This is a genomic window from Arthrobacter sp. 01T419 (assembly GCF_056398865.1).
Genome location: NZ_JBFTQF010000004.1, coordinates 228,739 through 286,132, shown reverse-complemented (window position 1 = coordinate 286,132; position 57,394 = coordinate 228,739). Strand labels below are relative to the sequence as shown.

At 64.1% G+C, this 57,394-nt stretch carries 42 protein-coding genes and 1 pseudogene (1 of these 43 cut by a window edge); 20 read left to right on the top strand and 23 right to left on the bottom strand.

Going from position 1 to position 57,394, the window contains the following annotated elements; translation table 11 throughout:
- Positions 1–1,055, bottom strand: a 1,055-nt coding sequence (locus AC1DLO_RS09060) for an NAD(P)/FAD-dependent oxidoreductase (RefSeq protein WP_476914462.1), incomplete at its 3' end; no start/stop codon positions are given.
- Positions 1,056–1,335: 280 nt separating this feature from the next.
- Between AC1DLO_RS09060 and nirD the strand changes: the two genes are divergently transcribed.
- A complete protein-coding gene (nirD, locus tag AC1DLO_RS09055; protein WP_184736246.1) occupies positions 1,336–1,704 on the top strand; it encodes a nitrite reductase small subunit NirD in 369 nt (122 codons plus the stop codon).
- Positions 1,705–1,731: 27 nt separating this feature from the next.
- On the opposite strand, the gene AC1DLO_RS09050 is transcribed toward nirD, so the two are convergent.
- The 6 genes from AC1DLO_RS09050 to AC1DLO_RS09025 form a co-directional block, all read right to left on the bottom strand.
- Positions 1,732–3,498: a phospho-sugar mutase gene (locus AC1DLO_RS09050; protein WP_476889281.1), complete on the bottom strand. Its 1,767-nt coding sequence runs from the start codon at positions 3,496–3,498 to the stop codon at positions 1,732–1,734.
- A gap of 94 nt (positions 3,499–3,592) precedes the next feature.
- A complete protein-coding gene (locus AC1DLO_RS09045; protein ID WP_476914461.1) occupies positions 3,593–5,254 on the bottom strand; it encodes a glycoside hydrolase family 32 protein in 1,662 nt (553 codons plus the stop codon).
- A 105-nt stretch (positions 5,255–5,359) separates the two neighbouring features.
- Positions 5,360–6,964 (bottom strand): glycoside hydrolase family 68 protein, encoded by a 1,605-nt coding sequence (locus tag AC1DLO_RS09040; RefSeq protein WP_476889279.1) that lies wholly within the window; start codon positions 6,962–6,964, stop codon positions 5,360–5,362.
- 543 nt (positions 6,965–7,507) lie between these two features.
- A complete protein-coding gene (locus AC1DLO_RS09035; protein ID WP_476889278.1) occupies positions 7,508–8,236 on the bottom strand; it encodes a YcnI family copper-binding membrane protein in 729 nt (242 codons plus the stop codon).
- Between the two features lie 117 nt (positions 8,237–8,353).
- Positions 8,354–8,959, bottom strand: coding sequence for a hypothetical protein (locus AC1DLO_RS09030; RefSeq protein ID WP_476889277.1), 606 nt, complete (start codon positions 8,957–8,959; stop codon positions 8,354–8,356).
- Positions 8,960–9,063: 104 nt separating this feature from the next.
- Positions 9,064–9,882 carry a purine-nucleoside phosphorylase gene (locus AC1DLO_RS09025; RefSeq protein WP_476889276.1) on the bottom strand — a complete coding sequence of 273 codons (819 nt, stop codon included), beginning with the start codon at positions 9,880–9,882 and terminating at the stop codon, positions 9,064–9,066.
- A gap of 129 nt (positions 9,883–10,011) precedes the next feature.
- On the opposite strand from AC1DLO_RS09025, the gene AC1DLO_RS09020 reads away from it, so the two are divergent.
- The 7 genes and pseudogenes from AC1DLO_RS09020 (at position 10,012) to AC1DLO_RS08990 (ending at position 16,205) form a co-directional block, all read left to right on the top strand.
- Entirely contained in the window at positions 10,012–11,427 is a 1,416-nt protein-coding gene (locus AC1DLO_RS09020; RefSeq protein ID WP_476889275.1) for an NAD(P)H-quinone dehydrogenase, read from the top strand.
- Between the two features lie 155 nt (positions 11,428–11,582).
- Positions 11,583–12,569, top strand: a complete 987-nt coding sequence (locus tag AC1DLO_RS09015; protein ID WP_476889274.1) for a S66 family peptidase — start codon at positions 11,583–11,585, stop codon at positions 12,567–12,569.
- 46 nt (positions 12,570–12,615) lie between these two features.
- A pseudogene (locus AC1DLO_RS09010) lies at positions 12,616–13,935 on the top strand (DUF222 domain-containing protein); the annotation flags it as partial.
- 280 nt (positions 13,936–14,215) lie between these two features.
- Positions 14,216–14,521: an HNH endonuclease signature motif containing protein gene (locus tag AC1DLO_RS09005; RefSeq protein WP_476889289.1), complete on the top strand. Its 306-nt coding sequence runs from the start codon at positions 14,216–14,218 to the stop codon at positions 14,519–14,521.
- Between the two features lie 146 nt (positions 14,522–14,667).
- A complete protein-coding gene (locus AC1DLO_RS09000; RefSeq protein WP_476889273.1) occupies positions 14,668–14,928 on the top strand; it encodes a nuclear transport factor 2 family protein in 261 nt (86 codons plus the stop codon).
- A gap of 9 nt (positions 14,929–14,937) precedes the next feature.
- Positions 14,938–15,699, top strand: coding sequence for a tyrosine-protein phosphatase (locus AC1DLO_RS08995; protein WP_476889272.1), 762 nt, complete (start codon positions 14,938–14,940; stop codon positions 15,697–15,699).
- An 11-nt stretch (positions 15,700–15,710) separates the two neighbouring features.
- Entirely contained in the window at positions 15,711–16,205 is a 495-nt protein-coding gene (locus tag AC1DLO_RS08990; RefSeq protein ID WP_476889271.1) for an N-acetyltransferase family protein, read from the top strand.
- 28 nt (positions 16,206–16,233) lie between these two features.
- Here AC1DLO_RS08990 and AC1DLO_RS08985 read toward each other — a convergent pair whose 3' ends face one another.
- Genes AC1DLO_RS08985 through AC1DLO_RS08975 form a run of 3 tightly spaced genes read right to left on the bottom strand, consistent with a single transcriptional unit; the run spans position 16,234 to position 21,444 of the window.
- Entirely contained in the window at positions 16,234–17,796 is a 1,563-nt protein-coding gene (locus AC1DLO_RS08985) for an FAD-dependent oxidoreductase (RefSeq protein WP_476889270.1), read from the bottom strand.
- Positions 17,793–20,036 (bottom strand): molybdopterin oxidoreductase family protein, encoded by a 2,244-nt coding sequence (locus tag AC1DLO_RS08980; protein ID WP_476889269.1) that lies wholly within the window; start codon positions 20,034–20,036, stop codon positions 17,793–17,795. Before AC1DLO_RS08980 ends, AC1DLO_RS08985 begins: the two co-directional genes overlap by 4 nt.
- Position 20,037: 1 nt before the next feature.
- Positions 20,038–21,444 (bottom strand): MFS transporter, encoded by a 1,407-nt coding sequence (locus AC1DLO_RS08975; protein WP_476914460.1) that lies wholly within the window; start codon positions 21,442–21,444, stop codon positions 20,038–20,040.
- 292 nt (positions 21,445–21,736) lie between these two features.
- On the opposite strand from AC1DLO_RS08975, the gene AC1DLO_RS08970 reads away from it, so the two are divergent.
- Complete coding sequence (locus AC1DLO_RS08970) at positions 21,737–23,146, top strand: MFS transporter (RefSeq protein WP_476889268.1); 1,410 nt, start codon at positions 21,737–21,739, stop codon at positions 23,144–23,146.
- A 105-nt stretch (positions 23,147–23,251) separates the two neighbouring features.
- Here AC1DLO_RS08970 and AC1DLO_RS08965 read toward each other — a convergent pair whose 3' ends face one another.
- The 13 genes from AC1DLO_RS08965 to AC1DLO_RS08905 all read right to left on the bottom strand — a co-directional run bounded on the left by AC1DLO_RS08965 (position 23,252) and on the right by AC1DLO_RS08905 (position 38,374).
- Positions 23,252–25,060, bottom strand: a complete 1,809-nt coding sequence (locus AC1DLO_RS08965; RefSeq protein WP_476889267.1) for an acetyl/propionyl/methylcrotonyl-CoA carboxylase subunit alpha — start codon at positions 25,058–25,060, stop codon at positions 23,252–23,254.
- Positions 25,061–25,197: 137 nt separating this feature from the next.
- Entirely contained in the window at positions 25,198–25,683 is a 486-nt protein-coding gene (locus AC1DLO_RS08960) for a GNAT family N-acetyltransferase (protein ID WP_184736199.1), read from the bottom strand.
- 17 nt (positions 25,684–25,700) lie between these two features.
- The gene (locus AC1DLO_RS08955) at positions 25,701–26,207 is read right to left on the bottom strand and encodes a phage tail protein (protein WP_476889266.1); all 507 of its coding nucleotides are present in this window, start codon (positions 26,205–26,207) and stop codon (positions 25,701–25,703) included.
- Positions 26,204–26,641 carry a dCTP deaminase/dUTPase family protein gene (locus AC1DLO_RS08950; protein ID WP_476889265.1) on the bottom strand — a complete coding sequence of 146 codons (438 nt, stop codon included), beginning with the start codon at positions 26,639–26,641 and terminating at the stop codon, positions 26,204–26,206. The genes AC1DLO_RS08955 and AC1DLO_RS08950 overlap by 4 nt, the downstream gene beginning before the upstream one ends.
- Before the next feature lie 2 nt (positions 26,642–26,643).
- Positions 26,644–27,945, bottom strand: a complete 1,302-nt coding sequence (locus AC1DLO_RS08945; protein ID WP_476889264.1) for a collagen-like domain-containing protein — start codon at positions 27,943–27,945, stop codon at positions 26,644–26,646.
- Between the two features lie 242 nt (positions 27,946–28,187).
- Positions 28,188–28,862: a Maf family protein gene (locus AC1DLO_RS08940; protein WP_184736191.1), complete on the bottom strand. Its 675-nt coding sequence runs from the start codon at positions 28,860–28,862 to the stop codon at positions 28,188–28,190.
- A 221-nt stretch (positions 28,863–29,083) separates the two neighbouring features.
- The gene (locus AC1DLO_RS08935; protein WP_184736189.1) at positions 29,084–31,606 is read right to left on the bottom strand and encodes an MMPL family transporter; all 2,523 of its coding nucleotides are present in this window, start codon (positions 31,604–31,606) and stop codon (positions 29,084–29,086) included.
- A gap of 24 nt (positions 31,607–31,630) precedes the next feature.
- Positions 31,631–32,320, bottom strand: coding sequence for a TetR/AcrR family transcriptional regulator (locus AC1DLO_RS08930; protein ID WP_476889263.1), 690 nt, complete (start codon positions 32,318–32,320; stop codon positions 31,631–31,633).
- Positions 32,321–32,424: 104 nt separating this feature from the next.
- Positions 32,425–32,916: a YbjQ family protein gene (locus tag AC1DLO_RS08925; protein WP_476889262.1), complete on the bottom strand. Its 492-nt coding sequence runs from the start codon at positions 32,914–32,916 to the stop codon at positions 32,425–32,427.
- 97 nt (positions 32,917–33,013) lie between these two features.
- The gene (locus AC1DLO_RS08920) at positions 33,014–34,432 is read right to left on the bottom strand and encodes a dicarboxylate/amino acid:cation symporter (protein WP_476889261.1); all 1,419 of its coding nucleotides are present in this window, start codon (positions 34,430–34,432) and stop codon (positions 33,014–33,016) included.
- Positions 34,433–34,718: 286 nt separating this feature from the next.
- Positions 34,719–36,404: a DUF885 domain-containing protein gene (locus tag AC1DLO_RS08915; RefSeq protein ID WP_476914459.1), complete on the bottom strand. Its 1,686-nt coding sequence runs from the start codon at positions 36,402–36,404 to the stop codon at positions 34,719–34,721.
- 135 nt (positions 36,405–36,539) lie between these two features.
- A complete protein-coding gene (locus AC1DLO_RS08910) occupies positions 36,540–36,794 on the bottom strand; it encodes an acyl-CoA carboxylase epsilon subunit (RefSeq protein ID WP_476889259.1) in 255 nt (84 codons plus the stop codon).
- Positions 36,791–38,374, bottom strand: coding sequence for an acyl-CoA carboxylase subunit beta (locus AC1DLO_RS08905; RefSeq protein WP_476889258.1), 1,584 nt, complete (start codon positions 38,372–38,374; stop codon positions 36,791–36,793). Before AC1DLO_RS08905 ends, AC1DLO_RS08910 begins: the two co-directional genes overlap by 4 nt.
- Before the next feature lie 211 nt (positions 38,375–38,585).
- On the opposite strand from AC1DLO_RS08905, the gene AC1DLO_RS08900 reads away from it, so the two are divergent.
- The 11 genes from AC1DLO_RS08900 to AC1DLO_RS08850 all read left to right on the top strand — a co-directional run.
- Entirely contained in the window at positions 38,586–39,485 is a 900-nt protein-coding gene (locus tag AC1DLO_RS08900) for an SDR family oxidoreductase (RefSeq protein ID WP_184736175.1), read from the top strand.
- Between the two features lie 47 nt (positions 39,486–39,532).
- Positions 39,533–40,441, top strand: a complete 909-nt coding sequence (locus tag AC1DLO_RS08895) for a biotin--[acetyl-CoA-carboxylase] ligase (protein WP_184736173.1) — start codon at positions 39,533–39,535, stop codon at positions 40,439–40,441.
- Positions 40,434–41,051 carry a PH domain-containing protein gene (locus AC1DLO_RS08890; RefSeq protein WP_476889257.1) on the top strand — a complete coding sequence of 206 codons (618 nt, stop codon included), beginning with the start codon at positions 40,434–40,436 and terminating at the stop codon, positions 41,049–41,051. The genes AC1DLO_RS08895 and AC1DLO_RS08890 overlap by 8 nt, the downstream gene beginning before the upstream one ends.
- Positions 41,041–42,204 (top strand): adenylate/guanylate cyclase domain-containing protein, encoded by a 1,164-nt coding sequence (locus AC1DLO_RS08885; RefSeq protein ID WP_476889256.1) that lies wholly within the window; start codon positions 41,041–41,043, stop codon positions 42,202–42,204. Before AC1DLO_RS08890 ends, AC1DLO_RS08885 begins: the two co-directional genes overlap by 11 nt.
- Before the next feature lie 237 nt (positions 42,205–42,441).
- Positions 42,442–48,522, top strand: a complete 6,081-nt coding sequence (locus AC1DLO_RS08880) for an Ig-like domain-containing protein (protein ID WP_476889255.1) — start codon at positions 42,442–42,444, stop codon at positions 48,520–48,522.
- Between the two features lie 68 nt (positions 48,523–48,590).
- Entirely contained in the window at positions 48,591–49,562 is a 972-nt protein-coding gene (locus AC1DLO_RS08875) for an AAA family ATPase (RefSeq protein ID WP_184736165.1), read from the top strand.
- A 43-nt stretch (positions 49,563–49,605) separates the two neighbouring features.
- Positions 49,606–50,982, top strand: a complete 1,377-nt coding sequence (locus AC1DLO_RS08870; protein WP_476889253.1) for a DUF58 domain-containing protein — start codon at positions 49,606–49,608, stop codon at positions 50,980–50,982.
- Positions 50,979–53,462 (top strand): transglutaminase TgpA family protein, encoded by a 2,484-nt coding sequence (locus tag AC1DLO_RS08865; RefSeq protein WP_476889252.1) that lies wholly within the window; start codon positions 50,979–50,981, stop codon positions 53,460–53,462. Before AC1DLO_RS08870 ends, AC1DLO_RS08865 begins: the two co-directional genes overlap by 4 nt.
- Positions 53,463–53,713: 251 nt before the next feature.
- The gene (locus tag AC1DLO_RS08860; protein ID WP_476889251.1) at positions 53,714–54,901 is read left to right on the top strand and encodes an RDD family protein; all 1,188 of its coding nucleotides are present in this window, start codon (positions 53,714–53,716) and stop codon (positions 54,899–54,901) included.
- A complete protein-coding gene (locus AC1DLO_RS08855; protein WP_184736157.1) occupies positions 54,898–55,773 on the top strand; it encodes a PP2C family protein-serine/threonine phosphatase in 876 nt (291 codons plus the stop codon). The genes AC1DLO_RS08860 and AC1DLO_RS08855 overlap by 4 nt, the downstream gene beginning before the upstream one ends.
- Positions 55,760–57,394 carry the 5' portion of an FHA domain-containing protein gene (locus tag AC1DLO_RS08850; protein ID WP_476889250.1) on the top strand. 108 nt of this gene lie beyond the right edge of the window, so the window shows 1,635 of its 1,743 coding nt (coding positions 1–1,635); the start codon lies at positions 55,760–55,762; the stop codon falls past the right edge of the window. Before AC1DLO_RS08855 ends, AC1DLO_RS08850 begins: the two co-directional genes overlap by 14 nt.

The following is a 57,394-nucleotide window of genomic DNA, read 5'->3' as shown; positions in this document are numbered from 1 at the left end:
CTGGCCACGTCCACGCCGGAGAGCTTGAGCTTGGTGGCGGTGTCGAAGCCCGCAAACGTTGCCTGTCCGCCGTGCAGCCGGTCGGCCACGATCTCGGCCATCGTGTTCGCCGGGGCCACGAGTCCCATGCACATCCCGCCGAAGTTGGCGACTTCGCCGATGGCCCAGATACCTGGGACTGGCGTGGCGCAATGGTCATTGACGACTACGCCACCCTTCTTGCCCAGTTCGAACAGCGGCTCTTTGCCATCAGCGGAGTCTTCGTCTGTGCGGAACAGTTCGTCGCGGGGACGGATGCCGATGGACGCGATGACCATGTCGGCCGGGATGATGCGGCCGTCCTTCATGAGGACTCCGGTGACCTGGCCGTCGTCGTCGGACAATACTTCGGCGGGGTAGGTTCCGGTGAGGACTTCAAGTCCCTTGGCGGTGACGAGCCGGCCCAATGCCTGGCCGGCGCCTTCATCCAGCTGGGCGTTCATGAGCCAGCGTGAACCGTTGATGACGGTTGCTTGCGCTCCGAGCTCCATGGTGCCGGCCGCAGCTTCCAAGCCGAGGAGGCCGCCACCGATGGTCACGGTCTTGACGGTCCGGCCGAGCTTCTCCGTGAGTTCGGCAATGGCCTTGTTGATGGCCCAGACGTCGTCCAGGGTGCGGTAGACGTGGGCGAGCTCGCCGCCGGGGAAGGGGAGTTGCGCTGCGTCCGAGCCGGTGGCAACCACCAGATGGTCGTAGGGGAAGCTGTTGCCGGCCGCGGTTTCCACGGACTTGGCGTCGGTGTTGATTTTGACCACACGCTCGCCGGTGCGCAGATCCAAAGCATCGTGCGCCCACATGGACATGTCGCCCAAGGTGAGGTCATAGTCGACGTCGGTGAGGGCCTTGCTCAGCGTGACGCGGTCGTAGGGAACGTGGACCTCCTCGGCCAGGACCGTGACGTGCCAGCCCTCAAGACCGCGGGTGTGCATGGCGTCGGCAAAACGGTGGGCCGCTGGGCCTCCACCGGCGACAACAATACGGCGCAGGTTTTCTGGGTTGGAAGTGTGTCCGGTCACTGGTGGCCTTTCGCATACGCCGCAGAACGTGCTCCGCAACTTGTCATTTCAGACTACGGACGGGCAGTTTCGCCTCAGTTTCCCTTTTGTTTCGTGGTCTTAACTTCTGGGTCACGATTGCATGTCGTTGCGTGTGAGGTCTCTTTTACGCACCGGACACATTGACTGCGTTCCGGTGAAACACTCGCGGCCTACCTTGAAAGTGTGGACGCTAGGCGGCCAACGCCTGAAAGGCAAGGACAGTATTCGTCCGGTCGCTGGCACAGTGAGAGGGGTTGACATGACCGTCATTCTGGAACGGGAAGAACAACTGATGAGCGCGCCGGCGTCCGGCTGGCACCGAGTGTGTCCGTTGGACGAGCTTGAGTTGGCGTGGGGCGAGGCCGCCTTGATCGACGGCATTCAGGTGGCGCTCTTCCGCGTCGACGCCGAAAAGGTGTACGCGGTTGCCCAGCAGGACCCCGCAACCTTGGCCAACGTCATGGCCCGCGGCATCACCGGTTCCCGCGGATCACGTCCCACCATCGCCTCGCCGTTGCACAAGGAGGTCTACGATCTTCAGACCGGCGAATGCTACTCGAACCCCGAACTCCGGCTCCCGGCCTTCAAGACCCGTATGGTTGACGGCTTCATCGAAGTCGAAGTCTAGCTCAGAGCCCCGACAGGGCCAGGCGCCTCAGAGTCCCAGCGCCTCGCGGACGTCAGCCAGTATGTGGTCCAAGGTGGTCCGTGCGGCGTGCCGGGTTTCCGCGAGTTCCGCCGCGGAACCGACTGACTTGATGACTTCCAGGTAGCACTTGAGCTTCGGCTCGGTGCCGCTGGGCCGGATGATGACGCGGCTTTGGTCCTTCGTGAGGTAGAGGAGGCCGTCTGTGGGTGGCAGTTGTTCACTTCCCTCGGCCAAGTCCACAAAGGTCTCGATGGCGGAGCCGCCGAAGGACTCCGGTGGATCGGCCCGGAGCCGGTTCATCATGGCGTCCAGCAAGCCAAGGTCCGCCACCCGGATGCTGAGTTGGTCACTCGCATGCAGGCCGTGCACCAGGTAGATCTCGTCCAGGGTGTCGAAGACTGTCTTTCCTTCAGCCTTGGCCGCTGCCGCTAGTTCGGCGATGAGCAAGGAAGCGGAAATGCCGTCCTTGTCCCTCACGAGCTCGGGCGCCACACAGTAGCCCAAGGCTTCCTCGTAGCCGTAGACGAGTCCCGGAACCCGTGAAATCCACTTGAATCCCGTCAGGGTTTCTTCGTGGGCGAAGCCGGCCGCCGCAGCGATGCGGGAGAGCAGGCGGGACGAGACGATCGAATTGGCAAAAACACCCTTCTTTGCGACATGGCCCGGAGCGGCGTCGCTTTGCCGGCTATCGGCGGTGTGGCGCGCCACCACGTGGGCGCCCAGTAGGGAGCCTACTTCGTCGCCCCGCAACATCCGCCAGGCACCCGTGTCGGGATCCTTCGCGGCGACAGCCGCGCGGTCGGCGTCGGGGTCGTTGGCCAGCACAATGTCGGCATCCGAACGCGCCGCCGCGGCCAACGCCAGATCCAGCGCCCCGGGCTCTTCCGGGTTGGGGAAGCTGACCGTGGGGAAGTCCGGATCCGGTGCTGCCTGCTCTTCCACCAGCGTCACGTCCGTGAAGCCTGCCGCGTTAAGAACCGAGACCGCGGTCGCACCGCCCACGCCATGCATGGGCGTGAGGACGATCTTCAGTTCCCGTGCCGGGAAGTTTTCGACATCGGCCAGGCCAGCCATTGCGGCCTCGTACTCGCCGGTGATGGAGCCGGGGAGCACGGTCCAGCCGGATTCAGCCAAGGCGATGGAGTCCAGGGAACCCACTGATTCGATGCTTGCGGCGATCTGCGAATCGTAGGGCGTCACGATCTGGGATCCGCGGCCGCTTTCCTCCACGGCCCGGCCGCCCAAGTACACCTTGTAACCGTTGTCCTGCGGCGGGTTGTGGCTCGCAGTGACCATGACACCGCCGTCGCAATCAAGGGACCGGACCGCATAAGCCAGCAGCGGGGTAGGAAGCGCCGAAGGCATCAGGAACGTGTCGATTCCCGCGGCCGTGAAGATCGCCGCCGTTTCCAGGGCAAAGACATCGGAGTTGTGCCTGGCGTCATAGCCAACGACGGCGCGCGGCCGCGTTCCGGAGGAGGCCGTCGCAACGGCGTCCTTGAGGAAGGCCGCCAAACCTGCTGCTGCCCGCCGCACTACTACGCGGTTCATCCTGTTGGGACCCGGACCGAGGGCGGCACGGAGTCCCGCGGTACCGAACTGCAGCGTTCCACTGAAGCTGTCTTCAAGCTGTTGGCGGGCTGCGGCAACGCCGCTGGAGGCGAGTCCGGTCAATTCGGAAAGTGCTGCTGCGGTGATCGGGTCCGGGTCTTGGGCTGCCCACTCGCCGGCGTCGGATATCAGCTTTTCAAATTCGGCATCGCTCGATGTCATAGGGATAAAGCTATCGTCAAAGAGCATGGATGCCGAGGTCACGGGCTATGGCGACGGTCACAGTCTGGCCACATCGTTGACCGGGCGCTGGGGGTCAGCCTGTCTTGCGGGTACTGGTGAGGTTGAAGCTCGCGGTACCTCCGGTGCTGAAGGCGGTGGCGCCTGTGTTGCCCCATTGCGGGAAGAAGATGTCCGAGATCACCGCCGATCCATCTTGGGTGAAGACCTCTACTGACGAGGAATCCAGGAGGACGCGCAGGCGGACTTTGCCGTCCTTCAGGGGCACGGAGGCTTGGTGGTAGGGGCTGAATTTTGGCGAGAAGTTGGAGGTGCCCGCCGCCGAGCGGTCCACCTTGAGGGTCTGGCTTGCGCGGTTGTACGAGATCCGGAGGCACGCCTTGCCGTCCGTCGAAGCCCGCAGCACCAAGCCGGCCTCCGCAGTTCCCGCAACATTCATTTCGGCATCGATGAGCTGTATTCGGGAACCAAAGTCGCTGCCGAGGGGTTCCGTGGCGTCGGTGACGGTGAGGTTTTTGCTATGTACCTCACTGGTCTTGGCGTCCGTGAGGGCATCTGCTGCAGCGAGGGCGATAGCTGAATGCAGCTCGAAGCGGCTTCCCGCGGCTACAAGGGTGAGTTGGCGCGGGATGGCCATGGATCCGCGCCACGGGGTGCTCGGTACGGATTGCGCGTAGTCCCAGTTGCCCATCCAGCCGAGCAGCACGGGTTTGCCGCCGGGGGCGTCGGAGATGGAGTTCGCAGCGTAGAAGTCCGCTCCGTGGTCCAGCCATTGCGAAGCGGTCAGTGGGTCACCAGGTTTTGCCGCGTGCTCTGCCGTGAATCTGGTGCCGTCGAAGTCGCCCACGAAGTACTGCATGCCGGAGCCTCCCGCGATGCCTCCGGGGTTGATGCTCAGGATCATGACCCACTTCTTCAGTCCGTTGCCGCCGTCGACGTCCATTTGGAGCAGCTCCGGAACTTCCCAGAGTCCGCCCTGGGCGCCCACTCCGGAGAAGTCGCTGAGGAAGTTCCAGTGCAGCAGGTCCGTGGATTTGAAGAGTTTCACCACCTGAGCGTCAGCTACCACTGTGGTCATGACCCAGTATTTGCCTGGCTCGTACCACGTGATTTTGGGATCGCGGAAGTTGTTCGACGCCGGCTGCAGGCTCAGCACAGGATTGCCTTTGTACTTGGTCCAGGACGTCCCGTGGTCCAGGCTGTAGGCCACCGACTGGGCCTGGCTGCCCTTCGGCAACGCCCCGCCGTCGCCGTACGAACTGGTGTAGAGGGCTACCAGTGGCGGGTTATCGGCAGTGCCCAGTCCGGAAGCGTTCCTGGTATCCGGCACGATGGCGCCGGAAAAGATTTCCTCGCTAGCGGAGCCCTCCATGGCCACTGGCTGCTGCGTCCAATGCACAAGGTCGGTGCTGGTGGAATGGCCCCAGGACATGTCACCCCAGAAGTTGCCGTGTGGGTTGTGCTGGTAGAACGYGTGATAAGTCCCGTTTTCGTAGACAAGCCCGTTGGGATCATTGATCCAGTTTTGCGACGCCGTCAGGTGCGCGGCAGGGCGCCACGGGTCCGATTCGGACGGTGCCGGCGCAGACGGCACGGCGGCGGATGGGGCGTTCCCGGCGGAGGGTGGGGCGTCCGGCGTCGGGGTGCAGGAGCTCGCGAATACTGTCAGGACGACGGCGACGACGGCGAGTAGCGCCTTGCGGACGGGCCAAAACGGGTGGTGGGGGGAGTAGAGCATGGGACTTCCTGGGGTTGGGGAGCGGGGCGCCCGGGTGGAACCGGACGCCCCGCGTTTTGCCGGGCAGGCGACGTATTCTGCCGGCCCGACGGTTCTAGCCATGGCCTACTTGTAGAGGCCTTCCCCGCCGACGCGGACGTTGGTAGGGAGGTAGCCGAACGGGCCAAGGCCGTTCTGGCCGAAGCTGTGGTCAACCTGGGTGACTCCACCGGCGAAGTTGATCTTCACGGTGGGGGACAGGGAGCCGCCGCGGACGCCGTCGACGTTGTCGATGAACGACTGGACCAGGCCGCCCGGCTGCACGTAGTGCGAGTAGGCCTGGAACTGGCGGCCGTTCTGCTGGGCCGACAAGTTGCCGCTCGGGTTGTTCGCCGGCAGGTTCAGGTCGGTCGGCGAACCGAGCGCGAGGCCTGAGTTGTTGACCGGCTGGAAGTCCGAWCGCACGCCGTTGCCGACGAAACCGTAGACGCCGTCGGGACCGCGCATGCCATCGGCATAGGTGAACTGGTGGCTGATGGTGAACAGGTAGTACTTGTTCTTGCCGTTTTCGTTCTGGATGAAGATCTGCGGACGCTCAGTCTGGTCGTTGACGCAGTTGGCGGACAGGATGGGCGGCAGGAAGTGCCACTGGGTCAGATCCTTGTTGTCTGCGACGGCCAGGCCGACGCTCGCGGTCTGGAACCAGGAACCGGTGGTGGTGTTCACCGTGTTGGTGTTCTCTGCATGGGGATCGCCCGGGCGGTAGCCAAGGTCAGCATCCGTGCACTTGTAGTCGCCACGGTTGCCCGCAGTGTTGCCCTCGAAGACCATGAAGGTCTTGCCCGGCTGGGCCGGGTCCTGGAAGGTGTACGGATCGCGGAAAGCGAAGCCCGCATTCTGGGCCTTCGTTTGGTACAGCTTTCCATCGGGCTCAAGGAGCTTGGTGTGTTGGAACCCGTCGAAGGTCACGCCGTTCTTGTCGGCGTGGATGTTGCCGAGGGCCTTGGCGATCACTGCGTCAGGGGCAATTCCTCCGCCGCCGGCGTTGCGTTCTGCACGGTCGTAGAACGTGGTGGCCGTGTAGAACACGTTGACGTGGTCGCCTTGCATGAGGCGGGTGGAGCCGGACCACTCGGTGTTGCCGATGGAGGTGTTGTCCAGGAACAGGTGTCCGCCGTAGTTCCACTTGTCCTTGGCCGGATCGGCGTTGGTCTTGCGGAAGAAGTAGCCGATACGCGCGTTCCAGTGGCGCTGGTCGAAGCCATAACCTGCGTGTCGGTCAGCTACGAGGGAGAAAATGACGTCCCAGCCCTTGTAGCTGATCTGGTTGGCGTTTTCGTCGGTCAGGGACCACGTGTCCCAGACCCAGACGTCGTCGTTCATCGCCGGGAAGTCCTTGGGGATTTCCGGCATGGTGACGTTGGGGCTCATGGAGTTCTGGCCCGGGGTCACGTTGGGGTTGCTCTGGGCCATGATCTGCTTGGCATCCGCTCGCGTCCACTTGGACGTGAAGTTCGCTGCGGGATCAAATGCTTCCTGCGTGTGGACAGTCGGCAGTGGGAAGCCGGGCGTGGGAGCCGGCATCGTGGTGGCCGGTTTGTCGGCAGGCAAGTTCGCCTGTGCCGCCGGGGATGCCATGAGCACCGTGGCGGCCACGCTGGCGACGGCCGCAAAAGCGGCTACCGACCGCAGACGGCGGCGTCGCCTGTTGGGGTTTGAGTGAGATTTCATGCTGCTCTTCTCGCGGAGGTTGGACTACGTGGAATGGGCGCAAGCCCTGTCCGAACTCCGGTGTCCCCGATAACACCGCTGGCGTCATCCGGAACGCCATCGTGTCGGGGTGGATGGGGGCTTTTTGGGAGGCCCCCACCCTTGTAGTCCTGGCACGTCGACTTGCCGGGACCGTTCAAAGCTAGACAGGCGTGGAATGCTGCCGCAACCCGTGTTTCGAGGGCACTACGAGCCTGTTCGCCACATGTCAGACATCTATGCGCAAGCGCTTACATTTTTACACCGCGCGCGTGCCATGGATTGCGCTAGGGGTCAAATATTTCTGAATAAATCTGATTTATTCGAAAAGTTCACATGCCATTAACGAAGGGGCGAATTGACTTGACGCGCGCTGGAAAATTGGTGTGACGAGACTTGTCGCGTGGTCCAGGTGGCTTGGTGCGGCTCGGTTCGATGAGGCTGAGTGAACTGGTGGTGAGTGGGAGCGCGAACAGCCCGCGCCGGGTTCGGCGCGGGCTGTTCGTCTGGTTGGTTGTGGACGGGCTATTTGCTCTTGGCGGGGCGGGTGCGTGCCAGGGCGGTGACGCCGGCGGCGAGGCCGATCAGTCCCGCTGCCAGGCCGAACCAGCCGGCGGTGGATCCGCCGTCGTCGGACGCTTTCGCAGCCGCCGGTGCCGCGGTCGCAGACGGCGAGGACGTGGGTGCCGCTGAGGCGGCCTCGTCGCTGGCGGTGGTCACGAATGAGGGGGCCGGGTGCTCGGGCTCGGGCTGTCCCGCAACGGTCTTCTCGTCCCACTTCACCACGGTGCCGTCCGTGTAGGTCTGGGTTGCCGGCAGGGTGATGGTGGTGCCGGCGTCGGGCAGGACACCCACCGAGATCGAGAACGCCTGGTATTCGTTCTGCCCGATCTGGTGCGCGGCGTCCGCCGTCCACACCACGGACGTGACAGCCTTGGTCACGGTTGCCCCCGCGACCGTGACAGGTTTGGGCAGGGTCGAAGTGATGAGTTCGGCGTTCCAGCCTTCGATGGGTTTCACGGATACCGAGTTGAACGGGGTGTCGGTGGGCAGGGACACTTCGAGCTTGTCGGTCTTGGCCGTGGGCGATTCGTTGGGCACGTTGAACGTCAGGTGGGTGTAGCCGCCTGCTGCCGGGTCGTCGGGGTCGACGTGGACGTGTGCGGAGGCGGCGGAAACGCCGAAAGCGAGCAGCCCAGCGGCCATCGTGGCGGCGCAGGCGGTCTTGAGGGTACGGCGGAAGGAGGTCTTCATGGCAATGATGCCCTTTCACAAAGGAAAACAGTTAGGGGCCGGGGCGGACGGAGGTCCGGACCGGTGAAGGCAGGGGGTTGCCGCCTGTCCCTGCCCGTATGTGAAAGGGGGCGGGTCTTAGGCGGCGGCCACCAGGGCCGGCGGACCGCGCCGGGACGGAAGAAGAAGGGCGGGGAGTGCACGAGGACGGACCGTGGGGGTCGTGCAGGGGGCGGGGGTGCGGAGCGGATGGGTCGCTGTTGGAGCGGGCAGTTGGATCAACGGGCGCAGCCACGCTGCCAGTGCCCATAGTGCTTGTTCGCCCCGTGCGAGCACCAGTGCCGTGCCCAAGGTTGCGACCGTGTGCGCCACGAGCATTTGCCAGTCGCTTGCCGCGGCGTGGGTTGAGGAGATGGCGCTCATGGTGTCGGGGGCTGGCGCCAAGGGAACATGTCCTGCATGTCCGGACTGCAGCGGCGCGGCCGGGGAAGCCCCGGACAGCCCACAGAACGCCCAGTGAAGGCAGAGCTGCCCGGTTCCGAGCAGCCCCGCGAGGACCGGCAACGAAAGCCGGGTGCGCGTCAGTACGGCGACCGGAAGGATTGTCAGGGCACAGAGCGCGGTCAAAATGGCCGGCGTCGGCAAGTTGCCGCCACCGGCCAGGTGCCCGCCCGCAGCCAAGCCCAGGATGATTGAACCGATCAGGGCCGTCCGCATCAAGCGGAAAGGAGCGGATGTCATCATCGGCAGGCCTTTCCGGTTGAGCTCAGTGGCGGAGAATCACTCAAATTCTACTGGCCCCGCCATGGCCGAAATTGCCGGGGAACCTTGACTCCCCGGCTACTCGATCAGAGCTTCGCGATGATGTCCGCCAGGAGTCGCGAAATACGTGCGCCCGCCGTCTGGCCTGCTTCGATGACTTCCTGGTGGCTCAGAGGTACCGGGCTGATCCCTGCGGCCAGATTGGTCACCAGGGAGATGCCGAAGACCTCCATCCCCGCGTGTCGGCCGGCGATGGCTTCCAAGGCGGTGGACATGCCCACCAGGTCCGCGCCGATTCGCTTGGCGTACTGGACTTCGGCCGGCGTCTCGTAATGCGGGCCGGTGAACTGCGCGTAAACGCCTTCGTCGAGCGTTGGATCCACCTCGCGCGCCAAGCCGCGGATACGCGAGGAATACAAGTCCGTGAGGTCAACGAACGTGGCGCCTTCAAGGGGAGAAGCCGCCGTCAGGTTGATGTGGTCACTGATCAGAACGGGAGTGCCAGGGGTCCACGCCTCGTTCAGGCCGCCGCAGCCGTTGGTCACCACCAGGGTCTTGCATCCTGCGGCCGCGGCCGTGCGCACGCCGTGGACCACCGATCGAACGCCTTTGCCTTCGTAGTAGTGGGTGCGCGCGCCCAGCACGAGGGCACGCTTGCCCTCCTTCGTCAGGACCGAGCGGATGGTGCCCACATGCCCCTCAACCGCAGGGGCCGAGAAGCCGGGAACTTCCGATGCGGTAAGAGTCGCCGTCGTTTCGCCTATGAGATCCGCAGCCGCGCCCCAGCCTGAGCCGAGCACGAGGGCGACGTCATGGGATTCGACGCCGGTCTCCGCCGCGATGTAGTCGGCCGCAGCTTTGGCGGCCTCGAATGGGTCTGTGTTGATCAGCTCTGTGTTACTCACTGGTACAAGCTACAGTGCCGCCTGCGCTGTTGAACAGGTCACTCTTGAACAGGGACAAACGGCTTCTGCAGCCGTTCTCAGGTGGGGCTTAGTGGCAGTGGCGCCGTCAATAAGTAAGAATTGATCATTGTGACCATGCATCCTGACTTCAGCTCACCACGAATCGCGATCCTGGGCGGAGGTCCAGGCGGATATGAAGCGGCCATGGTCGCAGCGCACCTAGGAGCGCGGGTCACCCTCATCGAGCGCGCCGGGCTCGGCGGCTCAGCCGTCCTCACCGACGTCGTGCCTTCCAAAACCCTGATCGCGACGGCGGATCTCATGACCCGCGTCGGCGAGGCGGGGGAGCTGGGAGTCAAGTTCGCCGTCGACGGCAGCGATGTAGCGCCGGGCATGCGCGCGGACCTGGGCCACATCAATGACCGCGTCCTGCACCTTGCCCGGGAGCAGTCCGACGACATCCGGGTGGGCCTCGAACACCTTGACGTGGAAATCCTCATGGGTTCGGGAAAGCTCGTGGACAACCACACCATCGAGGTCATCACTTCCGACGGCACCAAGACGATCACCGCCGACGCCATCCTCCTGGCCGTCGGCGCACACCCCCGCGAACTGCCCACGGCGAAGCCCGACGGCGAGCGCATCCTCAACTGGGCACAGATCTACAACCTTGAGGAACTTCCGGAGGACCTTATCGTCGTTGGTTCCGGCGTCACTGGCGCCGAGTTCGCTTCGGCCTACAACGGCCTTGGCTCCAACGTCACCCTCATTTCGAGCCGCGACCAGGTGCTGCCGGGATCGGACACGGACGCGGCCCAGGTCCTTGAAGGTGTCTTCAAACGCCGCGGCGTGCGTGTTCTGTCCCGCTCTCGCGCGGAGGCCGTGGAAAGGACCGACGCCGGCGTGCAGGTCACCTTGGGTGACGGTTCCGTCGTGACGGGCAGCCATTGCCTCGTCTGCGTGGGCTCCATTCCCAACACCGCCGGAATCGGATTGGAAGAGGCGGGCGTGGCTGTCACGGAGTCCGGCCACATCAAAGTGGACGGCGTTTCGCGCACCACCGCGCCGAACATTTACGCCGCAGGCGACTGCACCGGGATCTTGGCACTCGCCTCCGTCGCGGCCATGCAGGGCCGCATCGCGGTTGCGCACTTCCTAGGCGACGCCGTCATGCCCATCAAGCTCCACCAAGTGGCCGCCAACATTTTCACGTCACCGGAAATCGCTTCCGTGGGCGTCTCCGAGGCCGACCTCGAATCCGGCAAGTACCAGGGCGACGTGATCACACTGTCCCTGCTGAGCAACGCCCGCGCCAAGATGCGCAACACCAAGGACGGCTTCGTCAAGATCATCGCGCGCAAGGGTTCCGGCACGGTGATCGGCGGCGTCGTCGTGGGACCGAACGCTTCCGAGCTGATCTTCCCCATCGCTGTTGCCGTGAAGCAAAAACTGCACGTCGACGACCTCGCGAGCACCTTTACCGTGTACCCCTCGCTGACCGGGTCCATCTCGGAAGCCGCGCGACGGCTGCACGTGCATATGTAACTCCGGATCTGCGACACAGAAAATGCCCCATGACGCGTGTATTCCCGTATCGCGGGGCATTTTGCGTCGCATGAAACCGATGCGCGTCCCCAAGCCGCGCCGTCCGACCGCCCTCCAAACGGCTGGTCGGCGTTTCGTTTGCTAGCGTCGAACACATGCCGTCTACCTACCCGCCCAAATTTCGTCGCGGTGACTTAGTGCGCGTCGTTGCACCTGCCCTGAGCCGTGCCGTGGTGATGGAACACGACAACACGAGCCACATCGAGAGGCGATTCGCGGAGATGGGTCTGCGTCTTTCCTTCGGGGAGCACGTGGACGAGATGGACGGACTTCTTTCGTCGTCAGTGCAGTCACGCGTCGATGATCTTCATGCGGCCTTCTCGGATCCAGAAGTAGCGGGAATCTTGACCGTGATCGGTGGATTCAGCAGCAACGAATTGCTTCCATATCTCGACTGGGACCTCATCGCGGCGAATCCGAAGATCCTGTGCGGCTATTCGGACATCACGGCCCTTCAAAACGCTATTTACGCGCGAACCGGACTGGTGACCTATTCGGGGCCACACTGGTCCACGTTTGGCATGAGGGACCACTTCGAGGAGAGCCACACTTGGTTTGTGGACGCGTTGTTTGGCCAGGCGACCATGGACATACGTCCCGCCGAGGCATGGACAGACGACACATGGTTCCGCGACCAAGATGGGCGAACGCTGATTCCGAGCGATGGCTGGTGGCCGCTGCAAGGCGGCACTGCTAGCGGAAGGATTGTGGGCGGAAACCTCTGCACCCTGAATCTCCTGCAAGGAACGGCGAACATGCCGTCCTTGGAAGGGGCACTCCTCTTCGTGGAGGACGACTTCGAAAGCCACCCAGCCACATTTGCCCGTGACCTTGCGTCGCTGCTGCAGATGCCGGGGGTAGAAGGCATTCGGGGTCTCGTGATAGGTCGCTTTCAGCAGGCAAGCCGAATGACCAGGGAATTGCTGGCCCTGATTGTGGCCAAACACTCCGTTCTTGCAGGCTTACCGGTGCTTGCCAACGCTGATTTTGGCCACACCTCGCCAATCCTGACGTTCCCGATTGGCGGCGAGGCCGAAGTTACGGTGGATGAATCGAGCAGTTTGAGGATCACGCGCCACTGACGGGTGGGCAGGCTATTTTGTCGGTGCCTGCTGGCAGAGTAATTCCATGGAAGCGATCGGGCACCTCACCACGCGCCACGGCGCTGTGTCCGGTGGCCGGTTCCTGGTGTCCCATAGGGTGCGGGAGCCGCGGATGGTGCCTGCGGCCGGTCAAGCGCCGGACCTGCGCAGACTCTCTCTGCTGGATCCCCGCGACGATCACGGCGGCGGTCACGGTGGTCCCCAGCGGGTTCTGGAGGGTGCTCTTGCGGCGATGCGGTCCCTGGCGCGGACGGCGGTCGACGACGTCGGGTCCTTGGGGTTGCAGGACTCCGCCGCGTTTGCCTTCGGCGTGGAGGAACTGTCCCGCACCCTCGACTATTTACAGGTCGTCGCCGCGGGGCAGTTGCACGGCGCGCGACAACACGAGCCGGCCAGCAAAACTGGCTGGATGACAGGCTGGGGAGCCGACGCCAGGGCAGGCGCTTCCAGAGTTGGCGCTGGCAACGCCGGAGCGGAGGCCAGGGCAGCCGGTACCCTTGCCGACGTCGACGACGGCGGGCTCGGTGAGGGGTTCGGTGGCGGGACCGCCCGCACCAGTACGTCCGAATCCAGTGCCGATGCGCTCAGCGCATGTGTCGCCGGTGTTGTGGCGGAAACGGGCCGGGCCGGGGTCCAGGAGTTCAGGAACACGGGCGAGCACTTGCGCTCGCTCCTGAGGATCAGCGCGGCCGAGGCCCGCCGCCGCCTTGCCTTGGCGGAGGACCTGCTGCCCGGCCGCTCCCTCACAGGACAACGGATCGAACCGCGATATGGGGAAGTGGCCGCGGCTTTTGCTTGCGGGAGCATCGCCTCCCGTCCTGCCACCACCATCACCATGGCTCTTGAACGCGCCCGGCCCCTGTGCAACCCCGAGGCAGCCGTGGAGATGGAACACGCGTTGACCATGACAGCGGCCGAGAATGATGCCGATTTCCTGGCCAGGATCGCCCGCCGCTGGACCGAAGCCATTGACCAGGACGGTACCGAACCCAGCGAAGAAGCCCTGCGCCACCTCCAGGGCGCCTTCCTCCGGAAGCCCAAACACGGGCTGCAGCATCTGGAGATCTTCGCCACCCAGGACCAATACGAGCACCTGGTCACCGTCATGAACACCGCCACCAATCCCCGTACCCGCACTAGCCAGGAGCCCGGACCAGGGGACAAGCAGGCGGACACGGGCGGCGGGAGCGAGCTGACAAACGCTCCCGCAAACGATCGGCCGGGAGTTTCACACGACGACGCCGCGTCCCTGGACCGCCGCACGAGGGCGCAGAAACTCCTGGACGGGTTGCTGGGCGCCTGCAAGATCGCCCTCGCCACAGGGGCACTGCCCGCGTCCGGAGGCCAGCGCCCCCAGATCATGGCCACCATCGACCACCGCGACCTCCTGGCACCGCTCAAAGAAGCTGCGCAACTCACGTACGTCGAGCAATCTGAACAACCAGGGCACGCCGGCGAGTCGCAGCCGCACGGGCAATCGGCGCTGTTCGGCCAACCACAGCCGCAAACGGGCACGGGAACCTTTACTTTCACTGGTCCCGTCCCCGCGGCCACGCTGCGGAAGATCGCCTGCGACGCCGATATTATCCCCGTTGTCCTCGGCGGGGGAAGGCCAAGTGCTGGACATGGGCCGGGCCTCCAGGATCTTCCCCGCCCACATCCGGAAGGCCATCACCGCGAGGGACAAAGGCTGCGCGTTTCCTTCGTGCACGATGCCGGCCCCGTGGTGCGAAGCCCACCACGTCGAGTACTGGTCCCGGGGCGGGCCTACCAGTGTCGGCAATGGTGTCTTGCTCTGCAGCCACCACCACCATCTGATCCACAAGGAAGAGTGGCACATCCAAATCCAAGCAGGCGTGCCTTGGTTCATCCCGCCACCCCACATCGACCCGCGCCAGCAACCACGCAAGAACCGTTACTTCCACGTGTGACCGCGGGCCTCGATGCGACGTGCCAAGGAGGGTGAGAATTCGACGCGAACCGGACGTCCACGAAATCCGGCGCACCCCCGAAACTCACCCCCGGCCTCAACGTGATGCGCTGTAGTCGTCTTCAACGGCTGTGCAAGAGTATGCGGATGGAGATTCGAAACCGGGGGATCCTCGTCGATGAGCTCACCGCTGTAATGCGCGGGTACGAGGCGGCCAACAACACGCATGACATCGAGCGCGTACTGCCGTATAAAGCCGACGACGTTTCTTTTTGGTTTTCAGACGGATCCCACGAGGGCCGTGAACAGGTCCGGTCTGCCATCGAGGCGACATTTCGTGCAATTCAGGACGGGCATTATCGGACGCGCAGAGATGATGGCCTGCTGGTTTTCGATGGCTCTGATTGACTAGGAGGCATGTGGGATTTGAAAAAGAACGAAGATCGCACACTTAAAGTCGACGGGCTGGTCAACGGACGCGACCTAGGGGGTCTGAAGCGCACAGACGGGACGGTCACTCCACGCGGCGTCTTCTTCCGAAGCGAGAACGTCGATTGGATCACCGGGAACGGATGGCAACAGGTCTATGATGCCGGGATCCGCACCGTGGTGGATCTCCGCCAGCAACGGGAACGCAACACAGATACCCGGGAACGGCCCGGTTGGCTTACCACGATCCACGTTGACCTTGACGGCCTCGAAAACAAGGCGTTCTGGGCGGACTACTGGGACAACGGCCTAGTGGGCACAGCGATTTACTTCCTCCCGCACCTTGCAGCCATGCCCGAACGGGCCGGTACAGCCATAACGGAGGTACTCAACGCACCGGCAGGAGGAGTCCTCTTCCATTGCATGGGAGGCAGGGACAGGACGGGCCTAGTTGCCATGGCTCTGCTTCATGCAATCGGCGCCGACCCCGAATGCATCATCGATGACTATCTGGAAACAGTCAGGTTAGGTGATGTCCGAGCGGCCAACGGCAACCGAAACAACGCTGAACCGAAGCTCGAGGAGTTGTGCCGGCAACATGGCACAACAACCGAGGGCGCGTTCCGGAACGCCTTGGAAAAATTCGATCTCCAGGCCTTCCTCGACGCCGCAGACTTCACCGACGAGGACGGGAAGGCCCTCTTCACTTGGCGCGGCGCGACCATCACACTCCCAAACCCGGCGGAATAGGCGTGGCAATCATGGAAACTGCAGCAATCAAAGTCCGGGAAGCGACCGCCGAAGACACGTCGGCTCTCTGGGCGGCCTGCTTTGAAGCAGCGAATTGGCGTGGGGTTGACCGGTTCACGCGCCAACAGCTCATGAACGACCCGGAATTCTCGCACTACGTCCAGGGCTGGCCCCGTCCGGGGGACTTCGGTGTTGTCGCCGAGACCGGGATGGGAGAAGGTATCGGCGCCGCATGGTGCCGCATCTTCCCCGCCGACGACGCCGGGTACGGCTTCGTGGCGGCGGACATCCCGGAACTGACAATCGGGGTCGTGCCCGCTCATCGCGGAGCGGGTACCGGCACGGCGCTCATGACAGCACTGATCGCTCTAGGACGCTCCCGCGGGCTGCGAAGTGTCAGTCTCAGCGTGGAGGACGGCAACCGCGCCCGGGATCTGTACGAGCGGCTCGGGTTCGTTCGGGTCGGCCGGAACGGCGGCTCTGACACCCTGTTACTACAGCTATAGGGAGATTGCATCCGGGCGCCTAAACCACCTACGCCGCAACCCCCTGGAAATGCCGTTCAATAATCCCCTTGATGTCCCCATGGCATCCGCCGCAGCCCGTCCCCGCGCGGGTGGCCTTGGAAACCTCCGGCACCGAGGAGCATCCATCCAGCACGGCTTCCTCGATGCTCGCACCGCTGACGCCCGCGCAGCGGCAAACTGTGCGCTGCGGATCATCAATCGAAGCAGAAGAATCCAGCTGGTCCGGACCGTCCAGGCGAAGCAAAAGCGAACGGTCGGCGGGCAGTTCGGAGCCGCGTTCGAAGAGCATCACGAGTTCCGCGGCCGTGCGCGGCATGCCGACGGTCACGAGTCCTTCGAGCGCCCCGCCCCGCGTCGTCATCTTGACGTAGCGGCAGTGTTCGGGATCGGCCCATTGGGCCACTTGGCGTCGCGGCCTGCCGTCGGCAACGCCGACGCACAGCAGCTCGTCGTCCCACGGTTCGGCAGCGTTGTCGCCAGCGACGGCGAGGTTGATGCCGCGGGCCTTCAACACCACCACTCCGGGCTTCTCCTGTGGGAGCGGCGCCAAGGTGTCGGCTGCGTCCTGGCCCCCCTCGGCAAGGAGGATCAGGTACTCGGCAAGCCACTCGGCCTGCCGCCAGCCCGGACCAACCAGACCTGAAGGACCCGGTGCGGTGCGGCATTCTGCGCACTCGGCATCGGCGCAGCGGACTTCGGCGCAATCACCGATCGCGAACATGTGCGGCTCGTGGTATGTGCGCAGGTGGTGATCCACCAGGATGCCGGTGGCCGCAGGCAGCCCACAGCCTTCAGCCAGTTCGATCCTCGGACGCACGCCGCAGGAGAGGACCAGAAGATCGCCCTCGATCCTCGAGCCATCGTTGAGCACCAGGGCGGAAAACGTCCCGTCCGGGCCATTGTGTTCAACGGCCGTGGAACGGGCGTTGCCCACCATGGTTATCCCGCTGTTGCGCAAACTCGCCGCGAGAACGGCTCCACCGCCGCGGTCGATATTGCGGCCCAGCGGGAAAGAACCGTTGTGCACCACCGTGGTCACGGCGCCTTCTTCCGCCGCAGCCAAAGCCGTTTCGAGGCCCAGTACACCGCCGCCGAGGACGATCAGGCGCTTGCCGGCAACCACGGCCTCGCGAAGCTGTGCGGCGTCACGAAGGTCACGGAGCGCGGTCACGCCCAAAGGCAGTACCGGGTGCGAAGGATCAGGGTTGATACCCGTAAGGTTCGGAATGACTGGCCTTGAGCCGGTGGCGAACACCAGGCGGTCGTAGCCGGGAGTGGTTCCATCCGAGAGGACAACCTGCTGGCGCGCACGGTCGATGCGTTTGACCGTGACACCCAAGCGGACCTCGACGCCGTCGGCCGCCAAATCGGTGGCGTCCGCCATCGCGAGGGCCTCCGCGGTGGTCCGGCCAACGCCGAGTTCCGCCACCATGACGCGGTTGTACGCGGCTTCGCTTTCCTGCCCGACGACGAGCAGCTGGACGAGCCCGCTGCGCACGGCGGGCAGCAACTCGTCCACCAGCCGGGCCGCGACCGGTCCGAATCCGACCACCACAATTCGCTCGCTCACGATGCCTCCTTGACGTGCGTTGACAAGCCGGCCGCCGCTGGCGCAGCTGTGGAGAGCACTGCCAACTGGGCAGCCAACTCCGGTTCGACTATTGGTAGTGCCGCCTTCCGGACCCAGACCCTGCTGGTCTTGAACTCCGGCATGCCGGAAATGGGATCCGTAACCGCCTCGGTGAGCCGGTTGGCGCTGCCCAGACCGGGGAAATGGAAGGGCAGGAAAACGGTGTCCGTCCGGATCGCGTTGCTGATCTCCACCCTGCACAGGACTTCTCCGCGCTCGTTGGAGACCCGGACAAGGTCGCCAGCGGAGATGTCCCTGACGGCCGCCGTCGCTGGGTGGATCTGCAGGAGGGCCTCTGGCTGCGCGGCCGAGAGCTCGGTGACCCGGCGGGTTTGGGCGCCCGATTGGTAGTGTTCCAGCAGCCGTCCGGTGACGAGCGTCAGCGGATTGGGATCAGAGCCGACGACGGCGGAGCGCTGGGACCGCTTCTGCGGTGCCACTGGGACCATCACCGCGCGCCCATCGGCGTGCGCGAAGCTGTCGAGGAAGAGTCGCGGCGTTCCCGAGCTGCCGGTGGGATAGGGCCAGTACGCGGCTTCTCCGCGATCCAGCATGGCGTAGTCGATGCCGGAGTAGTCGGCCAAGCCGCCAGCCGAGGCGAGCCGGAGTTCCTCAAAGACGGTCTCGGGATCGTCGCTGAACGTGGACGGAGCGTCGAGGGATTCGGCGAGCCTGGCCATGAGCCACAATTCGCTACGGACGCCCGGGGGAGGGGTGAGGGCCTTCCGACGCCGGAGTACGCGGCCCTCAAGGTTGGTCAGGGTGCCTTCTTCCTCGGCCCACTGGGTGACAGGGAGGACGAGGTCGGCCTCTAGCGCAGTCTCGGACATGAAGAAATCGCAAACCACCAGGAAGTCGAGTCTGCGCAGGCCCTCGATCACGGCGCTGGCGTCGGGGGCTGACACCGCCACGTTGGCTCCGTGCACGAAAAGGCAACGGACGCCGTCAGGCTGTCCCAAAGACTTCAACAGCTCCACGGCCGGAAGGCCGGGGCCAGGAATGAGGGATTCGTCCACGCCCCACACTTTGGCGACGTGGGCGCGGGCGGCGGGATCGGTGATTTTGCGGTAGCCGGGGAGCTGATCGGCTTTCTGGCCATGCTCGCGGCCACCCTGGCCGTTGCCTTGGCCGGTCAGCGTGCCGTAGCCGCTGCGGGGGGATCCAGGCAGGCCCAGGAGGAGGCTGAGGTTGATTGCGGCCGTGGCGGTGTCCGTTCCGTCCACGTGCTGCTCGACTCCGCGGCCGGTCAGGATGTAGCTGCCGCCGCGCCGGGCGCCGTCGGCGAGGCGGCGTGCGGTCTCGCGGATGAGCGTGGCGGGCACGCCGGTGATCGATTGCACGCGCTCCGGCCAGAAGGCCGCGAGGCTGCGGACGATCGCCGGGTAGCCGGTGGTGCGGCTTTGAAGGTATCCAGCGTCGGCGAGGCCTTCGTGGACCACCACGTGGGAGATACCCAACAGCAGGGCGAGGTCCGTTCCCGGGGTCGGCTGTAAGTGGAGGCCGCCGCCGTCGCCGGTGAATGCGGCGGTCGCGGAACGGCGGGGATCGGCCACGATCAACCCGCCGGAATCGCGTGCGCCCTGCAGGTGCTGCACGAAGGGCGGCATGGTCTCGGCGACGTTGGAGCCGAGAAGGAAGATCACGCTCGCCGAATCAAGGTCCTCCACGGGGAACGGGAGGCCGCGGTCCACCCCGAAGGCGCGGTTTCCCGCTGCCGCAGCGGAGGACATGCAGAAACGTCCGTTGTAGTCGATGCGTGAAGTACCCAGAGCCAGGCGGGCGAACTTGCCCAACTGGTAGGCCTTCTCATTGGTCAGTCCGCCGCCGCCGAACACGCCAACGGCGTCGGCTCCGTACTGCTCGCGGGTCTGCTTGACGGCTCCCGTGACCAGCATGAGCGCTTGGTCCCAAGAGACCGGCCGGTGGACGCCGTCGGACCCCTTGAGCATGGGTTCCGTCACTCGTCCGGTGTGGTTCAACAACGACGCCGATGTCCAGCCCTTGCGGCACAGCCCGCCCCGGTTGGTGGGGAAGTCGCGGCCGGCCACGTCCAGTAGGGGAAGTGCCTTTGCCTCGGGAGCGGGGTCTGACCCCGGCTGCGCCGAGGGCGCCGCCGGGGTCAGGGTCATGGCGCACTGCAGCGCACAATACGGGCAGTGGGTGTTGGCGCCATTGGGCATATTAGATGTGTCCCATCGCTTTGCGGTTGGCCTTGCGGAGGTAGCAGACCCAGCAGACTGCCAGCATCAGCACGTATGCGCCGACGAAGCCATAGAACGCGGGAGTGTAGGAGCCGGAAGCGCTGGATGCGTTGAGCACCTGGGGGATGACGAATCCGCCGTAGGCGCCGATTGCCGAGATCAGGCCGAGCGAGGATGAAGCCAAGCGTGCCGTGCTTGCGGCGCTGGCTCCGGAGCGGGCGGCTCGGCTGGAGGTAGCGAAGATGACCGGAATCATGCGGTACGTAGCACCGTTTCCAAAGCCGCTTGCCGTGAAGAGCATCAGGAACAGGACCAGGAAGAGCCAGAAGTTCTTGAGCGGAAGGGTCCAGATCATGGTCAGGGTGATGATCGCCATCGCTGCGAAGGATGTGACGGTCATCCGGGCCCCGCCCATGCGGTCAGCCATGCGTCCACCGTAGGGGCGGGCCAGGGAGCCGACCAGCGGTCCGAGGAAGGCGAGCGAGAGGGCAACTGCGCCGAGGTGCATGGAGGAGAAAGCGGGGAAGTAGTCCTTGATGAGCTTGGGGAAAACTCCCGAGAAACCGATGAACGAGCCGAACGTGCCGATGTAGAGGAAGGCCATGATCCACAGGTGGGGTTCCTTCAGTGCTGCGATGGAGCCTGCCACGTCACCCTTGGCGCTGGTGAGGTTGTTCATGTACTTCCACGCACCGAATGCGGCGATCAGGATCAGCGGGATCCAGATGAGGCCTGCCATGGGCAGGTTGACGGTGCCGGCGGCCAGAAGGGTGACGGCGATCGGGACAACGAGCTGCGCGACGGCGGCGCCGAGGTTTCCGCCGGCGGCGTTCAGGCCCAGCGCCCAGCCCTTTTCGCGGGCAGGGTAGAAGAAGGTGATGTTTGCCATCGAGCTGGCGAAGTTTCCTCCGCCGAAGCCTGCAAGTCCTGCTACCAGCAGCATGACGCCGAAAGGGGTCGCGGGGTTGGAGACGCAAAGAGCAAGGCCGGCTGTGGGGATCAGCAGCAGGAGGGCCGAGACGATGGTCCAGTTGCGGCCGCCGAACTTCGGGACCATGAAGGTATAGGGGATGCGCAGTGTGGCACCGACCAGGCTGGGGATCGAGATGAGCCAGAAGATCTGGTTGGTGTCGAACTTGAAGCCTGCTGCCGGGAGCTGGACGACGACGATCGACCAGAGCTGCCAGACGACGAAGCCGAGGAACTCGGCAAAGATTGACCAGTACAGGTTGCGCTTGGCGATGGAACGGCCGGCGGCCTTCCATTGCTCCTTGTTCTMTGCATCCCAGTTGGCAATCCAGCGGCCAGGGCGGTGTTCGAGCTCGGGGACGAGGGCGGTGGGCGCCTGCTCGTTGGTGAGGATTTCGGTGCTTCGGTCAACTGTCACGGGGTGCCTCCTTTGTGGGGACGTTGTACTTCCACGTTAGGGACGGCGCGTTTCGCGGACCGTCGCGGTTTGTAAACGTGCTGTGACATTTGCCTATCGGAGGGGGTCACCACTGCGTGAGATGGTGGTGAGGTTGTTGTGTCGTGGACCACAGAGTGAGACTTTTTGGGACGTCCGCATCTTGGACTGATTGTCCATTTGTTGGATGCCGGGAACTATTATTGAACTCTCAAATAATCTTTGCCGGCAGGCTCAGGATCGCCAGGCCGGCGTGAACGAAAGCAACCACTACATGTCTTCCATCGCTGAATCCAAGGAAAGCGAGTCAGCCAAGCCGGTGAACTCGCGGGGTCGCGTGATCTTCGCCAGCCTCATCGGAACGTCGATCGAGTTCTACGATTTCTACGTCTATGCCACGGCAGCCGTTCTCGTCTTTCCCAAACTGTTCTTCCCGACGGCGGACGAGACCACCCAGCTGCTGAGCTCCTTCGCTGTGTTCGGTGTCGCCTTCATTGCCCGGCCGCTTGGCTCAGTCGTTTTCGGCCATTTCGGTGACAAGTTCGGCCGCAAGGGAACCCTGGTTGCGTCCCTGCTGACCATGGGTATTGCGACGTTCCTGATCGGCTGCCTCCCCACGGCGCAGGTCCCGGGCTGGACCTTCCTGGCCCCCATTTTGCTGGTAGTCCTGCGTTTCGCCCAGGGCCTGGCCCTCGGCGGTGAATGGAGCGGCGCAGCGCTGCTCGCGACCGAGAACGCGCCGGCCAACAAGCGCGCCATCTACGGAACCTTCCCCCAAATGGGTGCGCCGATCGGCTTCATCCTGGCCAACATCATCTTCCTGGTCTTCAGCTACACCCTGACTCCGGAGGCCTTCGCCGCCTGGGGCTGGCGCGTGCCGTTCCTGCTCAGCGCCGTCATGGTGATCCTCGGCCTCTACGTACGCCTCAAGCTCATTGAAACTCCGGCATTCACCAAGGTGCTGGACTCCAACGAAGTGGCCAAACTGCCCATCGGACGCGTGTTCAAGTCCAGTTGGCGCCCGCTGATCCTCGGTACTTTCATCATGCTGGCCACCTACGTGCTGTTCTACCTGATGACCACGTTTACGCTGACCTACGGCACCAAGCCCACCTTGGCCGGGGCGCAAGCCGCTGCGGTCAAGGCCGGGAAACCGATGACCGAAGCGGCCGCCGCGGCGTTCGTTCCGGGCTTGGGCTTCAACCGCAACGACTTCCTCTGGATGCTGATTGCCGGCGTCGTCTTCTTCGGCATTTTCACCCTGGTGGCCGGTCCGCTGGCCGAAAAGTACGGCCGCCGCAAGATGCTGCTCGCCGTGACGGCCGGCATCCTGGTGTTCGGCTTGCTGTTCGTGCCCCTGTTCAGCGGCGGCTTCGTGGGGACCATGGCGTTGCTGATCATCGGCTTCACACTGATGGGCCTCACTTTCGGACCGATGGGCGCACTGCTCCCGGAACTGTTCCCCACCAACGTCCGCTACACAGGGTCCGCAGTCAGCTACAACATGTCCAGCATCCTCGGCGCAGCAGTCGCTCCGTTCATCGCGGTCTGGCTCTGGGAATCGGCCAAGGGCAGCACAGTCCTGGTGGGTGTCTACCTCAGCGCCATGGCAGTGTTGACGCTCGTGGCCTTGTTCCTGTCCAAGGAAACCAAGGACACAGATTACGAGAACAACGTGGCCTGATCCGGGCCAAAGCAGCTTCGGCCAAATAGCCTCGCGTTAAACAGCTCCGGCCCCGCACCAATGGTGCGGGGCCGGAGCCATTTGCGCTGCTTGTCTTCGATCGTCTTAGTCCTCGATCGTCGCGATCACAGCGCCGGCCGAGACGGTTTCGCCTGCCGTGGCCAGCAATCCGTGGATGGTGCCGGCCCTGTGGGCGGTGAGGGGCTGTTCCATCTTCATGGCCTCGAGAACCACGATCAGATCACCCTCGGCAACCACATCGCCGTCGGCTACTGCTACCTTCACGATGGTGCCCTGCATCGGCGAGGTGAGGGCGTTGCCGCCCGCCACGGCGGCTGTGGCGCCCGCAGAGCGGGAACGCTTCTTGACCTTCGCGCCCTTGGCGCCCGGGCTCGCAGCCGAGGAAACCGAGCCCAGGGTCGCGGGAAGGACAACTTCTAGCCGCTTGCCGCCAACCTCAACGACGACGCGTTGCCGCTCACCGGCGTCGGCAGCTTCTGTTCCTCCTCCGGTGGGGGTCCACGCGGGGATGTTGTTGATGAACTCGGTCTCGATCCAGCGCGTGTGCACCTTGAACGGGCCTTCGGCCGGAGCGAACGCGGGATCGGTGACCACCGCAAGGTCGAAGGGAATGACGGTGGGGATACCCTCCACCACCATTTCCTCAAGGGCCCGGCGGGAACGCTGGAGGGCCTGTTCGCGGCTGGCGCCGGTGACAATCAGCTTTGACAGCATCGAATCGAAGTTCCCGCTGATGACGTCGCCCTGCTCAATGCCGGAATCGATGCGAACGCCCGGACCCGTCGGGTTCTTCAGCGTGCTGACCGTTCCCGGTGCAGGCATGAAGTTGCGGCCCGGGTCTTCGCCGGTGATACGGAATTCAAAGGAGTGACCGCGGATCTCAGGATCGCCGTAGCCGAGTTTCTCGCCTCGGGCGATGCGGAACTGCTCGCGGACCAAGTCGATGCCCGTCACTTCCTCGGAAACGCAGTGCTCCACCTGAAGGCGGGTGTTGACCTCGAGGAAGGAGATGATGCCGTCCTGGCCCACGAGGAATTCGCACGTTCCTGCGCCCAGGTAGCCGGCTTCTTTCAGGATGGCCTTGGAAGACTCGTAGAGGCGTTCGTTCTGCTCGGCGCTAAGGAACGGTGCCGGGGCTTCTTCAACCAGTTTCTGGTTGCGGCGTTGGAGGGAGCAGTCGCGGGTGGAGACCACAACCACGTTTCCGTAAGCGTCCGCGAGGCACTGGGTCTCGACGTGGCGAGGGGAGTCCAGGAAGCGCTCGATGAAGCACTCGCCGCGACCGAACGCGGCAATGGCCTCGCGCACAGCGGACTCGAAAAGTTCAGGAATTTCCTCGACTGTCCGGGCCACCTTGATCCCGCGGCCGCCACCTCCGTAGGCAGCCTTGATGGCGATCGGGAGGCCGAACTCCTTGGCAAAGGCCAGGATCTCGTCAGCGGATTCCACAGGGTCGGCCGTGCCAGGAACCAGGGGAGCGCCAACCTTTTCGGCGATGTGGCGTGCCTGCACCTTGTCGCCCAGTGCAGAGATGGCCTCCGGAGACGGGCCGATCCACGTGATGCCGGCGTCGATGACCTTGGTGGCGAAATCGGCGTTCTCGGCGAGGAAGCCATAGCCGGGGTGGATGGCGTCCGCACCGGACTGCTTGGCAACATCGATCAACTTGTCCATGACGAGGTACGACTCAGCAGCCGTGTTGCCGCCCAGCGCGTATGCCTCATCTGCCAGCCGGACGTGCAGGGCGTCGCGATCGGGGTCTGCGTAGACGGCCACGGAGGCGATGCCTTCGTCCCGGGCGGCGCGGATAATGCGGACCGCGATTTCGCCTCGGTTGGCAATCAAGACCTTGGTGAGAGGGCTGGAAATGGGCTGCGCCGGATTAGCTGACAAGTTGACTCCTTCTGTCCTTCAGGGAGCCTAGCGTGATTTTGAGGGTTCCGCCCATATTGATGGGGGATTCCGTGTGTGAGACGGCCCGTCTTTGTAGGGTTGCTACAAATCGTGATTGACGGTTACGCCAGAGCGGCTCAGCTCGTCCGGTGCGCTTGCGCTGAGGTCGATTCATGCCATCTGCGCAATGACAGGAAAACGGCACCGGCCTCCTCAGCCACGAAGCCACTCCGCTGGTATAAGGCCAGCGCTCCAGTGTTATCGCGCGCTACGGCCAGCCGAACGTCCAACCCCGCTATATCGGCAGCCTCGCAGATGCTGCCGAGGAGCCGCCCGCCCAGACCAGCGCCGCGAAATGCCGGTAACAAGGCGATGTCCACCAACCGAATGTCACGCGTGCCCCATGCGGTCCAGATCCTGCCAGCCGGGACGCCGTCGAACTCCACAATGACGTTCCCGCTGCCGCCCCACAACTCGGACCACTGCTGATGTTGCGCTCGCTGCTGCATCTCCAGCAGGGACGTCGGGAGGAATTCCCGCCCCGGCGCCGCTGACGTGAAGAGATCCAGGAGGAAACCGGAGTCGCGGTCTTCAGGGGTGCGGAGCCGAAGTGCCCTTTCCACGGGTGTGGCCGTGCCCCCTAGCTCCTCGATGGGAAGATCCCTTGCAACGCAATCACATAGTTCAAGGCCAAGGATGGCTGAAGGTTGCTGAAAGCTTGCCCGCCTCCGGCAGGCTGGGTTGAAGCCAACGCCACTGCGGAGTCCGGTGGTCCGTAGGAACCCCCGGGGGCGGGCGCCATCCCTGCCGAGGGCCGATCCGTCGTCTCGGTAGTTGAGGCAATCATTCCGGGGTGGGTGTGCGGCGGAAGATTCGAGGTGATCAGGGTTGTTGTTTCCGAACCGGCGACTTGGCCTTGGTAGTAGCTGGAAAGGCCCGGCCCCTGGCCGTTGTGCAACGCCGCACGGCCCCGCAAGTCGGGGAGGGCGAAGTTTGTCATCCCATCACCGCCGTACATTGTGCCTAGCAAGGAAAACAGGGCCGCGTTCTGCGCGATCGACAACAGTTGGCCGTTGCACAATGCCCAGCCATTTGGGGCGAAGTTGAATCCAACAAGCCGGATCTCGCCGATAAACGGTTCAGTCATGAGTTCGGTCCTTTGCTTCTGGGGGCTGAGGCAGTTGGAGGCAACAGCGTAGCGCCCCTCCTATCGATGACAGCGGTGGCGTTGCTGCCGCCGTGAGTAATGAAGAGACTGACCAATCCACTCTTGGGGTGGACGATCGCGATGGTTTCCGGGGGAAGCGCTCCGGTGACCAAGCTGAAGCCCAGCCGGAAGCGTTCAGCGGGATCCGCGTGCTCCCCGGGGCGCGGCGCCCGCCGAAGATCCTCCGCAGTTTCCAAGCGGACGACGGCGGGGCCCGCCGCCAGCTGTTGGCCAACCAGCGGCGTCCAACTGGCAAGGGTGAACACATCGGGTCCAGACGCCTGGGACGTAAGGGGACCCGCGGCGGCCAGGACCACGGCCCCGGCCCCGCCGATCAACAAAGTCCGGCGGCTCAGTTTGAGTGAGGTGTCCATTTTCAGCCTGCGTTAAAGCCGAGCGAGAACCGGAGGTTCCGCACCGCCACACCGTTGGCGTGGGTCACCTTGATGCTGACGCTCTGCCCGGCGGCTACGGCGGCTGTGTCCACGGCGTCGCTGCACGTGGTGGCGGCGGTGGCGATGGAGCAAGTCAACGAAGACGCTGATCCGTTCACCATCACTGTGACGCTTACGGCTGGGCCGCTGCTGACGTTCGCCGTCAGTCCCTTGATGGTTCCAGCTCTCGGCATGACGATCGCAGCGTCGGACTCGGCTGCCGCGATGCCCGAACTGCCGGAGAGGGGCACATAGCCGGTTGTATCGGAGGGATCGATGAATCGCACTGATCCGGTGAAGACCGGGGGTGGCCCATCAAGGCCGGCAACGCCCTGGGCACCCTGAGCACCTGTGGCACCCGTGGCGCCGTTTGTGCCGGCAGCTCCTTGCGCTCCGGTTGCGCCTGTCGCACCGGTGGGGCCTTGGGGCCCGATCGGCCCTGCCGGCCCAATGAGGGATTGCCCAATTCCCGGCCAAGTGCCCGCGAACTTAGGTCCATACATTTTGTAGTCGGAAAGATTGAGGTAGAAGTCGCCGTCCTTGCCGATGCCGGCAGTTGGTGCGCTGGCTCCGCTCAGAACGCTGTTGCCGTCGGTTCCCGGAAGCCCATTGACCCCGGTAGCTCCGGTGTCTCCCTTGATGCCTTGGATGCCTTGAGCGCCGGTGGCGCCGGTCGCGCCTTGGGCGCCGGTAGCTCCGGTGGCGCCTGTGGCCCCGGTTGCGCCTTGGGCGCCGGTTGCGCCGGTCGCGCCTTGGGCGCCGGTGGCACCGTCCGCGCCTGCTGCTCCGGTGTCGCCCTTGAGGCCCTGCGCGCCGATTGCGCCTGCGGCTCCAGTGTCACCCTTAGCGCCCCGGGGGCCTGTGGCACCTGCGGCGCCTTGGGATCCAGCCGCACCTGTGTCGCCGGTGGCCCCCGTCGTACCAGTGTCACCCTGCGGACCCTGTACTCCCGCAGGACCCTGTACTCCCGCGGGACCCTGTGTTCCCGCAGGTCCAGGCGCGCCAGTCGGCCCGGCCGGTCCTGTGGCTCCAGTTGGGCCCGGCGCGCCAGTGGCGCCTGCGACTGAAACATTGGCGTCCTTGCCCCACGAAACTGCTACGGCGCCGTCACCGCAGGTTTTCTTTGCGTTTCCTTGGGAAACCGAGCTGATAGTTCCCTGTTGGGTGTCGAGGCATGCGCTGAATGTGCCGGAATCCGTGCTTCCGCTGGACGCGGTGCACCCGGTCGCGGCGATGGCAAGCATCAATCCCAAAGTTGAAAGTTGAATCTTGCGGGTGAGCGGCCACCGCCGGCCCTCCGAATTGGACGACAAAATCGCAGGACTCATCCTGGACCCCCTTGAGACCATGTTGTAACGAGGAATTCTGCCCCCAATACCGGCAGGTGACTGGCTGCCATGCTGCAATTCCTCGGAGTCCAGTCCATGTGAACAATATCACGCCCAATTGCCCTCATTCAGGGCAATTGGAGCGGTATTACCGCGCTTTATTGTGACGCCGTGGACCCGTCCTGAGTCCAAAGCTCTGTGATTCCAACGTTCGCCTGCCCCAGCAGATCGCGGAGGGTCGAGATGGAGAGCCCGACGACTGCGTGCGGATCGCCGTCGACCTTACGAATGAAAGCCCCGCCCAAGCCGTCGATCGTGAATGAACCGGCGCAGTGCAGGGGCTCGCCTGTCGCGATGTAGGCGTCGATGTCCTCCTCGCTCATCTCCGTGAAGTGGACCTCTGCGCTGGACACGGCACCGACGGTTGCGCCGGTTCCGTCGGCCGTCCCGCCGTCGTCGTCCATGTCGGCAGCGGTATCGCGACAGTCCACCAGCCAGTGCCCGGTGTGGAGGACGCCCTTGGAGCCGCTCATGCGCAGCATCCGTTCCTTCGCGATGTCCACGGTGTAGGGCTTGCCGTGCGATTCGCCGTCGAATTCGAACACGGAATCGCAGCCGATCACCAGGGCGCCCTCGGCATCGGGCAGGGAGGCGACAGCCTCGGCCTTGGCCCGGGCCAGGAGGAGCGCGGTGTCATGCGCGTCGGTCACGCCATACCGGGCTTGCACTGCATCCTCGTCCACATCCGAGACGAGTACTTCGTGGTGGATGCCGGCCTCCGTGAGGAGCTTGGTGCGGGCGGGGGACTGGGAAGCCAGGATCAATCGGGTCACGGCTCAAGCGTAGTACGCGACGTCACCCTCCGACGCTCGCTCACTAATAGGCCCAAATCCCCGACGCTCCTTCACATCTGGGGCCACATCCCGAAACTCTCCTTCACATTTTGGCCCGGGTGAATTTAGAAGTGAGAGAGGGTTAGGGGAAAGGACGTTAAAGGTGAGCGGGCGTCGGTTCTGGACCCAGAACCGACGCCCGCTCAAACGTAAGCAGCCGCTTAGTGGACCAGCTCCTTGGCGACGCCTGCCGCCGTCGTGCGCTGCAGGTTGGCGCCTTCGACGTCGACGTCCGGCAGGATTCGGGACAGCCAGCCGGGCAGCCACCAGGCCTTTTCGCCCAGCAGGTACATCACGGCCGGAACAATGGTCATCCGCACCACAAACGCATCCACGAGCACGCCGAACGCCATGGCGAAACCGAGGGGCCGCACCATGGTCAGGTGGCTGAAGATGAAGCCGGCAAACACGCTGACCATGATGATGGCGGCGGCCGTGACCACGGCAGCGGCATGGCTGAAGCCGCTCCGGACGGCTTGCTTCGCGTTCTCGCCGTGCATGAACGATTCGCGCATGCCCGAGGTGATGAACACCTGGTAGTCCATGGCCAGGCCGAACAGCACGCCAATCAGGATGATCGGCAGGAAGCTCAGCACGGCTCCCGGGTTGGCGACGTCGAACACTGTGCCCAGCCATCCCCACTGGTATACGGCCACCACAGCGCCGAACGCTGCCGCGAGCGAGAGCAGGAAGCCGCCAGTGGCGAGCAACGGAACGACGATCGAGCGGAACACCAGGAGAAGCAGGACAAGCGAGAGCCCGACGACGATCGCCAAGTAGGGTGGCAAGGCCGCACCGAGCTTCGCGGAGACGTCGATATTGCCGGCTGTCTGCCCCGTCAGCCCAATGGTGGCGCCTGTGGCCTGCTGGATTTCGGAACCCTTCGCGCGCAGTTCCGAGACCACCTGGACGGTGCTCGCACTGGCGGGCCCGTCCTTGGGGATGACCTGGAAAACGGCCGTGCGGTGATCCTGGCTGAGGGCTACCGGTACGGCCGCCACGACGTTGTCGACGCCGCGCAGTTTGTCCGCGACGTCGAACTGCTTGGCCTTGGCCTGGTCGTCGCTGAGCCCGGACGGGAAGGTGCCGACGACCACGATGGGACCGGTCATTCCTTCGCCGAAGCTCGTCCGGGTGAGGTCGTAGGCCTTGAACGCTTGCGAGTCGACCGGTTCCGAACCGCCGTCGGGCAGGGCCAGCCGAAGCTGGGAGGCCGGTAGGGCCAGCACGCCGAGCAGCGCGACGCCAGCAAGCAGCGAGACCACAGGATGGCGAGTCACGAGACCACCCCAGCCGCGGCTGCTCCGCCGCTGGTCCTCGGCACGGTCTTCCGAGACGTGGTCCGGCTCGGCGTTGTGGCGTTCGGCCTTGGCCCAGGCTCGCTTCGAGATCAGCTTGCGGCCCACAAGGGACAGCACCGCCGGGGTCAGGGTCAAAGAAACGACGACGGCGACCGCCACCGTTGCGGCGGCAGACAGGCCCATGACGGCGAGGAACGGGAGCCCGGGAACCACCAATGCGGCAAGCGCGATGACGACTGTGAGGCCGGCAAAAAGGACGGCGTTGCCCGAGGTGCCGGTGGCAAGTGCCACTGATTCCTCCGCGTCCATGCCCGAAAGCAATTGCCCGCGGTGTCGGTTGACGATGAAGAGCGAGTAGTCGATTCCAACAGCGAGGCCCAGCATGAGTGCGAGCATCGGGGAGATGGAGCTCATGTCGATGACGCCGGTGAGGGCAAAGGTTCCGCCGACACCCACGGCCACGCCAATGATCGCCATCAGGAGGGGTAGGCCTGCGGCGATGAGCGTTCCCAGCATCACGATGAGGGCGATGGCCGCCACAGCGATGCCGATGATTTCGGAGACACCAAACAACTGGGAGACGTCTTCCGTGATTTCCTTGCTGGCCAGTGCGGTGACACCTGCTGAGGAGACTCCGTGGACAATGTCTTGGACTTGCTGCCGGACTGCGGGGGTCAGGCCGTTGATGGAGGTCTTGAACTGGACCTGGGCGATTGCCGCTTTGCCGTCTTCGGAGACAAAGCGCATGCCCTGGGAAGCTGTCACCTGGCGTTTGGCCAGTGCAAGGGCGGTGGCACCGTCGGCGGCTTGCTTTTGGCCCGCGTCGAGTTTTTGGCGTCCGGCCACCAGTTCGGCCTTCTGAGGGGCAAGTTGGGCCTCAATCTGCGCCGCTGGCATCCCGGCCGCGGTCATTTGCTGCTCGGCGGCCTTAAGCTGGGCATCGCCAGCATCCAGGGTGGTCCGGGCCTTGTCCAACTCAGCCTGCCCGGCGGCAGCTTTCTGTTCCCCGGCAGCGAGATCTGACGGCGCTTTGTCCAGGGATGCTTGAGTCGTAAAGGGATTGACCGTGGACTGCACGTCCGGCAGTTTTTCCAGCCGGGCGAGGGCCGACGCAATGGCGTCCTTGCCGGCCTGGTTGAATCCGGCATCGCCGGCTTCGAAGACGATCCCGGCGGATCCGCCTGCGGAGGCAGGAAGTTCCTTCTTGAGTTTGTCCAGCATCTGCTGGGTTTCGGTGCCGGGGATCTGGAAGTTGTTGGACATGGTGCCGTGGAAGGCGGCTGCGGAGCCGCCGACGGCCACGAGCACGGCCAGCCACAGCGAGATCACCAGCCTACGGTGACGGTAGGAGAACTTGCCAAGGCGGTAGAGCAGGAGTGCCATATCGGAACCGATCTGTCGGTGTGGTTATGCCTGGTGTTGCGTGTCAGCCGAGGGCTCTGCGCCGTGGCGGGCCGTGGCATGGGAAGCCGTTGCAGCCGTGAAGCCTGAACCGAGCAGGCCTATTGCGTCGATCAAGTGCTGACGCAGGTTTGCCAAGGATTCAGGGGAAAGATCCGGGCCGTGTTGTTCGAACCACACGCTCATTGCTGCCTTGCCGCAGGAAATGATGGATCCGGCCAAGGCCCGCAAATAGAGCTCGTTGGTGTCCGGTCCCAAGCGGTGCCGGGCGGCGTCGATGATCTGCGTGGTGCAGTGGTCCCAAGCTTCGAGTTCGGAGCGTGCCAAGGCCCGGTTGTCCTGGGTCAGGCTGAAGAGCTCGGCCATGGGGGAGACCGTCATGGGGTCAGCCAATGCCATCAGGGCGGCGCGGGCGGATTCGAGGATAGGTTCACCTGACGGGCGCAAGCGGAACTGTTCCAGCGCATGGTCCAGGAAGCCCTCGGTCACGGAGGCCAAGGCGGCTTCGAGGCTGGGGAAATAGTTGAAGAACGTCCGCCGGGATACGCCGGCCTCTTCCGCGATGTCCTCCACCGTGAAATTTCCAACTCCCTCGCTGCGCAACACGGCGAGGGCCGCGTCAGCGATCGCTTGGCGGGTGGCCAGTTTGTTCTGTTCCCGGCGCGAGGGGAGCGCAGCGGTTTCGAGAGTGCTCACTTAGTTACACTAAGTGCAACTTTGCACTCTGGGCAAGTTAAATCTTCGCTCGCCAGAGCAACCGGCCGGAGACGCTTGTGCGTCGCCGGCCGTTGTTGACTGCTTTACTGCTGGAAAGGTTGCTGGGGAGAGTGCGGAGGGGGCTGCTGGAACTGTCCGGGCGCTGGCGGTGCCGGCGGCGGCGTTTGTCCCGGCGTCGCGGGCTGCTGGGCGGATTGCTGAGCTGCGGCGCTGGTCAAGTAGATCGATTGTCCTGTGGCACCGGGCTCGCCTTCGGCCAAGGGGATGGCGAAGACCGCGGTGCCATAGGCGCACACCTCGGTCCAGTTGCCGCCCATCTCGGACGTGTCGAAGCGCATGGCCACGATCGCGTTGGCGCCACGCTGCTGCGCCTCGTTGACCATGCGGGCCATGACTTCCTGGCGGCTCTCATAGAGGGCCTTGGTCATTTCGGGCAGTTCGCCGCCGCCGAGGGAGCGGAAACCTGCCATCACTTGGGCGCCGATATCCCGGGAGCGGACGGTGAGGCCCATGACTTCGCCAAAGACCGCGTCGATCCTGTGGCCCGGAATCTTGTTTGAGGTGACGATCAGCATGGACAGAGCCTATCCAGAATTCACCCGTTCGCACCGTTAAAAGGACGAATCCCTAGGGCATTACCCGGGGATTCGTCCTTGCGATGGTGGGCCTCCGCTAGGCCTTGGCGTCCGCGAGTTCGCGACTCTTGTCAGCCGGCTCCGAAGAGACTGCGTCGTCCTCAGTGGCGAATGCCTTTCCCTTGCGGGGCGCGTTGTAGAGCGATTCGTCCAGGATGCCCTGGCGTTTGGCGACGATAGCGGGAACCAGAGCCTGTCCGGCCACGTTGACAGCTGTGCGGCCCATGTCCAGGATGGGGTCGATGGCCAGGAGAAGCCCGACGCCGGCGAGCGGCAGTCCCAGCGTGGACAGGGTCAGGGTGAGCATGACCACGGCGCCCGTGGTGCCCGCAGTTGCCGCAGAACCAAGAACCGAAACCACCACGATCAGCAGGTACTGGCTGATGTCCAGGTTGACGCCGAAGAACTGGGCCACGAAGATCGCGGCAACGGCCGGGTAGACGGCTGCGCAACCGTCCATCTTGGTTGTCGCTCCCAGTGGGACGGCGAATGAAGCGTAGCCCTGGGGAACGCCGAGGTTGCGCTCCGTGACGCGCTGCGTGAGCGGCAGCGTGCCGATCGAGGAGCGCGAGACGAACGCCAGCTGCACGGCCGGCCACACGCCCGAGAAGTACTGCTTGACGGACAGTCCATGGGTCTTGACCAGGATGGGGTAGACCACGAACAGCACCAGGGCAAGGCCTACGTAGATCGCCACTGTGAACTTGCCAAGCGAGCCAATGGTGTCCCAACCGTAGACTGCCACAGCGTTACCGATCAGGCCGATGGTGCCCAGCGGGGCGATCCGGATGATCCACCAGAGGACCTTCTGGATGACGGCCAGGGCGGAGGCATTGAGGTTCAGGAACGGTTCGGCTTGCTTGCCGACCTTGAGGGCTGCGACTCCGACGGCGATGGCGATCACCAGGATCTGCAGGACGTTGAAGCTGACCGAAGTGCTCGCGACGCCGTTGGTAACGGTGGTGCTAGCGCCCAGGCCCAGGAAGTTCTTCGGGAACAGGCCGGTGAGGAATGCCCACCAGTCGCCGGTGGTCCCGGCATATTCGGCCTTCTTGGTGATGCCCGTACCGGCGCCCGGCTGCAGGAGCACGCCTAGTCCGATGCCGATCAGCACCGCGATGAGCGAGGTGATGGCAAACCAGAGCAGGGTGTTCCACGCCAGCCTAGCCGCATTGGACACCTGGCGAAGGTTCGCGATGGAACTCACCACGGCGGTGAAGATCAAGGGCACGACGGCGGTCTGCAGCAGCGAGACGTAGCTGGAACCGATGGTTTGCAATGTGGCGCCGAGTCCGTTGGGAGCCGTCTTGGTGCTGCCGGTGGCCTTGGCCAAAAGGCCGAGCGCCAGGCCGATCACCAGGGCCGCGATGATCTGGACGCCGAAGGACGTTGCCCACTTGGGAAGCCGGGACGCAGTCTTGCCGGCGGAAGTCAAAGTGTTGGATGAATTGCTCACCGGAACAAACTAGGCCCCGACAAATACCACCGCGACCCGACGTTGAGAAATGTTACGTTCTCAAATTCGAGCAACTACCCAAGAAGCTTGCGAATTCGCCGCCGATTCACCCATTTATGAAGTTATTCCCAGACGGAATGTGGGAAAGATCTCGTATGGTCAACCCATCTAGTCCCCACCGCCACCCTCGCCTCGCAAGGTCGGCCAGGGAACCCTGGCGGCGTGGGCCCCCGCATTTGTTGTCGTTTTGAGCGTTCAAAACGACAACAAATGCGAGTCAGTTGGGTCACCCCAGCAAAGCGCGCTTGAGCGTATCCAGGCCAACAGAGCCGATGTTCAGCGCGTCTGTGTGGAAGGACTTCAGGTCAAAGCCGTCGCGGCGCTCAAGTTCAGCCCGGATCTTCTCCCACAACCGTTGGCCTACCTTGTACGACGGGGCCTGCCCCGGCCAGCCGAGGTATCGGGTGAATTCGAACTGGAGCTGGCCCGCGCTGATGGGAAGGTTGGCCTTCAGGAATTCGAAGCCCTTTTCCGATGTCCATGGGCCGCTGCCCCAACGCTCCGGTACTTCCAGCTCAAGGTGGACGCCGATATCGAACACCACGCGGGCTGCGCGCATGCGCTGCATGTCCAGCATGCCCATGTGGTCGCCTGGATCCTTAAGGTAGCCGAGCTCCAGCATGAGCTTCTCGGCGTACAGGGCCCAGCCTTCGCCGTGTCCGGAGACCCAGCAGACGTTGCGCCGCCAGTTGTTAAGGAGCTCGCGGCGGTAGACGGCGGTGGCCACCTGGAGGTGGTGACCGGGCACGCCTTCGTGGAAGACCGTGGTGGTCTCGGCCCAAGTGGTGAACGTGTCTTCGCCTGCGGGGACGGACCACCACATGYGGCCAGGCCGGGAGAAGTCGTCCGAGGGGCCGGTGTAGTAGATGCCGCCTTCGTCTGTGGGCGCGATACGGCATTCGAGCGTCTTCATGATGTCGGGGATGTCGAAGTGGACGTCAGCCAGTTCGGATACTGCGCGGTCGGAGAGTTCCTGCATCCAGGCTTTGAGGGCATCGGTGCCCTTGATCTGCCGGCCTGGATCGTTGTCGAGGATTGCTTTGGCCTCCTCGATGGATGCGCCGGGCTTGATTTGCTCGGCCACGCGCTCCTGCTCGGCGATGAGCCTGTCGAGTTCCTGCACACCCCAGGCGTAGGTTTCCTCCAGGTCCACTGTCGCTCCAAGGAAGGAACGCGAGGCAAGAGCGTAGCGCTCGCGGCCCACGGCGTCCTTTTCCGGCGCAAAGGGCAGGAGCTCTGCTTGGAGGAAGGCGGCCAGGCGCGAGTATGCGGACCGCGCGACGGCGGTACCGGCGTCGAGCTTTTCCTGCAGTTCCGCCGGCAGCGGCTGGCCGTCGATGGCGGCTCCGGAGGCTAGCTTGGCGAAGAAGCCGTCCTGGGCCGCGTATTTGCTGGTCTGTTCGATGACGATCTTGACTTGGCGGACCGCGGAGACTTTTCCTGCGTTCAGGGCGGAACGCAGCGAGGCGATGTACCCATCGATCGCCGCTGGAACGTTGGCCGCCCGGCCGGCGATGTGCTCCCAGTGTTCGGCTGTGTCGGTGGGCATGAGGTCGAAGATCGCGCGGATGGTTTGGGCCGGAGATTCGATGTTGTTCAGCTCCGCGGCGTCCCAGCCGGACTCGTGGATCTCGAGTGCCAAGCCTAGCCGTTCGCGCATCGCGTCAAGGGTGATGACATCGGAGGCGTCCGTGGGTTCGAGGGCGGCCAGCTCGTCGAGCGTTCGGCGTGCTGCCTTGGCGAATGCAGCCGCGCCCGCGGGCGAGAAATCCTGGTACTCGGTTTCGTGTCCGGGCAGGCCGAGCGTGGTGGCGAGGCTCGGGTTAAGGGCAAGGAGGGTGTCCGTGTAGGCGTCGGCGACTGCGTCGATGGCAGTCTGGAGGCGTGCCGGAACTGTGTTAGGAGTAGTCACTCCAAGAGCCTAACCGCGACAAGAATCTTGTGAAAGGGTTGTTGCACTCTTCGGCCAACCCAACTGGCTGGCATTTAATGTCGTTCTGAGCCTTCAAAACGACATTAAATGCGACTCAGTTGGGTACCGCGGAACCTAGCCCCGACTCCGCTTCCAGGCGCCCGGCCCCGGGGTGGGGTCCAGGCGCAGTTGCTGCCGCCGCAGCCAGTGCCGGGTGCTGAGTTTTGGGGTCTCGGCTTCCTCCGGCGCTTCGAGGGAGGCGACGACGGCGGCAAGCGCCGCGAGCTCTTCCGGCGTCGGGCTTCCCTTGACCACTGAAAGCAACGGCTCGGCCGGCCTCGCACCAGTGGAATCAGGCCCGGAGTCTGGAAGGTTCTGTTCGACGCTCACAGGGGGATGTTTCCGTGCTTCTTGGTGGGCAGGCTGGCGCGCTTGTCGCGGAGGGCGCGGAGGCCCTTGATGATCTGCAGGCGCGTCTCCGACGGCGCGATGACGGCGTCCACGTAGCCCAGCTCGGCTGCCTGGTAGGGGTTGAGGAGTTCTTCCTCGTACTGGCGGATGATCTCGGCACGCTTGCCCTCGACGTTGCCACCGGCCTCGGCAACGGCGGCAAGATCGCGGCGGTACAGGATGTTGACGGCACCCTGGGCGCCCATGACGCCGATCTGTGCCGTGGGCCAGGCCAGATTGAGGTCTGCGCCGAGCTTCTTGGATCCCATCACGATGTACGCTCCGCCGTAGGCCTTGCGGGTGATGACCGTCAGCTTGGGCACGGTGGCTTCGGCGTAGGCGTAAAGCAGCTTGGCACCGCGGCGGATGATGCCCTGGAATTCCTGGTCTTTGCCGGGCAGGAAGCCGGGGACGTCCACCAAAGTGATGATGGGAACGTTGAAGGCATCGCAATGGCGGACAAAGCGGGCGGCCTTTTCCGAGGCGGAGATGTCCAGCGTGCCGGCGAACTGCATGGGCTGGTTGGCCACGATACCGACGGTGTGGCCTTCAACCCGGCCATAGCCGATGATCACGTTGGGGGCATAGAGCGACTGCATTTCGAGGAAATGGGCGTCATCCACGATCTGCTCGATGACCTTGCGCATGTCATAGGGCTGGTTGGCCGAGTCCGGGATGAGAGCGTCCAGGGCGAGGTCGTCGTCGTCGAGCTCTAGTTCTTGCTCGTGCTCCAGGACGGGTGCCTCGGAGAGGTTGTTGGACGGCAGGAAATCCAGGAGTTCGCGGACGAACTCGATCGCGTCCGCTTCGTCGCTGGCGAGGTATGTGGAAGTGCCGGTGGTGGCGTTGTGCTGGCGCGCACCGCCAAGGGTTTCCATGTCCACGTCTTCGCCGGTGACGGTTTTGATGACGTCAGGGCCGGTGATGAACATATGGGAGGTCTTGTCCACCATCACCACGTAGTCGGTGAGGGCGGGGGAGTAGGCGGCGCCGCCGGCGCACGGGCCCATGATGAGGGAAATCTGGGGGACGACGCCGGAAGAGTGGACGTTGTTCCGGAAGATGTCGGCGAACATCGCCAGCGAGGCGACGCCTTCCTGGATGCGCGCGCCGCCACCGTCGTTGATGCCCACCATCGGGCAGCCGTTGCGGAGGGCGAATTCCTGGACCTTGACGATCTTCTCGCCGTTGACCTGGCTCAGGGAACCGCCGTAGACGCTGAACTCCTGGCTGTAGATGGCAACGAGGCGGCCGTCGACAGTGCCATAGCCCGAGACGACGCCGTCGCCGAGGGGCTTTTTCTTTTCCATGCCGAACGCGGTGGAGCGGTGGACTGCCAAGGCGTCGAATTCTACAAAGGAGTCTTCATCGAGGAGCATGTCGATGCGTTCGCGGGCGGTGTTCTTGCCGCGGGCATGCTGTTTCTCGATGGCTTCGGGGCCGGAAGGTTGTTCTGCACGGGCCTGGCGGTCGCGGAAGTCGGCAATCTTTCCCGCTGTCGTTGTCAGATCGTGGCTCATCAAATGTCTCCGGCTCTGTAGCTGATTTACGCTGGCACTGCTTCGTTAGGCATGCGCTCTTAAGTAGCATCCGTACAAAGTGCGGGCCCTGTTGGCTAGTCTAATGACGCAAAAGCCACAGACCGCTGTAGAAACCCTACAATTTTCCGACTTCAAGTCGAGCATCAAGCAATGTTACTCGCCGGTAACATAGTTGGGCTACAGTGTCCTCATGACCTCAAGCAACGACGCTTCTGCAAACCCTGCCCTTCCTTACCAGGCGCGTGGATCACTGAGGGGCCGCACCATCCTGATGTCCGGCGGCAGCCGAGGCATCGGCTTGGCAATCGCCACCCGCGCGGCCCGCGACGGCGCCAACATCGTTCTCATGGCCAAGACCGGAGAACCCCACCCCAAGCTGCAAGGCACGGTCTTCACGGCTGCCGAGCAATTGGAAGCAGCCGGCGGCCAAGCGCTGCCGCTCGTCGGGGATGTCCGCAACGACGGCGACGTTGCCGCGGCGGTTGCCGCCGCCGTCGAACGCTTTGGCGGGATCGACGTCGTGGTCAACAACGCTTCGGCGATCGACCTCTCCCGCACTGACGCGATTGACATGAAGCGCTATGACCTCATGCAGGACATCAACGTCCGTGGCACCTTTTTGCTGTCCAAGCTCGCGCTGCCCGCCCTGCGGAAATCCGGCAATTCCCACATCCTGACTCTTTCTCCGCCCTTGAACCTTGATCCGAAGTGGGCTGGCATGCACCTTGCCTACACCATGGCCAAGTACGGCATGAGCCTCACCACGCTGGGCCTCGCCGAAGAACTCAAGAACGACGGCGTGGCGGTCAACTCCTTGTGGCCCTGCACGCTGATCGACACCGCCGCCATCCGAAATATGCCGGGCGGGGAACAGATTGTCCAAGCCGCCCGAGGCCCTGAAATCATGGCCGACGCGGCCCACGCCGTCCTGACCGGGTCACACTTGACCGCAGGCTCGGCCGGTTCAACCAGCAAAACCGGCAACTTCTACACGGACGAACAGGTACTCAGGGCCGCAGGGGTCACAGACTTCACGCCCTACAGCCTGGGAGCCCCGGAGGAGAAGCTGGTGGCCGACATCTTCCTCTAAGCGGACATCTTCTTCCGGGACCAGCTTGGCTGGATAGGATTCTGTCTATGGACGCCGAACAGCCTGCCAGCAGCGAACCACGTGACCCGCGTTTGGGCCTGGACCGCGATGCCCTGCTTCACCCCGAGTTCCTCGCGGCCGCTGGTATTTCGCAACTGAAGATTGTCGAGACCACCGGCTCCACCAATGCCGATCTGCTGCGCGCTGTCACCACGGAACCCAAGGAGTGGACCGACCTCGCGGTCCTCACCGCCGAGCACCAGACGGCGGCGCGGGGCAGGCTCGACCGTCACTGGGAGGCTCCTGCCCGCTCGGCGATCTCCGTTTCGATCGTCCTGCGTCCCGTCAATTCCCAAGGCTTGCCTGTTGCGACCCAAAGCTACTCCTGGCTGTCCCTGCTGGGTGCGCTTGCCTTGCGGGAGACGCTCCTGGAAACGGCTGGCCTTCCCGCCGAGATCAAGTGGCCCAACGACGTCCTGGTGCGCGGCAAGAAGATCGCAGGAATCCTCGCCCAGATGGGGCCGATGGGGGACGGAACAGTTCCCGCCGTGATCCTGGGTACCGGCCTCAACGTGACGCTCCGCGGGGATGAATTGCCTGTCCCTACGGCGACGTCCCTCCTGCTCGAGGGCGCCACCACTACGGACCGCACCGTGATTCTCCAGAACTATTTGTCACGTTTCGCAGCGCTCTACCGCAGTTTCTGCAATGCCGACGGCGACCCGACTGCGGGATTGGCTGGCGGCTCGTCCCTGCACAAGCGGGTGGAAGCTGTCATGGTCACCTTGGGACGCGAAGTGAAAGCCCATCTGCCCGGCGACCTCGAGTTGGTGGGGCATGCGTCCAGGTTGGATGAGTATGGTTCCCTTTTGGTGGTGGACCATGGTGGCCGCGAGCACGTGGTGACCGCCGGCGACGTCGTCCACCTGAGGGCCACAGAAAGCGGTTATGCGTAGAGAGCTCCTGCGTGGGGAGCAAGTCATCGTGATCACGCGGCAGCAGCCAAGGATGCTCTTTGGTCCCGTCCTGGCATTCATACTGGTCCCCGCTGCGGCGGCCTTCGCCTGTGCATGGATAGTCAAAGGCGGACCGGCCAAGTTGCTTCCCGTCATCACGAGTGAGTGGACCCCATGGCTGGTGGGCGCGTGCCTGGCTATTGTGGCGATCGTGCTGCTCGGTTACAGCCTCCCCGCGTTCATTCGCTGGCGTGGCATACGGTACATCCTGACCAGCGGACGGATAGTTGCCCGTTTTGGAATGCTTCGGAGGGGCGACTGGCAGGTGCCGTTGGTCGCGGTGCGCAGCGTGGGGATCAAACAATCGCTGCTCCAACGGATATTGCGCTCCGGGAATATATCCTTGGATACCGGGCACCCCGGCGACGCCGTTCTTGCGGATGTCCCGGAGGTGGGCAAATTCAGGAGTTTCATCCTGGAAGCCATGGCCGAGCTTCCGGCGGGTGCCAGGTTTGAGCCCGGCGCGGTGACGGGGACTGACGGTGTTACCGAGTACCCGAATGAAGCGTTGCCCTGGGATGTGAGAGAAGGTGGAAGAGATGAGCGTTGACGAGCAGGAGCCTGAGTACATGGACCACGAGCCCGACGCCGTGCCCGAACCTTCCGTGGGCCCCGCCGCAACGGGGGTCCTCCCCGTCGTGTCCCCGCCCACCGGCGCCCTGTCAGCCGAGCGGCTGGCCATCAAGGCGCTTGAAAGCAGGTTGCTAGGGGGCGAACGCAAACTCCGGCGACGTGAAGTGGCTGCGGGTGCAGGTGTCTCCTTGCTGTCCGCCCGCAAACTGTGGCGCGCGCTGGGTTTCCCCAACTTCGGAGACCAAGACGTAGCATTCACGGAGCGCGACCTCGCCGCGCTGTCCACCATTCTTGATCTTGTCCGTGCTGGCAAGCTCACCGAGGAAGCCGCCATTTCCGTGACGCGTGCCATCGGCCAAATGACCGACCGCATGGTGGTGTGGCAGGTCGAGGCGTTGATCGAGGACATGGTGGTGCAACAAGGCATCCCCGATGCGGTTGCTCGCAAGCAGTTGGTCAATGAACTGCCCAACCTCGTGGATGCCATGGAAGAGATCCTCTTGTACTCGTGGCGCCGCCAAATGAACGCCGGCGTGCAGCGCTTGGCCGTCCGCGCCGAAGCCGGCTTGCAGGCCAGCGAGGCGGGCCGCGAAGGCGACGAAGACGACGCCCCCTTGCCCTTGGCGCGCGCCGTGGGCTTTGCCGACCTTGTCTCCTACACGAGCCTGTCCCGCCGCATGAACGAGAAGACCCTGGCCCAGCTGGTCCAGCGCTTCGAGAACAAGTGCGCGGAGATCATTTCCATCGGCGGCGGACGCCTCGTCAAGACGGTCGGCGACGAAGTCCTCTACATTGCCGAGACGCCGGCCGCCGGCGCTGAAATCTCCTTGGCGCTCGCTCAGGCCTTCACCGAAGACGAAATCCTGCCCGAAGCCCGCGTGGCCATGGTCTGGGGACGGATCCTTTCCCGGCTCGGCGACATCTACGGCCCCACCGTCAACCTCGCGGCCCGCCTCACCGCGCTGGCGGAACCGGGAACGGTCCTGGTCGATGAGATGACGGCGGCAGCCCTGGGCCAGGACGAACGTTTCGTCCTGGTTCCCCAAACCGCTGAGAACGTTCGTGGCTTCGGGGAGATCCTCCCCGTCCGGCTTGCACGCGGCCTTGGCAAAGGCCTGGTTCTCGACTGATCCGGGAGAGGCGCTCATGGGGAGTCCTCCCCATGGCGTGCCCCGGGAACTTCGGCCTACGCTGGATTGCCTTCGTGGTTAGGCCGCTCTTGGAATAGCAGGGTCTCACATGCGATAGTCGTAGGGACTCAATTCCGCCGCCGTATGGGGGTACGGCGGAATCTCACGAGCACCGGCGCAAGCCGCAAAGTTCGAGGGCCGCCTGGGGGTGGCTGTGATGCAAGGGATTGAAACGCTGTGACGGCATTATTCGGCAAGTGGGGGCTCAAGAAGCGCCGAAGCAAGTTCATCACCATCACCGGTCTTACGGCGGCAACTGCGTTGCTTGTGACCGGTGCCGTACTGTACCCGGGATTCAAGACAGCCGAGGTTGATCTTAACGACGGCGGCGTCTGGGTGGTCAGCAAAACCAAGAACGCCGTGGGACGGTTGAACTATCCCTCCAAAGTCCTCGACGGCGCCGTCACCCCGGCCAGTACCAACTTCGATGTCCTCCAGGATGCCGGCGAAGTTTTCGTTGATGACGGCTCGGGGTCCACCATCAACCAAGTGTCCGCAGCGAACATGCGTCTCGGCGGCGACAAACAATTGCCGCCTTCCTCTGAAGTGAGTTTCGGTTCCCGGGTGCTGTCTGTGACGGATCCCGTCCGGGGGAAGGTGTGGGCACTGTCCCCATCCACGGTCAACGCTTTCAACGAGGGATCCACCGACGCCGTCCTTCTAGGTTCGGCAGGGACGGTTTCCGCGGTAGGAACCGACAACCGCATCTACAGTGCAGACCCGCAGAAAGGCGAGGTCACGGTCACAACGGTGGACGCCAACGGTGAAAAGACGGACGCCCAAGTGACCCGGATTGAGGAACTCAAGGGAGCAGGAGACCTCCAGATAGCAGTGGTGGGGGACGAGCCCGTGATCCTGGATGCTGCACGCGCGAACCTTTTCCTGCCGGGCGGTCGCCGTCTTTCGCTGCAGGATGCCCGCGATGCCAAGCTTCAGCAAAGCGGCGCAGAAAGCGGTTTCGTGGCCATTGCCACCCAAAAGGCGCTCATCAAGCAGCCGCTCGATGGCTCCACAGCTGCCACCGTGACCTTCGATGGGCAGGGCATTCCCGCCGTGCCGGTCCAGGTTTCGGGCTGCGTACATGCGGCTTGGGCAGGCGCCAACAAGTACATCCGCGATTGCGCCAATGATGCTGACGACAAGAACGTGGACGTTCCGAAGGCCAGCTCGGCCCCAAGCTACGTCTTCCGGGTCAACCGCGATCTGGTGGTGCTCAACGACGTGAACTCGGGCAACGTCTGGTTGGTCAACCAGAACATGCAGCTCGTCAACAATTGGGATGATGTGGTCCCGCCCAAGAATCAGTCCAACGACCAGGACAAGGATTCTGCGGATAACAACACTATCAACGTCCTGCCGGACCGTACCAAGCCCAATAGGCCGCCCGAAACCAAGCCCGATGAGTTTGGTGTGCGGCCCGGGCGCACCACCGTCCTTGGTGTGCTGGATAACGATACGGACCCCGACGGCGATGTACTCACCGCCTCGGTAGGCGGCAACGGCACTAAATCGGGCGTCCTGGAGAGCATTTACGGCGGCTCGGCCTTCCAACTAACCGTGCCCGCCGATGCCAAGCCGGGTACGGAAACCTTCGACTACAGCGCCGCGGACGGCCGCGGGCTGTCCGCGAGCGGAAAGGTCACGCTCCACGTCGTGGGCCCCGACGAGAACAAAGCCCCGGTCTTCAAGCGCTCCGATCCCACCACGTTGCTGGTCGAGCAGGGCAAGACGGTGAGCCAGAACATTCTTTCTGACTGGATGGACCCGGACGGCGACGACCTTGTCCTGATGGATGCCAAAGCCGACAACGAACAGGACCAGGTCAAGATCCGCAGGGACGGGCTCCTGACTTACCAGGATTCGGGGGCCACACCGGGTAAGAAAAACGTCACCGTCACCGTGTGGGATGGCCGCGCCACCACAACCGGCCGCGTGGTGGTCAACGTCCAGCCTCCCGGCGCCCTCGCTCCGGTGGTCAACGCCGATCACGTCACCGCCGTCGTCGGGCAGGATCTGGTGATCTCGCCGCTGAAGAACGACGTCGACCCCAACGGCGGCGCCTTGCGGCTCGCCCATGTGGAGGCCGCGGGGCCGGCGGAACTCGGTCCCGTGACCGACGGCGGAACGTTCACCTTCCGCAGTTCCACTCCGGGACCGGTGTACTTGAGCTACATTGCGAGCAATGGCCCGCAGAGCAGCCAAGGCCTCATCCGCGTCGATGTGGAATCCGGCAAAGATACCGGTTCGCCCGTGGCCGTGCATGATGTGGCCCTTTTGCCGGTAGGTGGCAGCGTCCTCGTGGATCCGCTCGCGAACGATTCCGACCCATCCGGAGGAGTGCTGGTCCTGCAGTCGGTCTCGCTGCCGGAGAACAGCACCGTCTCGGTCAACGTGATCGACCATAGCGTGCTCCGCGTCAGCGACATCGTGGGCACCAAGGAACCGCTTGTCTTCCACTACACGATGTCCAACGGCCGCAAGTCAGCCACCGGAACGGTATCCGTCGTCCCGGTGCCGGCTCCTGCCGTCGTGGAGGCTCCGCAGCCCAAGCCTGACGAAGTCAACGTTCGGGTCAACGACGTCGTCACCATTCCCGTTCTTGCCAACGACACCCACCCGCAAGGCGAGAAACTCTCGGTGGATCCTGTGCTCGCCCAGCCCATTCCCGAAGCGGACGGCAAGGCATTCGTCTCCGAAGACACCTTGCGGTTTATCGCCGGTCCCGTTCCAAAGACCGTGCGCGCCATCTACAACGCCGTGGATCCGCAAGGACAGAAGAGCGCGGCCGCTGTGACCATCCACGTCCTTCCCCTTGAAGGGGCCACGAATTCGCGGCCCCAGCCGCAGAACCTTACTGCCCGCGTGGTGGCCGGTGGCACCGTCAGGATTCCAGCGCCCTTGGACGGCATCGACCCCGACGGCGATTCCGTCCAGCTGACCGGAATCGACAGCACTCCCGGCATGGGAACCGCGACTGTGGGCAGCAACTTCATCGACTTCGTGGCCGCCGGCGACGGTGCGGGCACGGACACCTTCCGCTACAAGGTGGTCGACCGGCAAGGAGCAGTCAACACCGGAACCGTGACGGTGGGCATTGCTCCTCGCGGCGACGAGAACCACAAGCCCGCCCCTGTGGACGACGAGGTGAACGTCCGCCCAGGCCGGCAAATCGCGGTGGACGCCCTTGCCAACGACACCGATCCTGACGGCGACCCCATCGGAATCAAGGGCGACAGCATCGAGGCCGACCCCGCCCTGCAGGCCCACGTCAGCAAGAGCAGCGGAAGGATCCTGTTGACGGCGCCCAACAAAGAGGGCACGGTCAACGTCGGGTATTCCGTGGTTGATGACCGCGGCGCGGTGGGAGACGCAAGCATCCGCGTGATCGTCAAGAATGACATCCCGCTGCGGGCGCCCATCGCCCGCGACGACCGCGTGACATCCGCCCAGACCCTTGGCAAGACCGCCGTCGACGTGCCTGTCCTGAAGAATGACGAAGATCCCGACGGCGTCGGCGAGAATCTCAAGGTCTCCACGGACGCCGCAACGGCCAAACCCGGCCCCGACGGCCACGTCGTGGTGCAGCTGACCGAAAAGCCCCAGCTGATTCCCTACACGGTGGAAGACGTGGACGGTTTGAAGGCCACAGCGATCATTTGGGTTCCGGGCGTTGGGCAACAGATCCCGACCCTGGCAAAGGACGACATTATCGAGATGCTCGCCGGCCAGTCCGTTACGGCGGATCTTGGAGAATGGGTGAAAGTCCGCGAAGGGCACAGCCCACGCCTGACACAGACTGACCGGATCAAGCTCATCGGTGCCGATGACGGGGACCCCGTGGCCAACAACGGCACCGCGATCAAGTACACCGCAGGCAAGGACTATGTGGGTCCGGGCTCCATCACCTTCGAAGTCACCGACGGCTCCGGCCCCGACGATCCCAATGGCTTGAAGTCCATCTTGAGTATCCGCACCAAGGTTCTCCCGGACCCGAACACTAACCATCCGCCCACCTTGCTGGGCAGCAGCATTGAGGTTCCACAAAGCGACACTGTGGGAACCGATTTGGCGAAGCTCACCTCGGACCCTGACCAAGACGACGTCCAGAAGATGCGCTACGAGATTGTCGGCGGCAGCCCTGCGGGCTTCACCGTTGGCATCGAAGGCCAGACCTTGAGGGCCTCAGCCGACAACGGGACTCGCCCCGGGACCAATGGAACCGTCCAGGTCAAGGCCAAAGATCCGCGCGGACTTGAAGCGACGGCAAGCTACAAACTCAGCGCGACGGCGTCGAACCGCCCCAAAGCGGTAGCCAACGACGACGTCGAGCCCAATGCGGCGGCCGGAAAACCGGTCACCATCAATGTCGTGGACAACGATTCCAATCCCTTCCCGGAAACGCCGCTGAAAGTTGTCAGCGTTGCAACTGAAACGGGCCAAGGAACTGCGGCGATCAGTGGAAACTCGGTGACGGTAAACCCAGCCTCGGGCTTCACCGGCACCATGGTGGTTTCGTACACGGTGGCGGACAAAACCGAGGAAACGTCCCGCTATGCCACCGCACGGATTCGCCTGACCGTCAAAGACAAGCCCCTTGCACCCACAACTCCCCAAGCACAGAGCGTGGGGGATAGCACCGCCTTGCTCAACTGGAACGCTCCGGCGGACCGCGGTGCACCCATCACCAAGTACACGGTGCGCGGAGAACGCTTCCAACAGGATTGCCCGGCCAATACGTGCACCCTCAACGGGCTGAGCAACAACGTGAAATACCACTTCACTGTGACCGCCACCAACGAGTTCGGTGAATCCGCGCCATCGGCGGCCTCAGCGGAAGTTCGGCCGGACGTGAAGCCGGACACCCCGGCTGCTCCGGTTTTGAAGTTCGGCGACAAGCAGCTCACCGTGACCTGGGTGGCTCCTGCCAGCAAGGGTTCGCCCATCAAGTCCTACGACCTCGAGATCTCGCCCGCGCCCCCAGGTCAAAACCCGCAGATCCAGAACCTGGCATCTGCCAGCTACGTCTGGAAGGGACTGCAGAACGGCGTTTCATACAAGGTGCGGGTCCTGGCACGCAATGATGCCAAGGAACCCTCGGAATGGAGTCCGTATTCCGCGGCAGAGGTTCCCGCCGGGGTACCGGCCACGCCGTCGGCGCCTATGGTCTCGGGTGCACAACCAGTCGGGACCCAGAGCCAGTTGCGGGTCAGCTGGAGTCCACCCAACAACAACGGCGACGCCGTCTCCTCCTACACGCTGACCACGCTGCGGGGCGGCGCCGTCGTCGCCACCCAACAAGTGCCGGCAACGTCGCAGAACGTGGTGGTGGATAACTCAGAGGCGGACTACACATTCACGGTGTCCGCCACGAACAAGGCCGGGACGAGTCCTACGAGCCCGGGCTCGGCGCCCATCCGGGCGGCAGGCAAACCTGGCACCGTCAATAGCGGGACGGTCACGGCTCCCGGCAACAGCGGACAGCTCGACGTGACGTTCACCCCGTTGACCGCCGCGCAACGCAATGGCTCCCAGGAAACCGAGATCCGCTACAGCTACACGTCGAGCACCGGCCAATCCGGCTCCATCGCAGCAGGCGGGGGCACTATTTCCGGCCTGCCGAATGGGCAGAGTGTCACGATTAATATCATTGCCACATCCATCAAGAACAACTTCTCCGGGGACTCCAAAGCGATCGGCACAGCCAATCCGTATGGCCCTCCGAACGCTCCGAATGTGGATGGCCAACAATCCCGTGCAGGCGATCAATCCGTGCACTGGACTTGGAACAACCCGGCGGCCAACGGCCGGAACATTCAGCGCTTCGAAGTGAGCTACGACGGCGGAGCCTGGACATCAGTTGGGCTAGCCAACAACGACGACCGCAACACAGGCAATTGGAATGTCACCAAGCAGCTTCGCGTCCGCGCGTGCTCGGTGGACTGCGGGCCGGCCGGAAGTGCCTCGGCGACATCGGGAGCTGATCCTGTGCCGCCCTTGTCCACCATCCAGGTCAAGGCCGCCGATCAGCGCAGTTGCCCGGGGAAACCGGGGCAGCCTGATTCGTTTTCTCCCAACCCCCCGAGTTGCGGGGTCGGTTGGGTGGAGCGGTCCTGGGGTCCTATCCAAGTTCAATGCTGGTCGAATATCTACGGCAACAGCACAAAGTGGTATCTCATGACCAACCAGGCGAAATCCGGCTGGTACGTGAAGGAGACAACCATCGACCTCGTCAGCGGCAACTGGCCAGGCAAATGCTAGCCCACGAATAGCCCCATGCCACTGAGAGCCCTACCAACAACAACACCAGGGAAGAAGAGGAACCACCCATGACAATGACAACCGAGCAGGCAGTTTGGTTTGCGGGGACATTCGAGAAGCTCGTTGCCAACGTCGGGCAGGCCGTGCTGGGCAAGTCGCACGTTATCCGGCTGACCTTCACGGCCATGTTGGCCGAAGGGCATGTGCTTTTCGAGGATGCGCCCGGCACCGGAAAGACGTCCCTGGCGCGTGCCCTCGCGGCCACAGTGCAGGGTTCACACAACCGCATCCAGTTCACGCCGGACCTGCTGCCGTCGGACGTGACCGGCGTGACCATCTATGACCAGAAGACGCAGAAGTTCGAGTTCCACAAGGGTCCGATCTTCAGCAACATCGTGCTGGCGGACGAAATCAACCGTGCATCACCCAAGACCCAGTCCGCCTTGCTTGAGGTCATGGAAGAATCCAGGGTCACGGTGGATGGCACTACCTACGAGGCAGGCCGCCCTTTCATGGTGATGGCCACGCAGAACCCCATCGAGCAGGCCGGTACCTACCGCTTGCCCGAGGCCCAGCTGGACCGCTTCCTCATCAAGACCTCCATCGGCTACCCGGATCACGCCTCCACGGTCCAGTTGCTGGGCGGAAGCAACCTCAAGGATCGCTCCAAAGACCTGTCGCCCCTTATCACCACCCAGGCAATTGCGGACATGGCGGATCTCGCAGCCACAACGCACATTGATACCGCCGTGCTGGAATACATCTCCAGGCTGTGCGAGGAAACCCGCAACGCGCCCGAGACCCGGTTGGGTGTCTCGGTCCGGGGGGCGCTCGCCATGGTGCGGGCAGCGAAGGTATGGGCCGCGGGCCAAGGCCGGAACTTCGTCCTGCCGGACGACATCAAGGAACTCGCCAGCGTGGTCTGGACCCACCGGTTCGTGATGGACCCGGAAGCGGAGTTCTCGGGTGCAACACCGGAAGCCATCCTGAACCGGGTCCTGGCGGACGTTGCCGCTCCCCAGCAGCGCGCCAGCGCCTGAACCAGCAACCCAGAGCACCGGCACCACGAACAAAGGTCTTTATATGTCCACCGGCAAACCCTTTCAACGGGCTGCTGCACTACTCAAACGTCCTGCGGCGAAGCTGCGGGGCAAGGCGAAAGCCGGCCAGCTTAAACCGACCCAGTCAAAAAACACGCCGTCTAAACTCCACCCGGCCGCCGTCTGGGCAGAGGCCACCCAAGCAGGCGGTGAGTTGCTTGGTCCGGCATGGGAAAAGGCTTCTGGCTTCTGGCTGCGCTTCGTGTGGCCCGTGTTGTCCGTTGTCAGCGTCCTGGGGTGGCTGGTGCTGTCGGCGTCGCTTGCCTTGTGGATCGCGGGACAATCGTGGGGCTGGCAGGAAGCAAAATCGGCGGCGCTTGTGGCCTTCTTGCTCTTCATTTTCGCCGTGGCCTTCATCGCGGGGCGCTCGTCCTACGGGGTGATTCTGGACCTGGCGAGGACCCGTGTTGCGGTGGGTGACGACGCCGTCGGAAGTATTGCGGTCTCCAATACGTCGGCGCGGCCGCTGCTGCCGGCAGATCTCGAACTCCCCGTGGGTAGCAACACCGCTGTGTTCCACTTGCCTCGCATGAAACCGGCCCAGGTTCACGAAGACCTGTTCACCATTCCCACGGCACGCCGCGCCGTAATCGTCGTGGGACCGGTCCGCTCGGTACGGGCCGACCCGCTTCACCTCCTACGCCGGCGTGTTCTCTGGACCAGACCCGTGGACCTGTTCGTGCACCCGAAAACCACCCCGCTCGCCGGATCGGCTGCCGGGTTCATCCGTGACCTCGAAGGCATGCCCACCACCGAGTTGTCCAGTGCCGACGTCTCGTTCCATGCCTTGCGCGACTATGTGCCAGGGGACGACCGCCGGCATATCCACTGGAAGACCACGGCACGCACCAACAAGCTCATGGTCCGGCAATTCGAGGAGACGCGCCGGGCCCACCTCGCCATTTCCCTGTCCATCAATACGGATGAATACGCTTCCGACGCCGAATTCGAGTTGGCCATCTCGGTTGCGGCGTCGATTGGACGCCAGGCCATCCGGGAACAACGCGAACTGGACGTTCTGACCCAGAAAGGTCCGTTGCGCTGCGAAACCGGCCGCAATCTGTTGGATGACATGACCAGGATCGTGGGCGCACCCACACGCAGGACCGCCGTCGACCTCGCTCGGACGCTGTCCGACACCGTGCCGAACGCATCGGTGGTGTTCTTCGTGGTGGGGAGCCATGTGAGTCCCACGCAATTGCGGTCCGCAGCAGCCTCCGTCCCACCGGGCGTTCGCAGCCTCGCGGTGCGGGTCCAATCGCGAGCCGCGCCCGCACGGGCAAATATTGCCGATCTGACCGTCCTGACCGTCGGCGACCTTGACGATCTTGCCTTGGTCCTTCGAAAGGCGGCCGCATGAGTTCCGCACCACCTGTCAGCTCCAGGACCCGTGCCAAAACTCCGGCCGCTGAGTCAGCCTTCGCAGACGGCCGTCCGCTCTGGCATTTCGCCGTCGACGCCGGTGCCTTGCTCTTATTGCTGTGCCTCGGGGTGTTGGGATTCAGCCTGAGTTTCGGCGGAGACCCGCACTACTTGCTGGCCGGGATCGGCGGGATCGTCCTGGGGCTCGGAATCGCGGCAGCCAACGCGCACCTCCGCCTAGGCATCGTGATCACGGCTGCGCTTGCTTTTGGTGCGTACATGGTCCTTGGTACCGCGCTCGCGGTGCCGGATGCCGCGCTTGCCGGAGTCGTGCCGAGCCTGGATTCCCTGCGCACCCTGCTTCTTGGCGTGGTGTTCTCCTGGAAGGACATGCTCACGGTGGGTGTCCCAGTGGGCACCGCCGGCGGCATGCTGATCGTTCCGTTCCTCAGTTCCCTGATTGCCGCCCTTGGCGCCGGACTGCTGGCTTGGCGGCTCAAAAGCCCGTACTGGCCGCTGCTGCCCGTACTCGCCTTGTTCGTCACCGGCATCTTGTTCAGCACGAGCGCAGGCTTCCTGAACGTGGAACGCGGCGTGGCCCTGACCATCGTGGCGATTGCCTGGGCGACTTTCCGTCGTGACGTTTTGCGCCGCAGGGACACGCGCTCGGTGTCTGCCAATCGACCTGGTTCTGCCAACCGTCTCGGCCCGGACGCCGGAGCGGCGCGCCGTGGCCGGATCCGCCGTCTGGGGACGGCAGCGACGGTGATCGCGGCCGCCGTCGGGATCACCGCCGTCGCTTCCCCCCTGGTCACGGCGAGCGATGACCGCAAGGTCCTGCGGAACAGCATCGTCCCGCCCTTCGACCCGCGTGAATACATCACCCCGTTGGCGAGTTTCCGCAACTTCGTCAAGGACAAGAAAGACGATGACCTTTTCAGCGTCAAAGGCCTCCCCAAGGACGGCCGGGTGCGTCTTGCGGCCCTGGATGCCTTCAACGGCATCAACTACAACATTGATCCGAACGGCTCAGGCAGCTTCAGCAGGGTAGGAGACGCCCGTTCGCTGAACACCCTGGCCGACACCGGAGCAGTGGGCACTGGGAGCGCATACACGCTGGATATCGCCATCGAGGACTACGAGGGCTTCTTTGTCCCGGGCGGCTTCCACACCACGGGGATCAGCTTTGCCAATGGTTCGCCCGCCGGATCCGGGCTGTATTTCAACTCCGGCACCGACACCGCTGTCACCACCAAAGGCCTTGCCAAAGGTGATGCGTACTCGGTGCAGGTTTCCGATCCTGGCAAGCTGGAGCATGGCCAGCTGACCCAGTACGACTTCGCAAAGATCAGCCTGCCAGCTCCCGAAGAGGTTCCGCCGGTGGTGGGTTCCCAGGCGAACGGACTCTCCGCCGACGCGCCGACCGCAATAGACCGGGTACGCCAGATCGAAGCACACTTCCAGAAATCCGGTGCCTTCAGCAACGGGCTGGTGTCCGACGGACAGCTTCCCAGTCTTCCGGGGCACGGCGCTGCCCGGATCCGGAGCCTGCTCACCGCGAAGCAAATGCTCGGCGACGACGAACAGTATTCTGTCGCGATGTCCCTCATGCTGCGCCACCTCGGTATTCCATCGCGCGTTGTGATGGGCTTCTACCCGGACCCCAAGAGCACGGAGAATGGTGCCAGCCAGGTCCAGATCAAGGGCAAGGACGTGCACGCCTGGGTGGAGGTGGCCTTCGACCGGGTGGGGTGGATTGCCTTCGATCCCACCCCTCCGAAGGACAACGTCCCCATTCCGCCGGATCCGCAGAACAAATCCAAGCCCAAACCGCAGGTGCTCCAGCCGCCGCCCCCGCCGCAGGAGCCTGCCCAGCTTCCTCCGGATTCCTCCCCGGACGCCTTGGACTCCGACGACAAGAAGAACAACCCCTGGCTGTTCTGGGGACCGTTGCTCGCTGCGATCGGCACCGCGTTGCTCCCCCTGGGCATCCTTGCCTTGCCATTGATGTTGATCCTGTTCTTGAAATCCCGACGCCGGAAGGGCCGCATGAGCGCAGGTGACGCTGCCCAGCGTGTCGGGGGAGGCTGGAGCGAAGTGGTCAGCCTGGCCACCGATATGGGCGCCGCGATTGACGGGAGGTCGACGCGAAGGGAATCGGCCTCCGTGATAGCTGGCGCTTTCCCGGAAACGGGAGCTAGCACAACGATTCTCGCCCACCGTGCCGACGCGGCGATCTTCGGGGCTGGACAGCCAGACGAGGACGAAGTGAAGGACTACTGGACCATCGTGGATTCTTCGCTCAACGACATCACAGGCAGCGTGGGGTTCTGGAAACGGCAGCAGGCCCGCTTCTCACCACGGTCCCTCCTCGCGGAAGCTCGGCTTGCCCTGCGCCAGGGCGGCCTGCGCCAAGGCTCCGCGCGCCAGGCCTCCGTGGGCGATGCCTCCGCTCGCGAGGGCAAGGTGAAGCCATGACCAGCGAAATCGAGCAATGCCCGGCTTGCCGCAAGACAGTTCCTCCAGGCGCGGCGTACTGCACGCATTGCGGCTCTCCGCTCAGCAATCGGGGCGCCAGGACCGGACGCAACATTGACCAGTCCCACAAAACCGTGGTGGATCGGGGCACCGGGCAGGCGCCACATCATGCCGGTAGGATCGCCATAGCGCCCGCAGCGGCAGGTCCTCAAGGGCCGTCATTGCCGCCAGGGCCTGGGGGAGGGACAACCATGAACGCCAAACTGGAGCTTGTGCCGGCTTCCGCGGGCAAGCGGCTGGGAGCCGCCGTGTTTGACTGGCTTGGGCCGGCGGTGGTGCTGGGCATTGCCTTTGGAGTCGGCTTCGCAGGCATCACGCAGAGCCGCAGCAATGGGTTCATTGTCTACGACACCGGCCTTCTCGTGCTTTTGGGCAGCATCGCATTGGGCGTGACGATCGTGTACACCTGCGTCCTTTTGGGCCTCGAAGCCCATAGTGGTACCACCATCGGCAACGGCCTCATGGGCATCCGCAGCACTGATACTGACGGGTACGCACCCGGCGCCGGCGTCGTCTTTGTCCGCGGCATCATCACCGGCGGGATGCTGCTGCTCGCTGCACTGGCTTCCGCCGTCCTGTTGCTCCTGGGCTGGTTAGGCGTCGCTGTGCTCTTGCTGGTTCCTCTGCTGGCTCTCGCGGCCGCATGGGCTGTTGTTGTGGTGGTTTCCAACACGTGGGACAAGGACGGCAAGGCGCGCGGCTGGCAGGACAAGGCAGCGAAATCCCTCGTCTTCGACATCTCGGCCGGCCGCAACCCGGTGGTGACCGGGGGGATCCAGGGCCCCTACAGTTTCGCTCCCGTGGAATTGCCCCCCGTCCAGCACGTTTCCTCTCCGGCGGCCGTCCCCCACACCAACCCGGCAACGTCTCCGCCGTTGCGGCCGCAGGCTGTTCCGGCGCAGGGAAGCACAGCGCCGTTGCCGCCGCACAATCCGAATCAATGGCAGCCTCCAGCGGCCGTCCGCCCCCTGTCCGGCATGGCCCAGCATCCGGACGACGACGCCGACCGCACCCAGCTGCGGCCCGACGCCCAGATGCCGCAAGCGCGCGCCGTACTGCGGATCCGGATGGACGACGGCCAGGACCTCCAAGTAGCCAACTCGGCCTTGGTGGGCCGGAACCTGGCAGCCATGGCTGGCGAAACAGTCGCGCAACTCATCGCTGTCGCCGATCCTGGGCGTTCCATTTCCAAGACGCACCTCCACCTGCGGGGCGATGGAGACGGCGTATGGATCACCGACCGCAATTCCACCAACGGAAGCGCGGTGACCACGCCGGACGGCGTCCAAACCCGGCTGCTTCCGGGCGAGCCTCTCTATATCCGCCCTGGTTCCACGGTTCATTTCGGTGACCGCACTTTTCACCTAGGACAAGCATGAACGCAAAGCCGGCAGCTTCCCCCGCAACCGCCCCAGAGTCCGGATTTGCCTTGAGCTATGGCTACGGCACAGATCGCGGACTCAGACGGGAACTCAATGAGGACTCGTTCATCGCCTCGGACCCCGTGTTTGCCGTGGCGGATGGCATGGGTGGACATGAGGCTGGCGAGATCGCGAGCGGGCTCTGCGTACGCACGCTTGGCAGCATGCCTCAATTGGCCACGGGGGTCCGTTCGGCGACGGCGGTTGAGTTGCAGGACTGCATCTTGGCCGCTGATTCCCGGATCCGTAGTGCAACCGGTGCCAGGGCCGGGACCACACTGTCCGGAGTCGTCGTCGTCGAGCAAATGGGCGTTCCGTACTGGCTGGTCATGAACATTGGTGATTCGCGGACGTATCGGCTGAGCCAAGGTGATTTCACCCAGATCAGCGTGGACCATTCGGAGGTCCAGGAGCTTGTGGAAGCCGGCAGCATTACGCACGAAGAGGCCACCGTACATCCACGCCGCCATGTAGTGACCCGGGCACTGGGCACCGGGGACGAGACCGAAGCGGACTTCTGGTTGCTGCCCATCCAGGAAGGGGACCGGATCCTGATCTGCTCGGACGGGCTTAACGGGGAACTGAGCGATGAGCACATGTTCCGTATCCTCAGCACAGTGGGACACCCGCAAGACGCGGTGGATGCCCTGATCCAAGCGGCGCTGCGCAGCGGCGGACGGGACAACGTCACCGCGGTCATCGTGGACGCCAAGAACGTGTTGAACGACGCCGGAGTGGCCACCACCGCGCCCCGTCCGGCAATCGACGCCGAAGACGAGAACACGCTCCCGCGGCAAGGCAACGGGGACGGCGGCAATGGCGGAAAATAGCTACATTCCCGGTGAATGGTTTGGAATCGTCCGTGCCGGCACCGTCGTGCTGCTGGGGCCCGGAACCCGGCCGGAGCTGGTGGGTTCGCTGTGGTCCCTTCTTGAACAGTCTCCCGAAGCCCACGAGGTCTTGAATGAGGTCACTGGCAGTTTTGGGGTTTCACTCACGCGTATTCCTCCCTTCGGCATTATCGATGTCAAGGACTCGCTGCGCGTTTTTCTTCGAGGAGACCTTGAACTCAGCGTTGCCTTCCCTTCCGGCGGGCAAAGTTTCCACGGCCGCGAAGTCACCACCTGGACCGAACGCAGGCTGGATGTGCCGCGAGGGTACCGGCTGGCGCTTGGTTCTTCGAGAGTATCGAGCACAGCGGTGGAACTTCCCTTAGCTGAGGGCGTCGTCATGCTCTCAGCGTTGGCCGTCACGGTGGGCGGCCCGTCCCAAGGTCCCGGCGCACCTGCAGCCACCGATCCCGTCTTGGTGTTCCAGGACGACGATCCAGGGTTGACCATAGCGCCCGGGCAGCCGCTACCCGGAAGGGTCCGGCCCGTTCCGGGCCCCCTGGACCTGGAGCCGGAACCAGTTCAAGAGGCAGCCAACAAGCCAGCCCACGACGGCGGTGCTACTGAGGCGGAGACTGCGTCAGCTCCCAGCGAGGTTCCGGTGCACACGGAAACCACCGACGAACTGGTCCACAACATTGAAACAACCAGCAGCTACGACCACCTCTGGGAAAAGACCGTCATCCGGAACATCGAGGATGCCGCCGTCAGGCTGGAGCCCGTGGCAGAGCATGAGGAAGCACGGCTCCCCACACAGGAGCGGGACCAGGCTGAACCCCAGTCCGGACCTGAACCCCAGGACGCATCTCCTGCACCCCAGGACGCATCTCCGGCACCCGCCGTCGCACTTCAAAGCCCTTACCCACCCGCACAGGTGGCCGCCTCGGTCCCCGGCAGCGGCACCACCGACACCGGAAATGGCTTCGTAGACTCCGGCCTCATAGACTCCGTGCCGTGGGCTGTGGGATCTCCCAGTGAAGGGGCGCAGCGGCAGGCCGCACCACAGCAATCGTGGCTACCTCCCTCGCCCGGCCCCGTCCCGGAATCGCTGCCCGAAGGCGATGCAGGGAGAGGCGGTTGCGGGGGAGACGGTTCCGAGGACAACCACCCGCTGGACAGCGATCATGACGGCCAAACCATCATGAAGCCCGGCCTCGCGCCACTCCCCGCAGACCCTGCCGAACCGGCCCGGCATATGGCGCCCGCGAGTGGCCCCATGGTGCTCGCCAAGGTGTGCCAGGACGGCCACGCCAATCCGCCCACCTACTCCCAATGTGCTGGCTGTGGCCTGGGACTCCCCGGCGACGGAGTCCAGGTCCCGCGTCCGCGGCTTGGCCGGATGCGCTTGTCCAGTGGTGAATTGATTGACCTGGACCAATCTCTCATCATTGGGCGTCAGCCGTCCGTATCGCGGGTCCAAGGCGGCGCCATGCCGCGGTTGGTCCAAGTGGACAGCCCCGGAGGGGACATCTCCCGCTCCCACGTGGAGGTCCGGCTGGAAGGTTGGCACGTCATGCTGTGCGATCTGAAAGCAACTAACGGCACCACGTTGATCCGTGAA

Bases quoted from the DNA above. Each gene is read 5' to 3' on its own strand.
- nirD (WP_184736246.1), top strand. From the start codon at position 1,336: ATGACCGTCATTCTGGAACGGGAAGAACAACTGATGAGCGCGCCGGCG.
- AC1DLO_RS09050 (WP_476889281.1), bottom strand. From the start codon at position 3,498: ATGACATCGAGCGATGCCGAATTTGAAAAGCTGATATCCGACGCCGGC.
- AC1DLO_RS09035 (WP_476889278.1), bottom strand. From the start codon at position 8,236: ATGAAGACCTCCTTCCGCCGTACCCTCAAGACCGCCTGCGCCGCCACG.
- AC1DLO_RS09030 (WP_476889277.1), bottom strand. From the start codon at position 8,959: ATGATGACATCCGCTCCTTTCCGCTTGATGCGGACGGCCCTGATCGGT.
- AC1DLO_RS09015 (WP_476889274.1), top strand. From the start codon at position 11,583: ATGCCGTCTACCTACCCGCCCAAATTTCGTCGCGGTGACTTAGTGCGC.
- AC1DLO_RS09005 (WP_476889289.1), top strand. From the start codon at position 14,216: ATGGGCCGGGCCTCCAGGATCTTCCCCGCCCACATCCGGAAGGCCATC.
- AC1DLO_RS09000 (WP_476889273.1), top strand. From the start codon at position 14,668: ATGGAGATTCGAAACCGGGGGATCCTCGTCGATGAGCTCACCGCTGTA.
- AC1DLO_RS08995 (WP_476889272.1), top strand. From the start codon at position 14,938: ATGTGGGATTTGAAAAAGAACGAAGATCGCACACTTAAAGTCGACGGG.
- AC1DLO_RS08990 (WP_476889271.1), top strand. From the start codon at position 15,711: ATGGAAACTGCAGCAATCAAAGTCCGGGAAGCGACCGCCGAAGACACG.
- AC1DLO_RS08980 (WP_476889269.1), bottom strand. From the start codon at position 20,036: ATGCCCAATGGCGCCAACACCCACTGCCCGTATTGTGCGCTGCAGTGC.
- AC1DLO_RS08970 (WP_476889268.1), top strand. From the start codon at position 21,737: ATGTCTTCCATCGCTGAATCCAAGGAAAGCGAGTCAGCCAAGCCGGTG.
- AC1DLO_RS08955 (WP_476889266.1), bottom strand. From the start codon at position 26,207: ATGACTGAACCGTTTATCGGCGAGATCCGGCTTGTTGGATTCAACTTC.
- AC1DLO_RS08950 (WP_476889265.1), bottom strand. From the start codon at position 26,641: ATGGACACCTCACTCAAACTGAGCCGCCGGACTTTGTTGATCGGCGGG.
- AC1DLO_RS08945 (WP_476889264.1), bottom strand. From the start codon at position 27,945: ATGCTTGCCATCGCCGCGACCGGGTGCACCGCGTCCAGCGGAAGCACG.
- AC1DLO_RS08935 (WP_184736189.1), bottom strand. From the start codon at position 31,606: ATGGCACTCCTGCTCTACCGCCTTGGCAAGTTCTCCTACCGTCACCGT.
- AC1DLO_RS08925 (WP_476889262.1), bottom strand. From the start codon at position 32,916: ATGCTGATCGTCACCTCAAACAAGATTCCGGGCCACAGGATCGACGCG.
- AC1DLO_RS08905 (WP_476889258.1), bottom strand. From the start codon at position 38,374: ATGAGCCACGATCTGACAACGACAGCGGGAAAGATTGCCGACTTCCGC.
- AC1DLO_RS08900 (WP_184736175.1), top strand. From the start codon at position 38,586: ATGACCTCAAGCAACGACGCTTCTGCAAACCCTGCCCTTCCTTACCAG.
- AC1DLO_RS08895 (WP_184736173.1), top strand. From the start codon at position 39,533: ATGGACGCCGAACAGCCTGCCAGCAGCGAACCACGTGACCCGCGTTTG.
- AC1DLO_RS08890 (WP_476889257.1), top strand. From the start codon at position 40,434: ATGCGTAGAGAGCTCCTGCGTGGGGAGCAAGTCATCGTGATCACGCGG.
- AC1DLO_RS08885 (WP_476889256.1), top strand. From the start codon at position 41,041: ATGAGCGTTGACGAGCAGGAGCCTGAGTACATGGACCACGAGCCCGAC.
- AC1DLO_RS08875 (WP_184736165.1), top strand. From the start codon at position 48,591: ATGACAATGACAACCGAGCAGGCAGTTTGGTTTGCGGGGACATTCGAG.
- AC1DLO_RS08870 (WP_476889253.1), top strand. From the start codon at position 49,606: ATGTCCACCGGCAAACCCTTTCAACGGGCTGCTGCACTACTCAAACGT.
- AC1DLO_RS08865 (WP_476889252.1), top strand. From the start codon at position 50,979: ATGAGTTCCGCACCACCTGTCAGCTCCAGGACCCGTGCCAAAACTCCG.
- AC1DLO_RS08860 (WP_476889251.1), top strand. From the start codon at position 53,714: ATGAACGCCAAACTGGAGCTTGTGCCGGCTTCCGCGGGCAAGCGGCTG.
- AC1DLO_RS08855 (WP_184736157.1), top strand. From the start codon at position 54,898: ATGAACGCAAAGCCGGCAGCTTCCCCCGCAACCGCCCCAGAGTCCGGA.